Here is a 55753-nt window from a genome sequence, read left to right as displayed (position 1 = left end):
AGTCGCTCGGATGGATCACCACCTGACGCTGGGCGACCCGGTCGTCGGTCTGCGTCCAGTCCATCGGCGCGATGAAGCGGTAGTCGTACTGGGCGAGCACGCGCCCTTCCGGCTCGTCCTCCCCGCTGTTGACGGCGAAGAGGACACCGCCGACGACCGCCGCCACGGCCACTACGGCCGCGGCGATGATCCAGGGCGTCTTCTTGCTCTTTCCGCCGCGCTCGGCCGGTTTGCGCTCGGGGGAAGGCACACCCGGCCGCCACGGCTGCTGCCCGGCTATCCTCTGGTGTCCCATCGGCGGCGACGGCGGCCCCTGCCGCGTCGCGTTTAGCGGGCTAAACGCGCTCTGTGGGGGCGGGGCGGGGTGGTGCGGACCAGGAGGGAACGAGGGGCGCTGGGCGTCGGGGCGGGACGGCGCGAGGGCACCGCCCGCACGGGAGACCGCGGAGCCGGCCAGCGATCCGGTCCGGTCCGGGTCGATCAGCACCGCGCGCAGGGCGCCGCGGGCGACCACGGTCTCCGGCTGGTCGAGGGTCGTGGGCACGACACCGGTCCGCTCGTGCACGAGCCGCGACACCATCGGGATCCGGCTCGACCCGCCCACGAGGAAGATCGCGGTCAGCTGCTTCGGCCGCAGCCCGGAATCACTGATCGCGGCGACCGTCAGCTCGACCGCGCGCCCGAGCGGGCCCGCGATGAGCCGCTCGAGGTCCTCGCGGGTCACGTGGGCGTCGGCGAACGGCGGTGGCATCGGGACGTCGGTGTACGCGTGCCGCGACAACGTCTCTTTCGCACCGCGCACGTCCTGCCGCAGGACGCGGCGGCGCCGTCGGTCGGTGAGTTCGCGGCCCTCGACCAGCTTCCGCCATTCCGGCGGATCGACGGACGACACCAGCGAACCCACATGCTCCAGGAGCGCCTGATCGACGTCCGCCCCGCCGAAACTCGGGTCCCCCCGGGTGGCCAGCACCTGGAACCCGGCGCGTTTAGCGGGCGAACTGCGATCCGCCGGGCTGCCGGGCATGCGCTGGACCACGGAGACGTCGACGGTGCCCCCGCCGAGGTCGAGCACCGCCAGGGCGTCGCCGGGACGGCCGCTGAACTCGACGGTGCGCTCGGAGTTGAGGTCGACCGGAGCGAACGTCGCCGCGTGATAGACCGCCGCGGCGACCGGTTCCGGCACGAGGGCGACCTGGCGCGCGAGCCCGCCCGCCGCCTGCCGGAGCAGGCGGGTCCGGGTCGCGCCCCAATCGGCCGGGTGGGTCAGGACGAGCAACTCGACCTCGGAGTCACCGGCGAGCCGGCGCGCCTCGGTCACCGCGCGTTTCAGCACGGCGTGCACGACGTCGGTCACGCGGAGGACGTTGTCGCCCAGCAGCAGGTCGCCTTCGTCGATCCGGCGCTTCGGGTTCGGCTCGTACCGCGACGGGTCCACCGCCGCCTGCCGTTCCGCCTCCTGGCCGACGAACAGCGTCCCGTCCGGCGCGGCGTAGACCGCGGACGACATCAGGGGCTGCCCGTCCACCACGACGACCTGCGGCTCACGGCCGTTGATCGAAGCGACTACGCAGGTGCTCGATGTCCCGAAGTCCACCGCTACCCGCACTGTCACAAGCCACTCCCGCAGATCGTCGTCGTCACCCCACGCCCAGCCCGTACCTCACCTGGTTCCGCGGAAGGTCAGTCCGGCTGGATCCACGAGACCTGCATGAGCTGCTTGCCGTGCTTCCGGGTCACGAGGTTTCCTCGGCCCGGCGGCATCTGGCTCGGCTTCACGTTGGCGATGAGGTTGCCCTCGTCCCGCGAGCCGTTCATGACCATACCGGGCGCCGCGATCTCCCTGAGCTTGCCGAGGATCGGGTCGAACATCGCCCGGGCCGCGCCACCGCTGCGGCGCACCACGACGACGTGCAGACCGACGTCCTTCGCCTGGGCGAGGAACTCGGCGAGCGGCTTCAGCGGGTTGCTCGTCTGCGTGGCGACCAGGTCGTAGTCGTCGACGATGATGAACAGCTCCGGACCGGTCCACCAGGACCGCGTCTTCAGCTGTTCCTGCGTCACGTCCGGACCGGGGAGCCGCCGGGTCATCGACCCGTGGACGTCCTTGACCATGCTTTCCAGCTGCGCGGCGGAAACCGCGTAACCGAGCAGCTGGTCTCCGCCGATGAAGCCGAGCATCGTGCGCCGGTAGTCGACGAGGATGATGACCGCTTCCTGCGTCGTGTACCGCTCGGTGATGCCCCGGGTGATCTGCCGCAGCAGGTTCGTCTTGCCCGACTCGCCGTCCGCGAACGCGTAGAAGTGCGAATCGGCCATGAAGTCGAGGTAGATCGGCTGGAGGTCTTCCTCGTTGACGCCGATCGGCACCAGCTTCGTGTTGCGCTTGGTGTCGATGCTGAGGACCTCGTCGTAGGTGACCATCTCGGGCAGCAGGCGGACCTGCGGCGCCGGGCGGCCGCGCCACGCACCCTTGATCTTCGCCACCGCGTCGGCGACACCGGCGGCGACGTCGTCGGGGTTGCTCGAGCCGTCGATCCGCGGAAGACCGGTCAGCAGGTGCAGCTTGTCCCTGGTCAGACCGCGGCCGGGGCGACCGGCCGGCACGTTCACCGCGACGCGGCGGTCGATGTCGGACTCGCTCGGGTCACCCAGGCGGAGTTCGAACCGGGTACCGATCATGTCCTTGATGGCGGGACGGATGTCCGCCCACCGGTTCGCCGCGATGACGACGTGCACGCCGTAGGAAAGACCCTGGGTGGCGAGCTTGGTGATCGAGGTTTCCAGCTCGTCGAAGTCGTCCCGCAGCGCCTTCCAGTTGTCGACGATCAGGAAGGCGTCACCGAAGGCGTCGTCTTCGGGCTTGATCTCGCCGCGCCGTTTCCGGTTGCGGAACTCGTTCATCGAGTCGATGCCCAGCGCGCCGAACTTGCCTTCCCGCTCGGTGAGCAGGGTGGTCAGCTCGGCGACGATCCGGCGGGCCTTGTCCGGCTCGCGCCGGGCGACGGCGACGCCACCGACGTGCGGCAGGCCCTGGAGACCGGCCAAGGTACCGCCACCGAGGTCGAGCGCGTAGAACTGCGCCTCTTCGGGGGTGTGGGTCAGCGCCATCGACATGATCAGCGTCCGGAGCATGGTCGACTTGCCCGACTGCGGACCGCCGACGATCACACCGTGCCCGGCGCCACCGGAGAAGTCGGCCCAGAGCAGGTCACGACGCTGTTCGTACGGCCGGTCGACGATGCCGAGCGGCACCTGCAGCCGTCCGTTGCCGAAGAATCCGACCGGGGAAAGACCGCGGTCGTCGGTGGGGTTCAGGTTCGGCAGCAGGGTGTCGAGCGAGTTCGGTTCCTTGAGCGGCGGCAGCCAGACCTCGTGGGCCGGCGGGCCCTGGCCGACCAGCCGGGACACGATCACGTCGAGCTCGCTGGGCTCGACGGCTTCCTCAGACTTGGCCTGCTCCACCGGCGCGGCCTCGATCTGCTGCGGCTCCGGCTCCTTCGGCAGTTCGACGAAGTCGGGGACGAACAGCTGCGGGCGCTTGTCCGCGCGGACCACGGTCGCGACCGGGCCGGCCGCCTTGATGCCCGCGGGCCGGTACGGGCCCGAGACGTACGAAGCCTTGAAGCGGACCAGCGTCGAGGTGTCGTACTTCAGGTAACCACCACCCGGGACCGACGGCAGCTCGAACGCGTCAGGCACGCCGATCGCGGCACGGGATTCCGCGGCGGAGAAGGTCTTGAGACCGATGCGGTAGGAAAGGTGCGAGTCGAGGCCGCGCAGCTTGCCCTCTTCCAGCCGCTGCGACGCGAGGAGCATGTGCATCTGCAGCGACCGGCCCAGCCGTCCGATGGCGACGAACAGGTCGATGAAGTCCGGCTTCGCGGCCAGCAGCTCGGAGAACTCGTCACAGACGATGAAGAGGGCGGGCAGCGGGTCGAGGTCGGCGCCGTTCTCGCGGGCCTTCTCGTACTCCCAGACGTTTTTGAAGTTACCGCCGTTCTTCAGCGCCTCCTGGCGCCGGTTCATCTCACCGGCCAGGGCGTCCTTCATCCGGTCGACCAGCGTGACCTCGTCCGCGAGGTTGGTGATGACCGCGGACACGTGCGGCGCGGCGTCCAGACCGAGGAACGTCGCACCACCCTTGAAGTCGACGAGGACGAAGTTCAGCGTGCTCGACGAATGTGTCGCGAGCATGCCGAGCACCAGGGTGCGGAGGAACTCGGACTTACCGGAACCGGTCGCCCCGATGCACAGGCCGTGCGGGCCCATGCCCTCCATCGCGGCTTCCTTGATGTCCAGCTCGACCGGCTGGCCGTACTCGCCGACGCCGAACGGGACGCGGTAGCGGTCGCGCACCGGACGCGGCCGCCAGGCCTGCTGGACGTCGAAGGTCATCGGGTCGCCGGGGATCCCCAGCAGTTCGAGCAGACCGGGGTTCGACAGCAGCGGCTCTTCCTCGGCCGCGTCCTGCGCGGCGGTGCCGACGCGGTACGGCGCGAGCAGTCGTGCCAGCGCTTCGGCCTCGACCACGCTCAGCGTGTCCGGACGGCCGAACCACTCGACGCCGCCGGCGCTGCGCGCGCCGAGGCGGTCTTCCTCGACCACCAGCCGCAGACCACGACGGGCCGCAAGGTTGCCGATGGAGTCGGAAAGGTCGATGAGGGTGACGCCGACGAGGCCCTCTTCGAGGATGATCTGCTCCTCGCGGGTGACCTCGGCGTCGTCGACGACGATCACCACGTGCGGCTGATCCGGGGCGGGCGTCGCGTTACGGGAGAACCGCTGGCGGTCACGGAGTTCTTCGTCGAGCCACTGCTCGATCTGCGCGAGGGAGCCCGCCATCATGCGCAGCTGGCCGATGCCGTCGGCGAGCGCCGGGTGCTGGGCGTGCGGCAGCCACTTCGCCCATTCCCATTCTTCTTTGGCGCGGCCCGCCGTCGCGATCGCGATGAGGACGTCGTCGGGGCTGTGGAAGGTGACCAGCTGGGCCAGCATCGCCCGGGTGAGGCCGCGGGTCAGGCCCCGGTCGCCCTGCATGCTGACCGCGGCGAACCCGCGGAGGGTGATCTGGGTCGGCAGATCCGGCACGATCGAGTGCGCGCGGACGAACCGGCGCAGGGCCAGCGTCGCGATCGGCTCCAGTTCGTCGACCGGGCCGGTCTGCGGCGGCACGAGCCGCGTCGCGAGCCGGTGCGAACTGCGGCCGACGCGGAGGTGGAGGAAGTCCTGGTCGTTCTGGCGGCGTTCCCACATGCGGCGGCTCGCGGCCAGCGACCACAGCGTCTGCGGGTCGGGGTGGACCCACTCGAGCGCGGCGCGCTGGTCGACCATGGCCTCGCGGGCCCTGTCACGCATCTGGCCGAGGTAGCGCAGGTAGTCCTTGCGGTCCTCGTCCATCTCGGCCTTTTTGGCGCCGCCGCCCTTGCCCGCACCACCGGCCATCATGCCGACGGTGCTCAGCACCATCATGCCGCCCATCATCATCATCATGGGGTTGCGTCCACCCGTGGTGAACATGAAGACCATCATCCCGAGGGAGGCGACGATCATCACCGCGGGAAGCAGCTTCATGACGATGTTGCCCGGGATGGTGCGGGGCACCTCAGGCGGCGGTTCGAGATGCACCTCGCCACCCGGCGGCCGCGGCGCCGCCAGGCGCGGTGACTTCTTGAACTGCAGCGTGCTCATCGAAGGACCCCTCTTCAAACTCGACGATGGCGGCCACCGTTGGTGCGCGTACTGGTGCGCGAGACAACCTATCGAACGTGACCGGGGAAAATCCGGACAACGCCGAGAACGGCCCCGACCGGGGCCATACGCATGCCGGGGAGTGTAGGGCGCGGGACCGACAACCCCCAACGAACCGGCAGGCCTCCGGCCGGCCCACGTCGACTTTCGCCGCCTAACCGCGATCCGGCGGCACGGGAGCCCCGAAGTACTTAGGCCCGCTAAGCGTCACGGTTAGCCCGCGAAAGTCGACGTGCCCGGCGCGCGGTGAGAGGACCGCGTGGGTCGTTTCCCTTACTTTTGCCGGTCTTTTTCCGACAGTCGATGATGGGCGCACCCGGGTTCGGTATAAGTTCCCCCGGGAGCAGACTCTCAGGGCAGGGGGAAGGCAGTGGCAACGGGCACGACGGTATTCAGCAGGGTGACGGTGGTCGCACCACGCACCCGGATCGACGTGGCTTTGCCGGCTGACGTCGCGGTGGCGGACCTGCTGCCCATGCTGTTGGAGATGGCGAAGGAGGCGACGCCGGACGGCGGCGCCCGCCACGGCGGCTGGGCGCTGGCGAAGCTCGGCGACGCGCCGCTCGACCCGAGCCGGACCCTCGCGTCCCTCGGCGTCGTCGACGGCGAACTGCTGCAGCTGCGCAAGCGCAACGAGAACCCGCCTCCGCCGCTGTACGACGACGTCGTCGACGCGATCGCGGAGTCCTCCCCGGACAGCTTCCGGCCGTGGACCAAGGAAACGGCGCGCCGCTTCGGACACATCGCGGGCGGCCTGGCTCTGTTCTTCGCGGCCCTCGCGCTCTTCACCAGCGGCTCCTTGTACGGCGGCAATGCCCTCGCCGCCGCCATCGCCGGTGGCGTCGGCGCGATCGCGTGCGTCGCGATCGGCGCGACACTGGCCAAGGCCTACAAGGCCGAGGCGACCGGCGTCTTGATCGCCGCGACGGGCGGCCTGCCGCTGGCCTTCGTCAGTGGCTTCTACATCGTGCCGGGACTCTCCCTGTGGGCGAACCTTCTGCTCGCGAGCACCCTCGTGATCATCGTGGCGGCGGTCTGCATCCTCGTCATCGGCCACGGAATCACCACCTTCATCGCCGCCGCGACAACAGCCACGATCTCGGCGTTGACGTTCCTGGCCGCGACGCTCATCGACACCCCGATCCCCGGTATCGCCGCCGGCGCGACCGCCTTCGCGCTGGCCTGCATCTCGATCCTGCCGCGCGCGACGATCAAGCTCGCCGCCCTCCCGACGCCCCACGTTCCCGGGAGCGCCGAAGAACTCAAGGAAGACTCGGGCTTCCCGGACTACCGCGCCATCGAGCGCCGCACCGCGGTCGCCCACCAGTACATGACCGGCCTGCTGACCGGCTGCGGCGCCGCCACCGCGCTGTTCGCGATCATCGCCTCGACGTCGCCGTCGATCTTCGGCCCGATCCTCGGCGTGGTCGCCACGCTGGTCCTGCTCCTGCGTGCGCGGGCGTACGCGAACGGCGCGCAGGCCATCGCGCTGCTGACCACCGGCATGGTGTCCGGCGCGGGCATCCTGCTCGGCTGGATGTGGTCGGCGAGCCCGCTGAACCGCGTCCTGTTCGTGTTCGGCGCGCTGCTGCTGATCGGCGCGGGCGCGCTCGTGGTCGGCGTGATCTTCCCGAACCAGCGCTTCTCGCCGCCGCTGCGGCGAACCGTGGAGATCTTCGAGGCCGTCTTCATCGCGACGGTGCTCCCGCTGGCCCTCGGCGTCATGGATCTCTACACGACGCTGCGCCACCTCAACTTCAAGTGACGACCCGATCGGATGATGCTCTGATGGCCGCAGCGCGGAAGTCCAGGGGGACGCGCGTCCGCCACCTCGGCCTCGCCGGACGTACCGGAACGGTGCTGCTGGCGGCCGGTATCGGTGTGCTCTCGCCGGCGTCGGTGGCGCTTCCCGCGTGGGCACAGCAAAGCAGCGTCCCGTCGGACGCCGGTGGCTATTACGCGACTCCGCCCCCGGTGGACAAGTCCAAGAAGCCGACGGACGATGGCAGGCCGGACAAGAACTACGAAAAGAAGACGGAGTGCGTACAGCGCAGCAAGCTCGGCGGTGACCAGGTCGACATCAAGAACCGCCCGTGGGGCCAGGAGTACCTGCAGATCGAAAAGGTGCACCAGCTGATGCGCGGTGCCACCAAGTCGATCGGCGGAGGTGTCAAGGTCGCCGTGATCGACACCGGGGTGAGCGCGCACCCGTACTTCGGCGGTCGTGTCGAATCGGGAGGTGACTATGTCGCGCCTCCCGGCGGCGGCAAGGCACCGGGACTCGAGGACTGCGACGGCCACGGCACCGAGGTGGCGGGGATCATCGCCGCGAACCCACCGGACGCGAGTATCGGGTTCCGCGGGGTCGCGCCGGACGCCACGATCCTGTCGATCCGGCAGTCGAGCCAGAACTACGAAGAGACGGAGAAGAAGCCGGAACCGCCGGCCGCGCCGCCCTCCAGTTCCGCACCGCCCGCCTCTTCGAGCAATCCGGGATCGCAGCTTCCGCCGTCCTCGCAGGGCAACGGCGCTGTCGGCGGAGCGGCGGACGGAACGGCGCCGGGCCAGAACAAGGGCGGGCGGCAGCAGGAACAAGGCAAAACCGCCGGGACGCTGAAGACGCTCGCGCAGGCCGTGGTCCGCGCCGTCGACAAGGGCGCCCAAGTGATCAACATGTCGGTCGACAACTGTCGTCCGGCCACCGGCGGCATCACCGATGGCGAGAAGCAGCTGCAGGCTGCGGTGAACTACGCCGTCGAGCGCGACGTGGTCGTCGTCGCGGCGGCGGGCAACGTCGGCGACAAATGCCCGCAGAACGACCAGCCGGACCCCAAGTCCCCCAAGATGATCGTCACGCCGCCGTGGTTCTCCGACGATGTCCTGTCCGTCGCGGCGATCGACGAAACCGGCGGTGTCGCGCAATTCAGCGTCAACGGCCCCTGGGTCAGTGTCGCCGCTCCCGGAACCAAGATCATTTCGCTGGATCCGGCGGAAGGGTCGAGCAGCCTGGCGAACCTGACCATCGAGGGCGGCGGAGACCCTGGTCCCATCCAGGGGACCAGCTTCGCCGCACCGTACGTCGCGGGGGTGGCCGCTCTCGTGCGCGCGAAGTTCCAGGGCCTGAGCGCGCGTGAGGTGATGAACCGGATCAAGGCGACGGCGCAGCACCCCGCGGCGCCGGGCGGACGGGACAACTTCGTCGGCTTCGGGGTCATCGACCCGATCGCGGCGCTGACGGCGATCGTGCCGTCGGAGGCGGACAAGGCCAAGCCGGTTCAGCTGCCCGCCAACCTGCCGCCGGCGAACGACCGGGACTCGGCCCCGATGATCGTCGCGCTCGCCGGCACCGGCGGGGGTCTGGTGGCACTGCTCATCACGCTGTTCGTGGTGCACTCGGTCCGCCGCAACCGGCCGACCGCCTCACCTGGCCGTAAAACCCCGTAGCACTTGCGTTTCGCGGGCTGATCGCGATCTGTGCGGCGCTGAGGCGAGCCCCGCCCGGATCACGGTTAGCCCGCGAAAGTCGCTCCGCCCGTGGGGCACCTACTTGGCGGGCTTGGGCTTCGGGCCGGGTTTCGCGGGGGTGTCGTCCTCGCCGATCACGGGCGGGACGACCTGACCGGGCTCGCCGACCACGTCGGACGGCTTCGAGGCCGGCCGTGTCTTCGACTGGTGAGCCGTCCGGCCTCCCCCGCCCATGCCCATCCCCATCGGCGCCATCCCCATCGGCATCATCGCGGTCCCCGCCCCGGCAGCGGCCTGGCCAGGAGCCGGGGATGCCTGCACGGGCGCGACCTCCGGGATCGGTGCTTGCCCCTGCTCGATCAGAGGATCCTGCGACCCGGTCTTCCGGCCCTCGCCAGGGTCGGCCGCGGACGGCGACGTCGACTGCTCCTCGGAATCAGGCGCACCGGCTGCCGCCCCGTCGCTGGCGTTCTTCTCCGGCACCGGCGCACCCGCCGGGGCCTCGTCATGGAGCTTGAACTCCTCTTGCGGGAACCGGTGTGCGATCTCGATGCTCCGCGACGCGGCATCAGGATCGTCGACGCCGTCGCAAAACCTCACAAAGCCCTCGAGTACGTCGCGTGCGGCTTCGGAAAGCGCCTTGGCCGACTCCTGCGCCTCCTCGAGCTGAGTTCGCGCCCGCCGGACGCCGCCGACCGGCAGCATCGCGGTCTCGGAAGTCAGTTCGGCCGTATCGACCAGGACCTCGACGAGGTCGGTCAGGATGCGGCGGATCGACAGCACCAGTTCGTCCAGCGAACCAGCCAACGTGGTGAGGGCGTCTTCGACATCAGTGCCCGCGACGTGGATGTCCCGGATGTACGCGACGAACGCGTCGGCGTCCTTACCCGACCATCCGGCGTCGAGGCGGCCGAGATCCTCCGACAGTTCTTTTGAGACGGTGCCCGCGGTCTTCGCTGCCTTCCGGAGCCGGTCGGCCTCGTCCTTCAAGTCCTCCCAGCGTGCCGCCAGCGGGGTCAGGTAGGCCTCGACCGGATCGATCAGCCCCAGATGGCCGGACAGCTCCGCGAGAAAAGCGAGATGCGGTGCGGCGGCCTCGACCAGGCCATCCTCTCCCGACCCCGTCTCTCCCGACCCCGTCGCGTTTAGCGGGCTAAACGCGCTCTGGGGCGCCACCGGAGCGGCAGGGCGCGCGGCCGCCATCGGGTGCGGGATGGAATCGGTCGGGTTCTCCGACTCGGCGATCATGCGGCTCAGAGCTCCACGGCGTGCTTGATGATCTGGGCGGCTTCGTCGTCGTGTCCGGCGTGCCGCGCGGTCACCGTGTGCAGGGCCTCCGACGCCGACCGCAGCGCGGCCGCGCCTTCCACCAGCTGACGTCGGATGGCCTCGGCCGCCCGCCCGTAAGACGCGCCGAGTCCCAGCTCCTCCCCCAGCGTGCCGTGGGATTCGACCGTGACGCCGTCCCCGGTCACTTCGGCGGCCGCCAGCTCGAGTTCTCCGGCGGCCGCGTCCACCCGCTTCGCGTAGTCATCGACGACGGTGCCGTCGATCTTCAGGCCGGCCACTGCACCCTCCACTCACCCGATTGTGCTTGGGCGTTGAGACGCGCGCGCCTGCCCAGGGGTTCCCGGGATCAGTTCCCCGCCGGAGTCTGCTGCGACTGAGTCGCGACCGAACCCGCCCTGTCGTCGATCGGCACCGTGTCGAACGTACGAAGCACGTCCTGCGTGTTCAGCGACGCGCCGACCGGCAGGATCCTGACGATGGCTTCCGGTGCGGGCACGCGCTTGTTGAGCCCGATCGAGTCCGCCGTGACCGCGTCCGGGACGCCGTACCGGATCCCGCGATCGGAGATCAGCTGGATCGGCCCCTTGTCGAAGGTCTCCCTGCCGGTCGCCGACTGGACGACCGCCGCGAAACCCGGCTCCATGTAGAAGCTGTTGATCGGCGCGCCGACCGGACCCGGGGTACCGATCTTGACCCCGGGAGCGGAACCGTCGGCGTTCCTGCCCTTCGGCAGCTTGTCGTCGACGAACACCGCGGTGTGCCCGTCCCGGTTCGCGCCCTCGCCGACGATCGACCAGCTCAGGCAGGAGACGCGGGAGCCCTGAGTCGCGTTGAGCACGGTCGGAACGGTCTGGGGGTACGCGTCGAGGTCGACGAAGCCCTGCTGTCCCGCGGTCACCCGCGCGACGTTGCGGATCTTGCCCAGCGCCACGGACATCACCGAAGTGCTGCCGTCGTTCTTCCCGGTCTGGACGATGTCCGCGACGGCCGGGGAGATGGCCTGGATCCCCTCCCGCGTGATGAGGTAGAAGTCCAGTTTCCCGCCGGCCTGCTCGGTGGAGAAGACGTCTCCGATCTTGAGGCCGTCGATGTCGAAGTTGGGGGTCCCGCCCTTGCCCTCGACGTCCGGCAGTTTCAGCTCCGGCACCTCGGGAATCGCGTCCAGCAGGCCCTGGGAGATACCGCGAGGCTGATCGGGCAGCTTCAACGCGGACAGCACAGCGCTGGCGTCGGGCTTGATCTCGGCCTTGACGGCGTTCGCGTTCGGGAGGTTGGGGTTCGCCGCCAGCCGGTAGATCAGATAGGTCCGGCCGTTGGCACCCTTGGCCAGCAGTGCCTCGTTCTGGCCGAGCTCACGGTTCCCCAGCTGTTTCACACCCGCGTAGACGGTCGTCTCCGTCTTCGTGAGATCCGGCCGCGGCACCGTCGGGTCGTACATGACCTCGTCGCAGACGCCCCACTCCGGGGCGACCCGCTGGCCTTCGGTCGGCATCAGCTGCGGGCCGTTGGGAATACCCATGAGCTGGCCGCGGGGAATGTTCTTCAGCTGTTCGTCCGAAACGACTGTGGGGTTCTTCACCTCGGAGGCCTGGACAGGTCCGGAAGGCTTGTTTCCCGCCTGCTGCGCCCCCTGTTTCGACTGAGCGATGATCAGCAGCCTGGCGGAGGCGAGGTTGAAGGTGGGAATCAGTTTCTTGGGGTTTCCCGCGACGACGTAAACCGTTCCGGACTGTTCGCCGATGACGATGTTTCCCGCGTCCGGCACGGAAGGCTTCGGGCTCAGGAGTCCCCAGATCACGAAGACCAGGACGCCCAGCGCGGCAAGCACGACACCCACGATGGTGGCGCGCGTGTGCGTGCGCATCGGGTCGTGGAGCATGACGGCGTCGCGACGGACCAGCGCGGATTGCATCCGGCGCAGAACGAACTGATAAGCCTGAACTTGAGACTTAGTAGTCGGTGTTGATGGCATTCTCGACCTACAGTCCTCCCCGTCGCGGTACGGTTCCGCAGGATAGCCGTACGGGGACCGTCTGGTGTGGGGTTTCTACCAACTCCAGCTAGGGTCGAGTTCCTCGGGACCGGCTTTCCGGGTACGCAGCACGCACGAGGGGAAGAGAAAGCGCGGATGTCCGTCACCACTCCTCCACGTCCGCCTGGCCCTCCGGGGTCTCAACCTCCAGGCCGCCCGCCGGGGCCGCCGCCAAGGCCCGGCAGGCCGGGCGGTCCGGGTGGCCCCGCCGGCGGCCCTGGAGGCCCCGGTGTTCCTCGCGGACCCGGAGGCCCAGGAGGTCCTGGCGGACCGCAGGGTCCCGGCGGCCCCGGTCCAGGAGGGCCTGGTGGGCCCGGCGGTCCTGGTGGCCCGGGCGGACCTGGTGGGCCCGGTGGCCCGGGCGGTCCTCCGTCCGGCGGCCCCGGCCCGCAGTCCGGTCCTCCGCCCACCCCGGCGGTGCGGATAGCCGCGCCCGCACGGCGCCGGACCGGCGGGATCAACCTCGGCCCGCTGCCCGTGGCGAACCTGGTCGTGCTCGAACTCGGGCTCGCGATCGGTCTCGTGCTCCTCGCGATCGACATGAAGCTGAAGTACGTCGCGATCGGCGTCCTCGCGGTCGCGATCATCATCGCGTTCCTGCGCTGGGGCGGCCGCTGGTTCACCCAGTGGGCTGGCCTCACCCTGCGGTACATGTTCCGCTCGCATGATCGCGTGGCGACTCCGCTTCCGCCGAGCAGCATCGAGGCGCTCGCCGCCGAAGAGGACGCCGTCACCGGCCCCGACGACGCCCGGGTGAACCTGCTTCGCCTCGCTGTTCCCGATCTCGTCGTCGCGCACGGCGTAGACCACGAACGCCAGCAGGTCGGCATCGCGTGGAACGACGGGACGTGGACCGCCGTCCTGCTCGTCGAACCCGCGCCCGCGCTGATCACCCAGGCCGGTGGCGCGCCGAGCCTGCCGCTGTCCGCGCTCGCGCCGTGTCTCGAAGACCGCGGCGTGGTCCTCGACTCGATCCAGATGATCTGGCACTGCTATCCGGGTAGCGCGGCGCTTCCGTCGGACTCGCCCGCGCTCAGTTCCTATATGGAGGTGCTCGGCCCGCTTCCCGCGGCCGCGCGGCGGACGACGTGGGTCGCCATCCGGCTCGACCCGCGCCGGTGCCCGGCCGCCATCCGCGAACGCGGCGGCGGCGTCGTCGGTGCCCACCGCGCGCTGATCGGCGCGTTGTCGCGGGTACGCAACGCCCTGGAGTCCCAGGGCGTGCCGACCCGGCCGCTCGATCCGGACGAGCTGCTGCGGTCCAGCATTTCGGCCGCCGAGCTGACCGCGGTCGCCGGTTCGCCCGCGAAAGTCGGTCTGCAGGAGCGCTGGACCGGCGTCACCGCGGCGGGCATCGGACACGCGAGCTACGCGATCACCAGCTGGCCCAAGGGCAAGATCAGCGGCAGCTTGAACGCGCTGACCAGTGTCCGCGCGTTGTCGGCGACGGTGGCGATGTCGATCTCGCCGTCGGCTGACGAAGGCAAGATCGGCTTGCGGGGCATCGTGCGCCTGAGCGCCCGGAACCCGCGTGAACTTGATGCGGCGGACCAGCGGTTGCAGGGCATCTCGGACCGGCTGGGCGTGACGCTGACGCCGTTGCGCGGCCTGCAGATCTCCGGGTTCTCCGCGACGTTGCCGATCGGAGGCACGGCATGAGCACCCGAATGCGTGACGCTGGCCAGAACGCCGGGGTCGCCCCGGAATTCACCGTCGACCCGGCCATGCTCGACGCGATCAGCCCGTCCGGCGACCGAGGCGGAATCGTCCTCGGCTCCGGCCTCAAGGGCGAGCCGCTGACGATCTCCGCGCTGCGCTCGACACCGACCCGGATCGTGCTGGTCGGCGGCCTGTACCTGGCTCGCCAGGTGGCGCTGCGGGCGATGGCCGTCGGGGCGTGGGTCGTCGTGGCGACCGGACGTCCGGCCGCGTGGCAGGTTCTCCCCCAAGCGGCGGGGAATCAGCCCAACGGCAGGCCGTCGCCGCTGGTGCAGATCCGGCGGCTGTCGCCGGTGGACCTCCCACGTCCGTCGGAGGACGCGCCGCTGCTCGTGGTGACCGACGGCGGTCCGACGCCACAGGACCTGTTCCCGCCGCGCTCGCCGTGGCAGACGACGGTCTACGTGCTGCCGTACCTGCACCCGCAGGCCGGGGCGACCGCGAACGCGGCCGACCTGGTGCTGATGCAGCGGCTCCCGCCCGGACAGGCCGAGCTGGCCGCGCGCATCTGGCGGCTCCCGCCGCAGATGATGAAGCAGCTCACGACGTTGAAGGACGACCAGGTCGTCGCGCTGGGACGCAACCTGTGGCGGCCCCTTCGCCTGGTCACGACGGCCAAGGAACAGCAGATCCTGGGCCCCGTGCGCCGCGGCGACTAACCCGCCCGCGTCGACTTTAGCGGCCTAAAGGTGCTCCGCAGGGGCACTGTCCATATCGGACAGTGCCCCCGTTTTGCGTCCCGCCCCAGAGCGCGATTAGGGGGCGAAAGTCGACCTGGGCCGGGAAGCGGGTCGCGCGCTGGTCGGTCAAGAGGCAATCGCGACGGCTGTGGATAAGCCGGGGGTTGTGGATAAGTCGGCACTGTGGGAGCGGTGATGACCATGGGTTGTCGGTCTTGTCGATCACCGTGTCGGCGTGACCAAACCATTCGATGCATCCCATCTCCCTGACGTCTTCCGCGGCTCTGAGGCGCGTAAAGCGGGTCTCATCACGGCGAGCCGGCTACGCGGTCCCAGCGTGCGGAGACTGTTCCAGGACGTCTACACGCGCGCTGACGTAGAAGTCACGCACGAGCTGCGCTGCCGCGGCGCCGCGTTGCTGGCACCTCCGGAAGCCGTGCTGACCGGCCGATCGGCCGCGACCGTCCACGGCACCGAGCTGGCCAGGCCCAACGACCCGGTCGAGATGATCGTGCCGGAGAAACACCGCTTCGGTCCGATAGTGGGTATCAAGGTCCGGCGGACCGAGGTCAAACCCGAAGAATCGAAGCCGTGGAACGGGATTCGTATCGCGAGGAAAAGCCGGATCGCGTTGGACCTGCTCCTCCGGCTTTCTCCCCGGAAAGCCGGCTGGGTGCGACGACTCCGCACCGGCGTCCCGGATCTGGACCAGTTCATGAGAGCCGAGAAGCTGACCGATCTGCATCTCAACCGGGAGTTCTATGGCCGCCGCAATCGAGGGATCCGGTTGGCCAGACATGCTTTGCGACTGTCCGATCCGCGCGCGGAGTCACCCCGGGAATCGGAGCTGCGAATCGTACTGGCCGCCGGCGGCATCAAGACGACACCTCAGGTCGAGGTCTTCTCCCGAACGGGTCATTTCATCGCTCGCCTGGACCTGGCGGATGACGAGGCCAAAGTCGCCATCGAATACGACGGCCGATGGCACAACACGCCGGAACAACGGGCTCACGATCGCAAACGCCGAAGACGGGCGGAGGCCGAAGGCTGGCGGTTCGTCATCGTCACCGCGGACGATCTGGCGACCGATTTCGAAGGCGTCGTCGAGGCCGTCCTGCGAGCCCGCCGGGGCGCGGTCAGCCCGCTAACTGTGCCGCGGCCGGGTCAGGAGGGAGTGCGCATGGCGCGCGTTTGATCGGCGCGGGCGGCGAGTTCGGTGTCCGGCGGGTAGTCGACGGCCACCAGCGTGAGGCCGTGAGCGGGAGCGACAGCGCTGTCACGCGTGCGGCTTTCCAGGACATCGCCGGGCCAATCGAGCGGACGGCGGCCATCGCCGACCAGAAGTAGTGCCCCGACCAGGCTCCGCACCATCGAGTGGCAGAACGCGTCGGCGGAGACGTCGACCTCGACCGCGTGCGGCCCGGTACGCCGCCAGACGAGCCTTTGCAGCTCTCGGATTGTCGTCCCGCCTTCGCGCTGTTTGCAGAAGGCAGCGAAGTCCTGGAGCCCCATGAGGGACGCTGACGCCTCGTTCATCGCGTCGATCGAGAGCGGTCGTCCCCAGGCCAGGGTGTCGTGGCGCCTCAAGGGATCCACGCCCCACGGTGCGTCGGAGACGCGGTAGCGATAGTGCCTCCGCACGGCGGAAAACCGCGCATCGAAACCCGCGGGCGCCACGCGAGCGCCCAGTACCCGGACGTCCCCCGGGAGATACCGATTCCAGCGGTGACACATCCGCCCCAGGTCAGGAATGCCTTGCTCGTCCAGTTCCAGGCGACCGGATCGCGTTTTGCCCGCTAAAGGCGACACGTCGACGTGGACCACCTGGCCGGCCGCGTGTACACCGGCGTCGGTGCGGCCGGCGACGACGACGGACTTCGGAACCGAGGCTCCTGGAGGCTGCTTCGCGAGCGCCTCTTCGAGGACGCCCTGGACCGTGCGCCGCCCAGGTTGCCGCGCCCAGCCGGAGAAATCGGTGCCGTCGTAGGAAACATCCAGACGCAGACGAACGAGCCCGCCCTCCGCAGTGGGAGTGGCGGGCTCGTCCGGGGTGTTCGGTGCCGTCAGGACGTCAGTCCTTCTTGCTGTCCGCGTCCGCGGCGGGGGCCTCAGCAGCCTCGTCGGCGGCAGGAGCCTCGGTGGCCTCCGGAGCCTCAGTGGCGGCCGTGTCGGCAGCCTCAGTGGCCTCGGTGGTCTCCTCGGCGGCCGGGGCGGCAGCCTTCGGCTCGTCCTTGGCGAACTTCGTCTTGCGCGCGGCCTCGGCCTCGGCGGTGACGGTCTTCTCGGCCACCAGCTCGATGACCGCCATGGGGGCGTTGTCGCCCTTGCGCGCCATCGTCTTGGTGATCCGGGTGTAGCCACCCGGACGCTCCGCGAAGAACGGACCGATCTCGGCGATCAGCTTGTGCACGACGTCCTTGTCGCGCACCACACGCTGGATCTGACGACGGTTGTGCAGGTCGCCCCGCTTCGCCTTCGTGATCAGCTTCTCGGCCAGCGGGCGCACCCGCCGGGCCTTCGCCTCGGTCGTCGTGATCTTGCCGTGCTCGAACAGCTGGGTGGCCAGATTGGCCAGAATCAGCCGCTCGTGCGCGGGCGACCCGCCGAGACGGGGTCCCTTTGTGGGGGTGGGCATCGGTTCTCCTCGTTCAGCTCACAGCTGGAGGCCGTCGCTCCCCCACCCCTACTGGTGTGAGGGAGCCGTAGCTGGCCTTACAGCTGCTCCGTCTCTGCGTAGTCCTGGCCATCGTCGTGGCCATTGTCCGAAATTCCGTCCGTGATGCTGTCGACGCCCTCAGACCAGCCTTCACCGTCGTAGCTGGCCGCGGCCGCGGTCGGGTCGAACCCGGGCGGGCTGTCCTTCAGCGCGAGGCCGAGACCGACGAGCTTGAGCTTGACCTCGTCGATCGACTTCGCACCGAAGTTGCGGATGTCCAGCAGGTCGGCCTCGCTGCGCGAGACCAGTTCGCCGACGGTGTGGATGCCCTCGCGCTTGAGGCAGTTGTACGACCGGACGGTGAGGTCCAGGTCCTCGATCGGCATCGCGTAGGCGGCGATGGTGTCCGCCTCCTGCGGCGACGGGCCGATCTCGATGCCCTCGGCGTCGACGTTCAGCTCGCGCGCGAGACCGAACAGCTCCACCAGCGTCTTACCGGCCGACGCGACGGCGTCCCGCGGCGTGATCGACGGCTTCGTCTCCACGTCCAGGATCAGCTTGTCGAAGTCGGTGCGCTGCTCGACACGAGTCGCCTCGACCTTGTAGGTCACCTTCAGCACCGGGGAGTAGATGGAGTCGACCGGGATCCGGCCGATCTCCGCGCCCGCCTGCTTGTTCTGCAGGGCCGGAACGTAACCGCGGCCGCGCTCGACGACGAGCTCGATCTCGAGCTTGCCCTTGCCGTTCAGCGACGCGATGTGCAGATCCGGGTTGTGCACGGTGACACCGGCCGGGGGCACGATGTCGGCAGCCGTGACCTCACCGGGACCCTGCTTGCGCAGGTACATGGTGACCGGCTCGTCCTCTTCCGAGGAGACCACGAGCTCCTTGAGGTTCAGGATGATGTCGGTGACGTCTTCCTTCACCCCGGGAACGGTGGTGAACTCGTGCAGCACGCCGTCGATGCGGATGCTCGTCACGGCCGCGCCCGGAATGGACGACAGCAGCGTGCGCCGCAGCGAGTTGCCGAGCGTGTAGCCGAAGCCGGGCTCCAGCGGTTCGATGGTGAACCGGGAGCGGGTCTCGTTGACCGTCTCTTCGCCGAGAGCCGGCCGCTGGGAAATCAGCATCTTTCCTAATTCCTTTCCAAACGGCGCCCGCCATATGACACCGAAAGGGATGGCGAAACGGCGGCGCGCTCCGGGCGCCGCCGCCCGTGCCCACACCGGGCCGGGGAAACCCCGGCCCGGTGATGGATCACTTCGAGTAGAGCTCGACGATCAGCTGTTCCTGGACCGGAACATCGATCTGAGCGCGCTCCGGGAGCTGGTGGACCAGCACACGGAGGTTGGACGGAACAACCTGGAGCCACGCGGGAACGGGACGCTCGCCGAACGACTCCTTGGCAGCGACGAAGGGCAGCATCGAGAACGACTTCGGCCGTACGTCGATGATGTCCCACTTGCTGACCTGATACGAGGGAACGTTGACCTTGACGCCGTTGACCACGAAGTGACCGTGGCTCACCAGCTGACGCGCCTGACGGCGGGTGCGGGCGATGCCGGCGCGGTAGATCACGTTGTCGAGACGGGACTCGAGGATCTGCAGCAGGTTCTCACCGGTCTTACCGGGACGCCGAACGGCTTCCTTGTAGTACCGGACGAACTGACGCTCGAGAACGCCGTACGTGTAACGAGCCTTCTGCTTCTCCTGCGACTGCAGGAGGTACTCGGACTCCTTGATCCGACCGCGGCCGTGCTGGCCGGGCGGATAGGGGCGACGCTCGAAAGCCTGGTCGCCGCCGATGAGGTCAACCTTGAGGCGACGCGAAATACGCGTCGCGGGGCCGGTGTAACGAGCCATTTCTTCTTACTCCTCCCCGTTCCTCAGACCCGGCGCCGCTTGGGCGGGCGGCAGCCGTTGTGAGGCTGCGGGGTCACGTCCTGGATGGTGCCGACCTCGAGGCCGGCCGCCTGCAGCGAGCGGATCGCCGTCTCGCGGCCCGAACCCGGGCCCTTCACGAAAACGTCGACCTTCTTCATGCCGTGCTCGGCAGCCTTGCGGGCGGCGTTCTCGGCGGCCATCTGCGCGGCGAACGGGGTGGACTTACGCGAGCCCTTGAAGCCCACGTGACCACTCGACGCCCACGCGATCACGGCACCGGTCGGGTCCGTGATCGAGACGATGGTGTTGTTGAAGGTGCTCTTGATGTGCGCGTGACCGTGCGCGACATTCTTCTTTTCCTTACGGCGGACCTTCTTGGCCCCCGCCGCAGTACGAGACTTCGGTGGCATGTTTTGAGGGTTCTCCTGTTAGCGCGCGTTCTCTTGGTGAGCGGCGACCGCTTCGGCCTGGCCGCGCCGGATGATCGAACCGGCGTCGGTGTACAGGTTCCGCAGCGCCATCGGGCGGGCGTAGAGCGCCTTGGGCGAGACACAAGCCGAGCCGCGACGGTGAACGCCGCCCATCTGCACGACCTTCTTGCCCTGGACGCTCACTTCTTGCCAGCCTTCTTCTTGCCGGCGACCGTCTTCTTCGGACCCTTGCGGGTGCGGGCGTTGGTCTTGGTGCGCTGACCACGGACGGGAAGTCCGCGACGCCAGCGAAGGCCCTCGTAGCACCCGATCTCGATCTTCCGACGGATGTCGGCGTTCACCTCGCGGCGAAGGTCACCCTCGACCTTGAAGTTCTCTTCGATGTAGACCCGCAGCTTGGCGAGGTCGTCATCGCTCAGATCCTTGACGCGAGTGTCCGCGTTGAGCTCGGCAGCCGCGATGAGCTGCTTCGAGCGGGTACGGCCGATGCCGTAGATGTAGGTCAGCGCGATCTCCAACCGCTTTTCGCGGGGGAGGTCTACGCCAGCGAGTCGTGCCATTGGCGTTGATGCTCCTTCATAGATTTCATCTTCAGGTCTGCTCCCCGTCCGGTCCCGGGACCGACTCGCCTGTCGTGCCCTCTGCTTGCGCTTCGGGTGTCCCGGCCTCGGCCTGAAGTCCGAGGGTGAACCGGGCCGTTCGCACGGCCCGGCAGGTGCGGGGAGATTGTGTAGCCGTCAATCCACTCTGTACGAGTGCGAGTGATCAGCCCTGCCGCTGCTTGTGCCGCAGGTTCTCGCAGATCACCATGATCCGGCCGTGACGGCGGATCACCTTGCACTTGTCGCAGATCTTCTTGACGCTCGGCTGGACCTTCACGTCTCCTGCTCTCCTGCTTGTGCTAACTCGTCGTGATCACTTGTAGCGATAGACGATGCGACCACGAGACAAGTCGTAGGGCGAGAGCTCCACGACAACCCTGTCCTCGGGCAGGATGCGGATGTAGTGCTGCCGCATCTTGCCGCTGATGTGTGCAAGGACCTTGTGGCCGTTCTCCAACTCGACGCGGAACATCGCGTTGGGGAGCGGCTCGACTACGCGGCCTTCGACCTCGATGGCCCCGTCTTTCTTGCCCATGTCCTCCGCATTTCCTGTCGCTACGCTGTGTTATCAGTCAGAGCTTGAGTGCTTGGCTGGGTGGTGCTTCGGCACACTCCTGCCCGGCTCCAATGTCCGTTCGCGAGAAGTCACGAGCGCGCAGGATCCGGGCGCGATGAGTACACCGACTTGACAGTGTACGCAACCCGTGTCGTGAGCCCCAAACGGGGGGTGACTGTGTTAGGTGACCCCTGTGCCCGCCAGTGGCGACTGCCTCCATCGTACGCCTGCGCCGACGTGCGTTTCGCCCCCTAATCGCGCTCCGGGAGGCCAGTGACCTGGCGGCGTCCGGCCGGGCGAAGTGCACCCGATGGGGGCAGGAGCGGGCGGCTCCCGGCGGACTCGGCGCTGTGCCTGACGGCGGCCTGACTCGCGTTTAGCCCGCTAACCGCGCTCCGGCGCCCACGCGACTTTAGCCCCCTGATCGCGCTCCCGGTGATCGCGATCAGGGGGCTAAACGCAGGTCGGGGCGCACGTCGCGGTTAGCGGGCTAAACGCGATCCGGGCGGGGCGGGGCTGGGTCAGGCGTCTTCGGGGGCGGTCAGCACCCACGGGCCGTCATCGGTGATGGCGACGGTGTGCTCCCAGTGCGCGGCACGTGAGCCGTCCGCGGTCACGACGGTCCACCCGTCGTCGAGCTCGACGGTCTCGCCGCCGCCACCGGTCAGCATGGGCTCGATCGCGAGCGCCATCCCGGTCTTGAGCCGCGGGCCCTTGCCCGGCTTGCCCAGGTTCGGCAGGAACGGGTCCATGTGCATCTGGCGCCCGATGCCGTGACCGCCGTACTCGACGATCATCCCGTACTCGATGCCGTCTTCCCGGCTCGCCTTCTCGGCCGCGGTCTGCACGGCGTGCGAGATGTCGGTGAGCCGGCCACCGGACGACACCGCGGCGATCCCCGCCCACATCGCGGCCTCGGTGGCCGCCGAAAGCGCGAGATCCGCCTTTGACACCTCACCGATCGCGAGGGTGACAGCGGAGTCGCCGTGCCAGCCGTCGAGGATCGCACCGCAGTCCACCGAGATGATGTCGCCCTCGTTGAGGACCTGCGTCTTCGACGGGATGCCGTGGACGATCTGCTCATTCACCGAGGCGCAGATCGACGCCGGGAAGCCGTGGTAGCCCTTGAACGAGGGCACCGCACCGGCGTCGCGGATCGTCTGCTCGGCGAGTTCGTCGAGATCGGCCGTCGTGGCCCCCGGCTTGGCGATCTCGCGCACCGCGGTGAGGGTGCGCCAGACGACCAGTCCGGCGGCGCGCATCGCCTGTAGCTCGCCGGGGCTTTTGAGTTCGATCATGCGTCCACGACGAAGTCGTTGCAGTACACGCAGTCCTCCGAGATTCACGTGCGGTCGCGCAGCGCTTCCAGCACGCGGGCGGAGATCTCGTCCACCGAGCCGACACCGTCGACCGTGACGAGGATGTCCGCGTAGTACTCGAGCAGCGGAGCCGTCTCGGACACGTAGATCTGCTGACGACGACGGATGACGTCTTCGGTGTCGTCCGAGCGGCCGCGCGAAAGCAGCCGCTCGACGACGACGTCCTCCGAAACCTGGAGCTGGATGACCGCGTTGAGCTCGGTGTCGGCCTCGCCGAGGATCTCACCGAGGACATCGGCCTGCTTCGTGTTGCGCGGGAAGCCATCCAGCAGGAACCCGGCCTTGGCGTCCGGCTCGGCCAGGCGCTCGCGCACCATCTCGTTCGTGACCGAGTCAGGGACCAGTTCACCGGAGTCCAGGTAGCGCTTGGCCTCCTGACCCAGCGGCGTCTGCTCCCCCACGTGGGCGCGGAACAGATCGCCGGTCGAGATGTGCGGGATCCGGAGCTTCTCCGACAGTGCTACCGCCTGAGTACCTTTGCCCGCGCCAGGAGGGCCAACGAGAACCAGGCGCGTCACTTCAAGAACCCTTCGTAGTTACGTTGCATCAGCTGGCTTTCGATCTGCTTCACGGTGTCGAGACCGACACCGACCATGATCAGCACAGCCGTGCCACCGAACGGGAAGTTCTGGTTGTTCCCGCTGCCGGTGACGGACAGGAAGAAGTTCGGAAGGATCGCGATGATGCCCAGGTACAAAGAGCCCGGCAGAGTGATCCGGCCGAGGACGTAGCTGAGGTACTCCGCGGTGGGACGGCCCGGACGGATACCCGGGATGAAGCCACCGAACTTCTTCATTTCCTCCGCACGCTCGTCCACGTTGAACGTGATCGTGATGTAGAAGTACGTGAAGAAGATGATCAACGCGAAGTACAGCAGGACGTGCGCCCAGCTGGACTGGTTGACGATGTAGTTCTGGATGAAGACCTGCCAGCCGGCGTTGCTGTTGGCGTCCCCGACGAGGCGGCTGATCAGGTCCGGCAGGTAGAGCAGCGACGAGGCGAAGATGACCGGGATGACACCGGCCTGGTTCACCTTGATCGGCAGGTAGGTCGAGGTTCCGCCGTACATGCGGCGGCCGATCATGCGCTTGGCGTACTGCACCGGGATCCGGCGCTGGCCCTGCTCGACGAAGATGACGCTGGCGATGATCACCAAGCCGAACACGCAGATCAGGCTGAAGACCACCGGGCCGGCGCTGCTGAGGATGTTGCCACCCTCGATCGGGATACGGGCCGCGATGTTCAGGAAGATCAGCACGGACATGCCGTTGCCGACGCCGCGCTCGGTGATCAGCTCACCCAGCCACATCATGACGGCCGTACCGGCGGTCATCGTGACGACGATGATGGCCAGCGTGTAAACGCTGTTGTCCGGGATGATCGAGGTTTCGCACTGCGGGAAGAGCTGCTTGCGGTCGGCGAGCGCCACCACACCGGTCGCCTGCAGGACCGCGAGCGCGATCGTCAGGTACCGGGTGTACTGGGTCAGCTTGCCCTGGCCGGCCTGGCCTTCCTTCTTCAGCTCCTCGAACCGCGGGATGACCACGGTGAGAAGCTGGACGATGATGCTCGCCGTGATGTACGGCATGATGCCGGTCGAGAACAGCGACAGCTGCAGTAGCGCACCACCGCTGAACAGGTTCAGCAGCTGATAGACGCCCTCCTGCGACCCAGTCTCCGTGCATTGCTGCACGGCGGAATAAGAGATGCCCGGGGCCGGGATGGTGGCACCGATTCGGTAGACCGCGACGATGGCTAGCGTGAACAGGATCTTCTTACGTAGATCCGGCGTCGCGAGAGCCGAGCGGAAGGCGCTGAGCACGCGGGGGACCTCCTCGGCGTCGTCGGCTGTCTTACCGACGATCGGCTTGGCCGGCCTGGGGCCGGCAGGAACACACAGCTTTCTGGCACAAGCCAGGAACGCTTCGGGGCACACTCGTCCCGAAGCGTGTCGCCGACTCTAACAGCTTCACAGGGCGTGTCCGCAGTGCGTGTGGGTTTTCCGAACGAAGGTTGGTCCACCAGGTTGATCGACTTCCGCTTCTCGGTCCGGAACCTTGACAGATCGCCCTGTCGTTCCCCACTTTCCGGCCTCACCGGATCGCACTTAGCCCGCTAAACGCGCTGTGATCAGGCGCGGGGCTCAGGAGCTCGACGCGGCGAGGGCGCCCGCCATGCCGATCAGCACGACACCGGTGCCGCGATCGACGTTGCGAGTGGCGCGGCGCGACAGGCGGAGCGACTTCACGAGCGTGCCGACTCCGATATAAGTGGCGCCCGCGACGAATTCGGCGAGCAGATATACGGCGCCGAGGATCGCGATCTGCGCGGGAAAGGAGCCGTGAGCTGCGTCGATGAACTGCGGCACGAACGCGGTGAAGATGAGGATCGCCTTCGGGTTCGTGATCGCGACGACGAATTCCTTCCTCGCGATCCGCAGCGCCGGCACGGGTTCAGCGCCTTGTGGCGCGGGGACCGCCGTCGTCCGTTCACCGCGGAAGGTCGACCACAGCAGCCGTCCGCCGATCCAGACCAGATAGGCGACACCCGCCCACTTGATCACCGTGAGTGCAAGCTCGGAGGCGGCCAGGAGCTGTCCGAGCCCTGCGGCGACCGCCGTGATCAAGACCGTGAACGCGGCCAAACGGCCTAACAGGCCGACGAGCCCTTTCCACGCACCCTGTGTCATACCGTGGTGCAGGCCAAGCAGGTTGTTCGCCCCTGGCGTAAAAGCCACGAGCACCGCCGCACCGAAAAAGACCACCGCCCAAGTCATCGGCCACCTCCTCCTCCACCGTATCGGCCGGCGCGAGCGCGTTTAGCGGGCTAATCGCGCTCCCTCGGGCCGGGATCCGGCGGAGGCGCGAAGGCCGAATAGTCCGGCGGAGTCTCGGGTTGCGGCTCCGGCGGGAGCACTGTGATGGAGATGCCGTCCTTGGGAGTGGGCATATCCGCCAGGCTCGGGTCGCCGCTCACCGGGATTTCGTCCTCCTCGACGCGATGACTCATCACCGCCGCGCCCGCCGCGGCGACGACTGCGGCGAAAAGCGCCCACATGCCCGCTTCGGGTGTCGTCGTCGATTCGATGGTCGGGCCGATTCCGATGCCGATTCCCAGCATTCCGATGGTGGTCACGACAGCGGCGAGAAACACCGCGGCGCTGGTGGTCAGCCAGCGGTCCAGCGCATTCAGTGGTCGCCGGTAGGCCGCCTTCGCGCTGACGAGCAGGGCGCCCAGGAGCAGGGCGGCGGCGATCACCAAAGGGACACCGACGGGGGTCGACGATTGTTTGAACGACTCTCCCAGCTGAACGAACTCCGACCCCCACGCGCTCTGCACGGTGACAAGCTCAAAGCTCTGGCCCTGATCGAAGTCAGTCCGGTGCTGTGAGCGGAAGAGCGGGAAGAAGGAGCCGACGAGCGTCAAGACCATCGCCAAAGCGGACAAGCCTGCCGCGACCAGCCGGCGCGGCTCGGGCCGGTCATACCGCTCCGGAGCGCCCACGGGATCCGCGGGGTCCGGCACCGACACGACCGTCGGCGGAGCGTCCGGCTGTTGCTGAAAGGGCTGCGGATCCTGCCCGGAAGGTGTGTCCACCTCGTGATCCTTCCAGTTCAGCCGCACCGCCGCCACGCCCTTCGCTTGGGTGGGCACGTCGACTTTCGCGGGCTAACCGCGATCTGGGGCATGGGCGCCTGGGCGGCCACCGGATCGCGGTTAGCCCGCGAAAGTCGACACGGGCGCGGAGGGCGGCGCGGCTGGCAGATCGCGGTTAGGTGGCGAAAGTCGCCTGGGTGGCCCGAAACGGTATCGGCGCGCAGGTCGCGATTAGCCCGCGAAACGCAAGTCCGTGGGAGCGCCAGGGAGAAGGGACCGGATGACGGTTAGGCGGCGAAAGTCGCCATGGACGCCGAGCACCTGGGCGACCACAGGATCGCGGTTAGCCCGCGAAAGTCGACACGGTGGAGCCGAGCGAAGCGAAGGCGGGAGAGCGAAGCGAGCGCAAGCGAAAGGCCCGCCGTGGCGGAGCCAGGCGGGCCTTTCGGTGGAGCGAGCGGAGAGAGCTCAGAGCGTGGTGGCGGAGCCACCGGCGGCGGAGAGCTTCTCCTTGGCGGAGCCGGAGAAAGCATCGGCGGTGACGTCCAGCTTGACGCCGTTCAGGTCACCGTTGCCGAGCACCTTCACGAGCTTGTTCTTGCGAACAAGGCCCTTCGCGACGAGCTCCTCGTTGCCGACCTTGCCACCCTCCGGGAAGACGCGGGCGATGTCGCCCAGGTTCACCGGCTGGTACTCGGTACGGAAGCGGTTCTTGAAGCCGCGAAGCTTCGGGAGCCGCATGTGGATGGGCATCTGCCCACCCTCGAAACCGGCGGGCACGTTCTTCCGGGCCTTGGTGCCCTTGGTACCGCGACCGGCGGTCTTGCCCTTCGAGCCCTCACCACGGCCGACGCGGATCTTGTCGCGCTTCGCGCCCGGAGCCGGACGAAGGTGGTGGATCTTGATGGCAGTCATGCCTTGACCTCCTCGACCTCCACCAGGTGGCGGACCGTGTGGATGAGGCCGCGAACCTGGGGAGTGTCTTCACGCACGACGCTCTGGCGGATCTTGCGCAGCCCGAGGGTGCGCAGCGACTCGCGGTGAGCGTGCTTCGTGCCGATCTTGCTCTTGACCTGGGTCACCTTGAGCTGAGTCATGTCAGACCCCCTGACCCGCACGCTGGCGCAGCATCCGAGCCGGGGCGACGTCCTCGAGCGGGAGACCGCGGCGGGCCGCGACCTCTTCGGGACGCTGGAGACCCTTCAGGGCCGCCACGGTCGCGTGCACGATGTTGATCGCGTTGTCGGAGCCGAGCGACTTCGACAGCACGTCGTGGACACCCGCGCACTCCAAGACCGCGCGGACCGGACCACCGGCGATGACACCGGTACCGGCGGAAGCCGGACGCAGCAGCACGACACCGGCGGCTTCCTCACCCTGGATCGGGTGGGGAATGGTGCCGCCGACGCGGGGAACGCGGAAGAAGTTCTTCTTCGCTTCCTCGACGCCCTTGGCGATGGCCGCGGGAACTTCCTTGGCCTTGCCGTAGCCGACGCCGACCTGACCGTCGCCGTCACCGACGACCACCAGGGCGGTGAAGCTGAAGCGACGACCACCCTTGACGACCTTGGCGACGCGGTTGATCGTCACGACCTTTTCGAGGTGCGGGGTCTTTTCCTGGCCGGCCCCGCCACGGCCGCTGTCGCGCCGGTCACGGCGGTCGCGACGGTCATTGCGGTCGTTGCCGCCCTGTCCGCCGGGTCCACCCTGGCCGCCGCCGAATTGCCGTGTACGTCCCGGCATCAGGCTGTCCTTCCATTCACGAGCATCTGCATCAGAACTCCAACCCCGCCTCACGGGCAGCGTCGGCGAGCGCCGCGATGCGGCCGTGGTAGGCGTTGCCACCACGGTCGAACACCACGGTCGAGACACCGGCGTTCTTGGCGCGGTTGGCGACAAGTTCCCCGACCTTCGCGGCCTTGGCCTTCTTGTCGCCGTCGAGCGCGCGGACGTCCGCCTCGAGGGTGGACGCCGACGCCAGGGTCTTGCCGGCGAGGTCGTCGATCAGCTGCACGGCGATGTGCCGCGACGAACGCTTGACGACCAGGCGCGGACGCTGGTCCGTGCCGTTGATCTTCTTGCGGAGCCGGAAGTGCCGACGGGCCTTCGCGACGCGGCGGCGGGTCGAGATGTCCTTGCCGACCGGCTTGCGCTTCGTAGTCGTGTCGCTCATGATCACTTACCCGTCTTTCCGACCTTGCGGCGGATCTTCTCACCCTCGTAGCGCAGGCCCTTGCCCTTGTACGGGTCCGGGCGGCGCAGCTTGCGGATGACCGCGGCGATCTGGCCGACCTTCTGCTTGTCGATGCCCGAGACCGAGAACCGGGTGGGGGTCTCGACCTTGAAGGTGATGCCTTCCGGGGCCTCGATCTTCACCGGGTGGCTGTAGCCGAGGGCGAACTCGAGGTCCGAACCCTTGGCCTGCACGCGGTAACCGACACCGTGGATCTCAAGCTTCTTCTCGTAACCCTCGGTCACACCGACGACGAGGTTGTTGACCAGCGTCCGGGTGAGACCGTGCAGGGCACGGCTGGTGCGCTCCTCGTCGGGCCGCTTCACCTGCAGCGTGCCGTCTTCGGCGCGCTCCACGGTGATCGGCTCGGCGATGGTGTGCTCAAGGGTGCCCTTGGGCCCCTTGACCTGAATGTGCTGACCATCGATGGTCACCTCGACCCCGGAGGGGACGGCGACCGGCAGCTTTCCAATGCGTGACATGTCTGTGCCCCCTTCCTTACCAGACGTAGGCGAGGACTTCGCCGCCCACGCTGTTGCGCTTGGCCTGACGGTCGGTCTGGAGGCCGGACGACGTCGAGATGATCGCGACGCCGAGGCCACCGAGAACCGACGGCAGTTCGGTCGATTTTGCGTAGACCCGCAGGCCGGGCTTCGACACGCGGCGAAGGCCGGCGATGCTGCGCTCACGGTTGGGGCCGTACTTCAGCTCCACGATGAGGTTCTTGTGCTTCTCGCCCGGCTCGTCGCGGTAGCCCGAAATGTAGCCCTCGCGCTTGAGGATCTCGGCGATGTTCGCCTTGATCTTCGAGTGGGGAAGCACGACCTCGTCGTGGTAAGCCGAGTTCGCGTTACGCAGACGGGTCAAGAAGTCTGCGATGGGGTCGGTCATCGTCATGGTGACCTGTCAACCTTTCTCGCCCTGGTTCCCTGTGCTAAGGCAGGGCCTGTGGCGAAGTGGGAGTTAAAAAAGACTCTTACCAGCTGGACTTGCGGACGCCGGGCAGCTCGCCCGCGTGTGCCATCTCGCGAAGGCAGATCCGGCAGAGTCCGAACTTGCGGAACACCGAGTGCGGGCGACCGCATCGCTGGCAGCGCGTGTAACCGCGAACCTTGAACTTCGGCGTCTTCGCGGCCTTGTGGACCAGTGCTTTCTTGGCCATCGACTCAGTTCTCCTTGAACGGGAAGCCGAGCTTGCGAAGCAGCGCGCGGCCCTCGTCGTCGGTGTTGGCGGTGGTGACGACAGTGACGTCCATACCGCGCGGGCGGTCGATGGCGTCCGGGTCGATCTCGTGGAACATCGACTGCTCGTTGAGACCGAACGTGTAGTTGCCGTTGCCGTCGAACTGCTTCGGCGAAAGCCCGCGGAAGTCGCGGATACGCGGAAGCGCGATGGTCAGCAGCCGGTCGAGGAACTCCCACATCCGGTCGCCGCGCAGCGTGACGCGCGCGCCGATCGGCTGGCCCTCACGCAGCTTGAACTGCGCGATGGACTTGCGGGCCTTGCGAACCTCGGGCTTCTGCCCGGTGATCGCGGCCAGGTCGCGGATGGCGCCTTCGATCAGCTTGCTGTCACGGGCGGCGTCACCGACACCCATGTTCACGACGACCTTGACGACGCCCGGGATCTGGTGGACGTTCTCGAAGGAGAACTCCTCCTGGAGCTGTCCCTTGATCTCCTCGCGGTACCGCACCTTGAGGCGCGGGGCGATCTTCTCTGCGGTGGTCATGATCAGATGTCCTTACCGTTCCGGCGCGAGACCCGGACCTTCTTGCCGTCCTCGCCGATGCGGTAGCCGATGCGAGTCGGCTTGCCGTCGGAGTCGACGACCATCACGTTCGAGACGTGGATGGGCGCCTCCTGGGTGACGATGCCGCCGGACTGCGCGCCGCGCTGGGTCTGCGAGATCCGGGTGTGCTTCTTGATCCGGTTCACGCCTTCGACCAGCACGCGCTCGCGCTCGGGGTAGGCCTGGATGACCTTGCCTTTGGCACCCTTGTCCTTGCCGGCGATGACGACGACCGTGTCGCCCTTCTTCACCTTCATGCTCTACAACACCTCCGGCGCGAGCGAAATGATCTTCATGAACTTTCGGTCGCGCAGCTCGCGGCCCACCGGGCCGAAGATGCGGGTGCCGCGGGGCTCATTGTCGTTCTTGATGAGCACAGCAGCGTTCTCGTCGAAGCGGATGTAAGAACCGTCCGGACGACGGCGCTCCTTGCGCGTGCGAACGATGACGGCCTTGACGACGTCACCCTTCTTCACGCCGGCGGCCGGCATGGCGTCCTTCACGGTGGCGACGATGATGTCGCCGATACCCGCGTAGCGCCGCCCGGAACCACCGAGAACGCGGATGCAAAGGATTTCCTTCGCGCCCGTGTTGTCGGCAACCCGAAGCCGCGACTCCTGCTGGATCACGTCTACTCCTGTATGTCGCGCTGGTTCTCGCGTTGAACCGCGAGCCTTGCGGAACTAAGGGACTCAAAAAGAGCCCTACTTACTTGGCCTTCTCCACGATCTGCACCAGACGCCAGCGCTTGGTCGCCGACAGCGGGCGGGTCTCCATCAGGGTGACCCGGTCGCCCACGCCCGCCTCGTTGTTCTCGTCGTGCACCTTGACCTTGCTGGTGCTGCGGAGAACCTTGGCGTAACGACGGTGCTTCTTGCGGTCTTCGAGCTCGACCACGATCGTCTTGTTCATCTTGTCCGAGACGACGTAACCCTCACGGACCTTGCGGTCGTTGCGGGGGGCCGCCTCAGCGTTGGGCTGCTCGCTCATGCGGCACCTTCACTCTCGGCGTCAGGGGAAACGGACAGGCCGAGTTCACGCTCGCGCATGACCGTGTAGATCCGCGCGATGTCCGTACGGACGATGCGCAGACGGCGGTTGTTGTCGAGCTGTCCGGTCGCCATCTGGAAACGGAGGTTGAAGAGCTCCTCCTTGTATTCCTTCAGACGCAGAACGAGCTCTTCCGCGGTGAGCTCACGCAGCTCCGATGCCTGGGCAGCACCTGCCTTCGCCATCAGAACTCACCACCTTCACGGGTCACGATGCGGCACTTCATGGGCAGCTTGTGGATCGCGCGACGGAGCGCCTCACGGGCGGTCTCCTCGTTCGGGAACGAGATCTCGAACATCACGCGGCCCGGCTTCACGTTGGCGATCCACCACTCGGGCGAACCCTTACCGGAACCCATGCGGGTTTCCGCCGGCTTCTTGGTCAGCGGGCGGTCCGGGTAGATGGTCGTCCACACCTTGCCACCACGCTTGATGTGACGCGTCATGGCGATACGAGCGGACTCGATCTGCCGGTTGGTCACGTAGCTGTGCTCAAGCGCCTGGATGCCGTACTCGCCGAAGCTCACATTCGTACCGCCCTTGGCGGCACCGTGGCGCTTCGGGGAGTGCTGCTTCCGGTGCTTGACCCTGCGCGGGATGAGCACGTGTCAGCCCTCCGTCTTTTCTGCAGTCTCAGCAGCCGGGGCCTCGGTGGCCGCGGGGGCGGTGTCGTCGCTCTTGGCGGCGGCAGCAGCCCGGCCGGCTTCGGTCGAGGTCGGCGTCGTGCCCGACGCACCGGAACGGCGCGGGCGGGACGGACGGTCACCACGGTCACGGCGCGGGGCACGCTCGGCGGCCGCGGCGGCGTCACGCGCCTCCCTGGCCTTGAGACCACCCACGAGTTCGCCCTTGTAGATCCACACCTTCACGCCGATGCGACCGAACGTCGTCTTGGCCTCGAAGAAGCCGTAGTCGATGTCGGCACGCAGCGTGTGCAGCGGGACGCGGCCATCGCGGTAGTGCTCGGAGCGGGACATCTCGGCACCGCCGAGACGACCGCCGCACTGCACGCGGATGCCCTTGACCTGCGGCGAACGCATGGAGGTCTGGATCGCCTTGCGCATCGCGCGGCGGAACGCCACCCGGTTGCTCAGCTGCTCCGCGACACCCTGAGCGACGAGCTGGGCGTCGGCCTCGGGGTTCTTGACCTCGAGGATGTTCAGCTGGACCTGCTTGGCGGTCAGCTTCTCCAGCGCGCCGCGGATGCGGTCGGCCTCCGCGCCGCGACGGCCGATGACGATGCCCGGCCGGGCGGTGTGGATGTCGACGCGGACCCGGTCACGGGTGCGCTCGATCTCGACCTTGGAGATCCCGGCGCGCTCCATGCCCGTGGACAGCAGCTTCCGGATCTTGACGTCCTCGGCCACGTACTCCGCGTACTGCTTGTCGGCGTACCAACGCGACTTCCAGTCCGTGGTGATACCCAGGCGGAAGCCGTGCGGGTTGATCTTCTGGCCCACTACCGGCCACCTGCCTTCTTCTTGCCCTGTGCCTTCTTGGCCTCGGCCTTCGGACGCGACTCCACCTCGACGGTGATGTGGCTGGTCCGCTTGCGGATCCGGTACGCGCGGCCCTGGGCCCGCGGACGGATGCGCTTGAGGGTCGGGCCCTCGTCGGCGTAGGCGTTCTTGACCCAGAGGGTGTCCGGGTCGAGATCGAGGTTGTTCTCGGCGTTGGCCACGGCGCTGGCGAGCACCTTCGCGACCGGCTCGCTTGCCGCCTGCGGGGCGAACTGGAGCACGGCCAAGGCGTCGGCGGCGCTACGTCCCTTGATCAGCTCGATCACCCGGCGCACCTTGGTAGGCGAGTCCCGGACGAAGCGAGCCCGCGCGTAAGCCGTCGGCAAAGCCTCGGCCACGTCGTTCTGGGCGTTCATCGCTAGCTTCCTTGTTCTCTCGTGCCCGCTCAGCGGCGGCGCGACTTGCGGTCGTCCTTGATGTGGCCCTTGAAGGTCCGAGTCGGTGCGAATTCGCCCAACTTGTGACCCACCATCGCCTCGGTGACGAACACCGGGACGTGCTTGCGGCCGTCGTGCACCGCGATCGTGTGTCCCAGGAAGTCCGGGATGATCGTGGAGCGACGCGACCAGGTCTTGATCACGGTCTTCTTGCCCGACTCGTTGAGCACGTCCACCTTCTTGAGCAGGTGGTCGTCCACGAAGGGGCCCTTCTTAAGGCTGCGTGGCATGTTCTTCTACCTCCCTGCTCAGCGCTTCTTGCCGGTACGCCGGCGGCGGACGATCATGGAGTCGGAAGCCTTGCGGCGGCGGGTGCGGCCTTCGGGCTTTCCGTTCGGGTTCACCGGGTGGCGACCACCGGAGGTCTTACCCTCACCACCACCGTGCGGGTGGTCGACCGGGTTCATGACGACACCACGGACGGTGGGGCGCTTGCCGCGCCAGCGGTTACGACCCGCCTTGCCCCAGTTGATGTTGGAGTGCTCGGAGTTCCCGACCTCGCCCACGGTGGCGCGGTTGCGCACGTCGACGTTGCGGATCTCGCCCGAGGGGAGACGAAGCTGGGCGTAAGGCCCGTCCTTCGCCACCAGCTGCACCTTGGCACCGGCGGACCGCGCCATCTTCGCGCCGCCACCGGGGCGAAGCTCGATCGCGTGGATCACGGTGCCGACCGGGATGTTGCGCAGCGGCAGGTTGTTACCCGGCTTGATGTCGGCGCGGGGGCCGTTCTCAACCGTGTCACCCTGCTTGAGCTTCTCCGGGGCGATGATGTAGCGCTTCTCGCCGTCGGCGTAGTGCAGGAGCGCGATCCGAGCCGACCGGTTGGGGTCGTACTCGATGTGCGCGACCTTGGCGGGGATACCGTCCTTGTCGTTCCGGCGGAAGTCGATCAGCCGGTACGCACGCTTGTGGCCACCGCCCTTGTGGCGGGTGGTGATCTTGCCGCTGGAGTTACGGCCGCCGGACTTGCTCAGCGGACGAAGCAGCGACTTCTCCGGGGTCGACCGAGTGATCTCGGCGAAGTCGGAGACGCTCGAACCGCGACGACCCGGGGTCGTCGGCTTGTACTTGCGGATGCCCATGTGTCAGCTCAGTCCTTTACGCGGTGGGTCCGCCGAAGATCTCGATCGGCTTGCTTTCAGCCGAAAGAGTCACGATGGCGCGCTTGGTGTCCTTGCGCTTGCCGAAGCCGGCGCGAGTCCGCTTACGCTTGCCCTGGCGGTTGGCCGTGTTGACGCTGACCACCTTGACGCCGAACACCTTCTCGACCGCGATCTTGATCTGGGTCTTGTTGGCGTCCGGGCGGACGATGAACGTGTACTTGTGGTCCTCGAGCAGCCCGTAGGACTTCTCGGAGATCACCGGCGCGAGCAAGATGTCGCGGGGATCGGGGATGGCGATCGCACTCACTGCTCGTCACTCCCTTCAACCTCGCTCGACCGGGCCGAAGCCTTCGCGCCCTTGCCCCGGACGGGGCCGGCGACGAACACGTCGTAAGCGGCCTTGGTGAACACCACGTCGTCGTTGACCAACACGTCGTAGGTGTTGAGCTGGTCGGGCGTGATGATGTGGACCTCGGCCAGGTTGCGCACGGAGTTCCAGCTCAGCTCGTCGTCGCGGTGCAGCACCACGAGAACGCGCTTGGCCTGGGTCACCGCGGCGATGGCGGCCTTGGCGGCTTTGGTGGACGGCTTCTCGCCGGTCACCAGTTCGGTGACGACGTGCAGCTGTCCGGCGCGGGCCCGGTCGGAGAGGGCGCCACGGAGGGCGGCGGCCTTCATCTTCTTCGGGGTCCGCTGGGTGTAGTCACGCGGCGTGGGGCCGTGGACGACGCCACCACCGGTGAACTGCGGCGCACGGGTCGAACCCTGGCGGGCGCGGCCGGTGCCCTTCTGGCGGTACGGCTTCTTGCCACCACCGCGGACTTCACCGCGGGTCTTGGTGTCATGCGTGCCCTGGCGAGCGGCGGCCAGCTGGGCCACCACGACCTGGTGCATGAGGGGCACGTTGGCCTGCACGTCGAAGATCTCCGAGGGGAGCTCGACCGTGCCGTCGGCTTTACCGGCCGGGGTCTTCAGCTCGACGCTGGTCATGTTCAGTTACCACCCTTCGCGGCGCTGCGAACGAACAGCAGGCCGCCCTTGGGACCGGGCACGGCGCCCTTGATCAGCAGCAGGCCGTCCTCGGCACGCACCGCGTGCACGGTCAGGTTCTGCGTGGTGACCCGGTCGTTGCCCATCCGGCCCGCCATGCGCAGGCCCTTGAAGACGCGGCCCGGGGTGGCACAGCCACCGATCGAGCCGGGCTTGCGGTGCACGGCCTGGGCACCGTGGCTCGCGCCCTGGCCCTTGAAGCCGTGACGCTTCATGACACCGGCGTAGCCCTTGCCCTTGCTGGTACCGGTCACGTCGACCTCGATACCGGCCTCGAACACCTCAGCGGTGATCTCCTGGCCGACCTCGTAGGTCTCGGCGTCGGTGGTACGCAGCTCCGCAAGGAAACGACGCGGGGTCACGCTCGCCTTGTCGAAGTGGCCCGTGCGCGGCTTGTTGACCCGGCGCGGGTCGACCGCGCCGAAAGCCAGCTGCACGGCCTTGTAGCCGTCGGTTTCCTGGGTCCGAACCTGGGTGACCACGTTCGGACCGGCCTGGACGACGGTCACCGGGACGACCCGGTTGTTCTCGTCGAAGACCTGGGTCATGCCGAGCTTGGTGCCCAGGATGCCCTTCACTTGCCTGTCAGACATGAGTCTCTTACTCTCCGCCGCTCGCCAGCCGCTACTGGATGTTGACGTCGACGCTCGCCGGCAGGTCGATGCGCATGAGCGCGTCGACCGTCTTCGGCGTCGGGTCGAGGATGTCGATCAGACGCTTGTGCGTGCGCATCTCGAAGTGCTCGCGCGAGTCCTTGTACTTGTGCGGCGAGCGGATGACGCAGTAAACGTTCTTCTCGGTGGGCAGCGGCACCGGCCCGACAACACGGGCGCCGGTGCGCGTGACCGTCTCGACGATCTTGCGCGCCGAGGTGTCGATCGCCTCGTGGTCGTAGGCCTTGAGCCGGATGCGGATCTTCTGTCCCGCCATGGTGGCTGCGTTCCTTGTCGTCTCGTGCCGCTTTGTCTCTTCAAACCTCGGCGGGGCCGGGGTTCTCGCAGTTCAACGGCCCTGTCCCCGGTCCACGCGGTCGGGCGTGTCGCGCCCGACGCACAGACGGATCCCGCGGGATCGTCGTCTTGCTGGTCTTCCTCATGTGAGGAGGCAGCGATCCGGCCATGCCGTCTCAACCGCCGCGCCCGCTGGCCTCACCCGAAGGAAGAGCTCCACGGACCGTGGCCGCTCATACCAGGGCGGCCGGAACCCCGAAGGATTCGGCCGCCCCAGGACGAGCAACCTGAATAGTGTCGCACACGTGATTTGACGCCTTGAACCCGGGGGTGTATCAGACCCCCGGGTGGCGTTGAATCACTTGATGATCTTGGTGACCTGGCCGGCGCCGACGGTCCGTCCACCCTCACGGATGGCGAAACGCAGGCCCTCGTCCATGGCGACCGGCTGGATCAGCACAACGCTGATGTCCGTGTTGTCGCCCGGCATGACCATCTCGGTGCCCTCCTTGAGGGTCACCACGCCGGTCACGTCCGTCGTGCGGAAGTAGAACTGGGGGCGGTAGTTGTTGAAGAACGGGGTGTGACGGCCACCCTCGTCCTTCGACAGGATGTAGACCGAGCCCTCGAACTCCGTGTGCGGGGTGGTGGTACCCGGCTTCACGACGACCTGGCCGCGCTCGACGTCCTCGCGCTTGATACCGCGGACCAGCAGACCGACGTTGTCGCCGGCCTCACCCTGGTCGAGCAGCTTGCGGAACATCTCGACACCGGTGACGGTGGTCTTGGTCGACTTCTCCTTGATGCCGACGATCTCGACCTCTTCGTTCACGTTGACGCGGCCACGCTCGATACGGCCGGTCACGACCGTGCCACGGCCGGTGATCGTGAAGACGTCTTCGATCGGCATCAGGAACGGCTTGTCGAGCTCACGGACCGGGTCCGGCACGTTCTCGTCGACGGCTTCCATCAGCTCGAGAACGCTCTCGCCCCACTTGGCGTCGCCCTCGAGGGCCTTCAGGCCGGAGACCTTGATGACCGGAGCGTCGTCGCCAGGGAAGTCCTGGGAGGACAGCAGCTCGCGGACCTCGAGCTCGACGAGCTCCAGGATCTCCTCGTCGTCGACCATGTCGGCCTTGTTCAGCGCGACCACGATGTAAGGCACGCCGACCTGCTTCGCGAGCAGCACGTGCTCACGGGTCTGCGGCATCGGGCCGTCGGTCGCCGCGACCACGAGGATCGCGCCGTCCATCTGCGCCGCACCGGTGATCATGTTCTTGATGTAGTCCGCGTGACCGGGGGCGTCCACGTGGGCGTAGTGACGCTTCTCGGTCTGGTACTCGACGTGCGAGATGTTGATCGTGATACCGCGCTGCTTCTCTTCCGGCGCGTTGTCGATCTGGTCGAACGCCGACGCCGTGTTCAGCTCGGGGTACTTGTCGTGCAGAACCTTGGTGATCGCCGCGGTCAGAGTGGTCTTACCGTGGTCGACGTGACCGATGGTCCCGATGTTGACGTGCGGCTTGGTCCGCTCGAATTTCGCCTTCGCCACTGGAATGTCCTCCTGGACTTTTTTGCTTACTCACCGGCCAACGTGGCTGTCGTCGGACGGAGATTCGTTTCTCGGTGGGTGCTGCGGACGGTCAGGAGTGTCCCTTATGCCCGCGGACGGACGGGAACTACTCCCCCGTCGCCTTCGCGATGATTTCCTTGGCGACGTTCGCGGGAACCTCGGCGTAGGAATCGAACACCATGGAGTAGTTGGCACGTCCCTGGGTACGCGACCGCAGGTCACCGACGTAACCGAACATCTCCGACAGCGGGACCAGTGCCTTGACGACACGGGTACCGGCGCGCTCCTCCATGGCCTGGATCTGGCCACGGCGGGAGTTGAGGTCGCCGATCACATCGCCCATGTAGTCCTCGGGCGTGGTGACCTCGACGGCCATCAGCGGCTCGAGAATGACCGGACCGGCCTTCTTCGCGGCTTCCTTCATCGCCATGGAACCGGCGATCTTGAAGGCCATTTCCGAAGAGTCGACCTCGTGGTACGCGCCGTCCAACAAGGTGAACTTCAACCCGACGAGCGGGTAGCCGGCCAGCACGCCGTACTGCATGGCGTCCTGCGCGCCCGCGTCGACCGACGGGATGTACTCCCGCGGCACGCGGCCACCGGTGACCTTGTTGTCGAACTCGTAGAGGGCACCGTCGGTGGACTCGAGCGGCTCGAGCTTGACGATGACCTTCGCGAACTGACCGGAACCACCGGTCTGCTTCTTGTGCACGTAGTCGAGCTTCTCGACCGTCTTGCGCACCGTCTCGCGGTAGGCGACCTGCGGCTTACCGATGTTCGCCTCGACCTTGTAGTCGGACTTCATGCGGTTGACCAGCACCTCGAGGTGCAACTCGCCCATACCGGCGATGATCGTCTGGCCGGTGTCCTCGTCCAGGTTGACCTGGAACGTCGGGTCCTCTTCGGCCAGCTTCTGGATCGCCAGGGAGAGCTTCTCCTGGTCGGCCTTGGTCTTCGGCTCGATCGCGACGCGGATGACCGGCGCCGGGAACGTCATCGACTCGAGGACGACCGGGTTCTGCGGGTCGGCGAGGGTGTCACCGGTGGTGGTGTCCTTCAGGCCGATGACCGCGTAGATGTGGCCGGCCTGGGCCTCGTCGACCGGGTTCTCCTTGTTGGAGTGCATCTGGAAGAGCTTCCCGATGCGCTCCTTGCGCTCCTTGGTCGCGTTGATCAGCTGCGCGCCGGCGGAGACCTTGCCCGAGTACACCCGGATGTAGGTCAGCTTGCCGAAGAACGGGTGCGCGGCGATCTTGAACGCCAGAGCGGAGAACGGCTCCTCGGTCGACGGCTTGCGCGACACGACGGTCTCACCGTCGGGCAGCGTGCCTTCGACGGCGGGGACGTCCAGCGGCGACGGAAGGTAGTCGATGACCGCGTCGAGCATGGGCTGAACGCCCTTGTTCTTGAAGGCGGAACCGGTGAGCACCGGGTACGCCTCGCGGTCGACGGTGAGCTTCCGGATACCGGCCTTGATCTCGGCCTCGGTCAGCTCCTCGCCCTCGAGGAACTTCTCCATGAGGGCGTCGTCCGCCTCGGCGACGGTCTCGACGAGCTTCTCCCGGTACTCGGCCGCCTTGTCGGCGAGCTCGGCCGGGATCTCCTCGACGGCGTAGTCCTCACCCTTCTGGACCTCGCCGCGCCAGGTCAGCGCCTTCATGCGGACCAGGTCGACGACGCCTTCGAACTCGCTCTCGGAGCCGATCGGCAGCTGGATGACCAGCGGACGGGCACCGAGACGCTCCTCGATGGTGCGGACGGTGAAGTAGAAGTCCGCGCCGAGCTTGTCCATCTTGTTGACGAAGCAGATACGAGGAACCTCGTACTTGTCCGCCTGACGCCAGACCTGCTCGGACTGCGGCTCGACACCTTCCTTGCCGTCGAAGACGGCGACGGCACCATCGAGCACGCGGAGCGAGCGCTCCACCTCGACGGTGAAGTCGACGTGCCCCGGGGTGTCGATGATGTTGATCTGGTGATCGGCCCAGAAGGTGGTGGTGGCAGCCGAGGTGATGGTGATACCCCGCTTCTGCTCCTCCTCCATCCAGTCCATGGTGGCGGCGCCATCGTGGACTTCACCGATCTTGTAGTTGACCCCGGTGTAGAACAGGATCCGCTCGGTGGTGGTGGTCTTACCGGCGTCGATGTGGGCCATGATGCCGATGTTGCGGACCTTGTTCAGGTCGGTCAGCACGTCACGTGCCACGAGAGTGTTCCCCTGTCTCAAAATTGGGGCCCGGCAAGGCTTGGATCGGCAGCCGGGCGGTCATCACCAGCGGTAGTGCGCGAAGGCCTTGTTGGACTCGGCCATCTTGTGCGTGTCCTCGCGCCGCTTCACGCTGGCGCCGAGGCCGTTGCTCGCGTCGAGCAGCTCGTTCTGCAGGCGCTCGATCATGGTCTTCTCACGGCGAGCCGCGGAGAAGGAGACCAGCCAGCGAAGCGCAAGGGTGGTGGAGCGGCCCGGCTTGACCTCGATCGGCACCTGGTAGGTGGCGCCACCGACACGACGGCTCTTCACCTCGATGGTGGGCTTCACGTTGTCGAGGGCGCGCTTCAGCGTGACGACCGGGTCGGTGCCGGTCTTCTCGCGAGCACCTTCGAGGGCGCCGTAGACGATGCGCTCGGCCAGGGACCGCTTGCCGTCCTTCAGCACCTTGTTCACCAGCTGGGTGACCAGCGGGGATGCGTAGACGGGGTCAGAGATCAGCGGCCGCTTCGGCGCCGGACCCTTGCGAGGCATTAGCTCTTCTCCTTCTTCGCGCCGTACCGGCTGCGCGCCTGCTTACGGTTCTTGACACCCTGGGTGTCGAGCGAACCGCGGATGATCTTGTAACGGACACCCGGCAGGTCCTTCACACGACCACCACGCACGAGCACCATCGAGTGCTCCTGCAGGTTGTGGCCTTCACCGGGAATGTAGGCGGTGACCTCGATGCCGCTGGTCAACTTCACACGAGCGACCTTGCGAAGCGCCGAGTTCGGCTTCTTGGGGGTTGTGGTGTACACGCGAGTGCACACGCCACGCCGCTGCGGGCTCCCCTTGAGGGCCGCGGTCTTCTGCTTGGCAGCCTTGTCCTGGCGGCCCTTACGGACCAGCTGCTGGATCGTGGGCAATGGACCAGCTTTCTGTTCGCGATCTTGCTACTACGTGTCTGTCTCCGGCCCCCGCGGTCGGGCGTGTCGGCCCGCGTCACGGTCTTTCGACCGGTAACTTCCCGTAGGGATTTTCCGTCGGATCCCGTGTGGGCGAAGCCTTCGAACCGGATGCCTGAGCACCCCGTTCACACCGCACGGCACACGGGACGGCCCGACGCCTGCCGGGCACGGTCTCCAAAGATACCCGCCCACTTCAGGGGCGACCAAATCGGGGGGTCGATAACTATATCGTGCCGGGCGTCGCGCCGCGGCCACCCTGATGGAACGGCGTTTCGGCCGTCTTATTCCTCGTCGGGCTTGGCGTGGTCCGGCCTGCCCGGGTTCGGGTCCCGGCCGAGGTCGATCAGCGGGTGCACGGGTGCCCCCTCCGGCGCCGCGTGACTCCCCCGCCTCGGCTCTTCCACGCTTTCCTGCTGCTCGGCGTCCACGACGCCTCCCCTCGCTGTGCTGCTTGTCGCCGTACTCGGCGAACCACGCTACCTATTCCCCTAACGGGTGAGCCGGATGGATCCGGGAACCACACCATCGCGTCAAACCGGTGAATAGGTCACGATGACACCGGTCACAGCGTCGACGGGCGTGGTTCCAGGTGGCGCATCGCACTCGCACGGGGAGGCTCCATGTCAGCCGAGTTCGACCAGCTGGTCGCGGAATTCGAGAAGTTCCAGTCCAAGCTCCAGAACGTCGACGATCGCTTCGCGAACATCGGCGGGATGCAGGACGAACTGAGCAGGCTCGAGGCGACGGCGACATCACCGGATCGTTCGGTGACGGTGGTGGCGGGTCCTGGCGGCGCCATCATGGACGTCCGGTTCACCGAGGAGGCCCTCCGCCAGCGTCCCGAAGGCCTGTCGGCCGCGCTGATGTCGACCATCCAGCAGGCCGTGGCCGAATCGGCCCGCAAGCAGGCCACCATCGTCGAAGAGCACATGGGCGACGATCTCCACCTCGTCGACCAGGTGCTGGAGACCCAGGCCGAGCTGTTCGGGACCACGGTCGAGGACCTGAAGGCGCAGATGGCGGAGGACGCGCCCGCGCGGGGACGGGCCGAGCAGCCCGACGACTACTCCGAGCGCTCGGTCCTGCGGTCCGAAGCCGAACCGCAGCAGCAGCCCACCCCGCCCCCGGCCGGCGGCTCCGACGGCGACCGTTTCCTGAAGAACCTGTTCGACGAAGACGACCGCTGACCCCGGCGCCGATCGCCTTCAGCGGGCTAATCGCGATTTGAAGGGTTTCGGGAACCGGGGGCGGCGCTTCCGGGTCCTAGGGGCCGATCACGACGATCCGCACCGGAAGGTGCTTGAGGAGGGGTCTCCGATGGGCGAGGGACACGCGGTGGTCGTCAGCGCTCTGCGTACTTACTCGGGCAAGCTCGCGCAGGATGTCCGGGTCCCGGCCGAGGTGGGGCGGCTGGTGCGGCAATCCGACGTGGGCGACGAATCCTGGGGCGTGGTCGGCCTGTTCGTGAAGAACGAATACACGGAGATGCTCACCGACCTGCAGGATCTGCTGATCGAGATGTCGGCGGGGTTGACCGCCGCGTCGGAGAAGCTCGGCAACGCGGCCACCATCTACGAGCGCAACGAAGAGGACAACGTCAAGTCGCTCAACGAGATCCTCAAGATGCTCGAGCAGCCCGCGCAGTCGCGGACACCGCAAATCGGACCGGCCGAGTAACGAGGGGGCACGATCGTGGCCGACCAGAAGATCACCGGCGAGCACACCAAGATCCAGATCAACGACTACAACCCGGACGTCGTCCGCACGGACAAGGTGCTGACGTCGCTGCCCGGCCCGATCGGCAGCGGGGTCAGCACCTTCAACACGGTCAAGGCCGCGACCGCGGACGGCTTCCAGGCGAGCGACATCGGCACCATCGCCGCCAGCGGGGCCGGTTTCGTCAGCTCCTGCGTGGGCGTCGCGGACATCGCGAGCGACCCGATCGGCTGGCTGGTCGGCCAGGGGCTCAGCTTCCTGATGAACGTGTGCCAGCCGATCCAGGACGCCATCCACCTGGTCAGCGGCGACGGTCCGGCGTTGTCGAACGCGGCGAGCAACTTCAACAACATCGGTGTCTGGCTGCAGAAGTACAGCAAGGAGTTCGGCGACAACGCGGTGCAGTCACTGTCCCAATGGGACGGTGACGCGGCGGACGCGGCCGGCGAGAAGCTGGCGAAGTTCGGGCAGGGCATCGACGGGATCGCGGCGCAGGCCGGGGACATCGCGCAGCTGCTGCAGATCTCCAGCATGGTGATGACGGTGATCGAGGAGTTCATCAAGGCGATCCTCACCGAGTTCATCACCTGGCTGATCATGATCTGGATTCCCGCGCTGGCCGCGGCCGTCCCGACCTGTGGCGGCTCGACGGCGACGGCGGGCGGGCTGACGGCCACCCGCGCGGTCTCCACGACGTCGAAGGTGCAGAAGTTCCTGAACAAGCTCCGCCAGCTGCTCGACAAGATCAAGCAGTTCCTGGGCAAGCTCAAGGAGTTCTTCGGCAAGTGGAAGGGCAACTACAAGGAGCTGATGGCCCACAACAAGACCACCGCGCAGCTGGCGGCCGGGCCGGGCGCGTCCGCGTGGGGCAAGTTCGCCTCGAAGGACGGCGCCATGGGCGGCAGGCTCGCGGACGGCTTCGGCGAGCGGATGACGTCGGCCACGAAGAAGGCCGCGTTGAACACCGTCGGACTCGGCAAGGCCACGAACGCGGACGGCAGCTGGAAGACACCGGAGACCGGCAAGGAAAAGGGCGAGGTCGCGGCGGGTGTCACCGGGAAGGTCGGCACGTACACCTCGGGCGGGATCAAAGCAGGTGAGTACGGTTCCGTGGGTGACGACGAGCAGACAACCGAAGAGACCAGCGACAATCTGGACTTCTGAGCCGTGACCGGGTGGATCGTCGCCATCGCCGCCGTGGTGCTGCCCCTCGGGCTGGCCGCCTGGTGGATCGCCGCCGGGGCGGCGAAGAAACGTGGACTGGCCAAGCTGGCCAGGGAACGGGGCTGGGACTTCTTCAGCGGTGCCCGGCTCGGGCCCGGCGCCTCGGGCGGGCGGCACGAGCAGGCGGTCCGGGGCCGTGCGCCGGCTCCCTTGCGGCGGACCGGGGAGTCGATCGACCAAGCGGTGGTGGGCACCCATCGCGGGCTGCCCTTCGGCGTCTACCGGTACCACCTGCCGGGTGCCGGGTTCCGTCAGGACGGCACCCGGGAGTCCGGTTCGCTGCGGACCGTCGTGCACGTCGAGGTGGGTGCGAGCATGCCCGACTGCACGCTCTCGATCAGCGGGTCCGAAGTGGACTGTTCGAATCCCGGATTCGTGCCGCGTCCCGAGGTCCGCGAATGGCTGCTGGCGAACGTGAGCCGGTGCCGCGAATTCCACACCTCCGGCCGGACGGTGGCGGTGGTGCCGAAGTCGTTGCCGAGCGGGCCCCAGCTTCTGCGCACCTTGGACTACCTGACCGACGTCGCCGGCCAGGTACCCCTCAATCGCGTTTAGCGGGCTAAACGCGATCCGGCACGGCCGGGGCCAGGGACTTCGCGAAGTAGTGATGGGCATAGGGGTCGTCGTTGAAGGGCTCGACCGTCTCGTAGCCGAGGCGCGCGTACAGGGCCCTCGCCTCGACGAGGTCGTCGCGGGTGTCGAGGCGGATCAGCGTGGCCCCGAGGCCGCGGGCGACGTCTTCGGCGGCGGCCACGAGCAGCGCCGCGCCGCCCTTGCCGCGCTCGGACTTCCGCAGGAAGACGCGCTTGAGTTCGGTGATCCCGGGCGTCATGACCCGGAGCCCGGCGCAGCCGGCGAGCACCCCGTCGCGCCGCGCGAGGAGGAAGGCACCGGTCGGCGGGACCATGTCCCGGCTGTGCTGCTGCTCGAGCAGGACGTCGAGCTCCTCTTCGGTGACCTGGCGCTCGTAGTAGCGGGACGCGATCTCGTCCAGGTACTCGCGCAGCAACTGGGCCGCGTCCGGGTGGTCGACGGGGGTCACTTCGAAGGTCCAGCTCATGTCTCCATGATCCCCACCCCGGCCAGCGAATTTCTCCGGCCCCGGATCGCGATCAGGGGGCGAAAGTCGACCTGGAGGCGGGTCAGGAGGGGGCCAGGCGGCCGGCGCAGGTGGCGACCTCGCCGGGGGTGGACTTCTCCGACGTGACGACGGCGCCGCCCACGGCCACCCGGCATTCGACGGTGCCCTCGCCCTGCCCCATCAGCTGGACGGTCGGCGGCGCGCCGGTGTTCTTCCACGTGAGTTCCTTGCGCCACGGCAGCGTCACCTGCAGCTCCTGGTGCACGAGCCCCAGCCCGTTCGAGTCGTAGACCACCGTCGCGGTCCCCGTCCCGACGAGCTCGTACGCGATCCGCCAGTCGTTCGACACGGGCCGCGGCTGCGCCTGGCTGAGCGTCCGCGTGATCGTGCGGTCCGGTTCCCGCGACGGCGCGGCGTCGGTGGGTTCGCCGACGACGGCCACGGTTTCGGCCTGCGGCTCCTCACCGCCGTTGAGCAGCACCACGCAGGTCGTGAGCGCGGCCACCGCGATCCCCGCGATGACGATCCGCCCGATCAGTTGTCTGTCGGCCATCGGTTCTCCTCACCGAAAGTGGCGGCGCGGCCCGGGAGCCGCGCCGCCACGGAAGTCAGGACGGCAGCAGCCGGCCGGGGACGCCGTTGAGCGACTGGATGAGGCCCAGCACCGGGACACCGAGCGGCGCGAACGTCCAGATGTTGTTCAGGTCGCTCGTGTCGGGCTCGTCGACCACCACGACATCGTTCGGGGCTTCCTGCGCGGCGAGCGCGGGAGCGGCCGAACCGAGGGCCACGAGCCCGGCGAGCGCCGCGCCGGCGACCGCGCGGACGAGGGTGTTCTTCATGGGTTTCTCCTTTGCTGGTAACGGTTTCTTACGAAATCGGCGTGATGATCCCGTAGATCGGGGCGAGGACGTCGGTGGGCACGGGGACGGCTGGACCGAGCAGTCCGCCGAGGTCGAGGCCGGGAATCAGCCAGACCGCGGGGTTACCGCCACCGGCGGGCAGGCCCGGCAACGGGTCGGCCGAGGCGATCCCACCGGCGAGGCCGGACAGCGCGCCCGCCACGGCGAGCGGCAGCAGCACACGGGCCGCGATTCGCTTCATCTCTTCTCCCTTTTCCTTACCGCTGCTGGAATCGAGCGGAATCCTTCACCGCAGCACCGAGCTGACCGGCACGATCGTGCCGTCGGGGATCCATTGCCCCGCGTAGTTCCGGTCGGCGATCATCCCGGCGGCGTGCGGTTCGCCCGGGTACATCGGCATGGCGTTGACCTGCGCCGCGGCGAAGATCTGGACGTCGCCGTTCACGGACGTCCATTGGCCGCCCAGCCAGTTCCGGAAGCCGCCGAGCGTGGGGCTTTCGCCGCCGAAAGCGTTGTTCGTGGCGACCGCGTAGCTGACGGCGACCTGCTCTCGCGGGTCGAACCTCAGCGGCAGCGAGGAACTCGCGACGGCGTTGACGATGGGACCGTTGAGGAGCCACGGCGCCAGGTACAGGCCGTACTGATGGGTCGGCTTGAGCCGCTGGGACTCGGCCGCGCGGGTCATCGCCGTGTAGCCGCCCGCCCAGCCGGACACCACCACCAGCGCGGTGTTCGGGCCCGCTTCCGCCTGCACCGGGAGCCCGGCACGCGCGGCGGTCTCGCGGACCAGCTTCGCGGCGGCCGCACTCCGCGGCGACGTGTCCTCGACGAGAGTGAGCGCGGAAGGCTTGCGCCCGGCGAGGAACTCGACGAGCTTGACCAGGGAACCGCTGTCTTCCCCCGAAAGCGTGGCCGCGGGGCACGCAGTGAGGACGTCGCGGCGGTCGGCGATCAGGCCACCCAACGCGGCCGACGCGCATTCGGGCGCGTCCGTGTCCTCGATGGCCGGCCCTTGCTCCTCCCCCGCGTCGACCTCGATCGTGGTCTTCTCTTCGCCACGGCTGACGATCAGGTCGCTGCGCCCCTTCGGCAGGTCGACCTCGGCCCAGGTGCCCTCGGCGCCGGGACGCACGATGGCCTTGCCGATCAGGCCGCCTTCGATTCCGGCCGACAGGCCGTCTCCGGCGCTCGCCGGGAAATGGACGAGGTTCTTGCCGGGCCGCTGCGGGCTCACCAGCACCGGGATCCGCTGCCCACCGACGGACGCGTCGGCGAGCAGAGGGACTCCGGGAATCGGTAGTTCGGGCGGTTTGGGGATGGCCGCGAGAGCGCTCCAGGCGACGAAACCGACAGCCACGGCGGCCGCACCGAGTCGATAGGCACGCGTGGAATCCTTGCCTGAAAAGAAAAATCCGGCGATAACGGTGGCGACGGCCGGGAGTACGGCGATCACCAGCAACGTGATCCCGAAGAAGGTTCCGTAGATCCGTCGGTCGAGCCCGAGTCCGGAGGAGAACAGCTGGACGGCCCCGGCGACCACAAGAAGTCCGCCCAGCGTCAGGGAAAGCGGGCCGAGCCGGAAGTTAGTCTGGCGCCACCCCGCGGCGGGCACCCAAACGGAAAGAACGGTGACGCCGAACCACAAGGCCGCCGCCGCGACGTAGCCGGTGTCGATGGCGAACTCCACCCCGGACCGCCCGAGCGAGGTTTCGAGCACCACCAACGCGGCCAAGGCGAGGGAAGCCCATCGGCCGGCTGAGGGCCAGCGCACCAGAACGGGAAGGGCCAGTGCGAGGGCGATGTGCACGATGAGCGCGATGACATTGACGTCGGTCGCGAAGGCGGAAACAGCCGCGAGCGCGGCGGAAACCCCGCCGAGCGCGGCGATGGTGAGGTAGAGACGCCGAGGCAGTTCGCCCACCAGCGGGCGCAGAATCCCGGTTCCGGCAAGGAAAGCGGTCGCCAGCAACAGCCCGAGCCGAAGCAGGACCAGGGCGATGCCGACGCCGGGCGAACCCGAACTCGCCGGTATGACGTGGTGATCCATGGGGACCTTCCGGAGCGAATCGGCGGGGCCGTGGGTGGCGGACGCGCCCGCCACCCACGACCTTCCGCGCCGAACAGGGTTATTTGAGATCCGCGTCCGCTACGACGAACAGTTCGGAGTGCGGTTTGGCGTTTCCGAAGGACCCGTGCGGCCAGGTCTTCCGGTTGAAGTTGATCCCGACCTGTCCGGTGAATTCGTCGCGGAAGTTCTGGTCGACCGCGAGCTTCCCGTCCTCGCCGAGGTTCAGCAGGTTGACCTTGTGGTCACCGTCCAAACCGGACCGGGCGACGAAGTAGTTCGACACCGCGAGGTGCTGCGGCTTGTCGGTCTCGTGGTAGTACCCGTCGTCGCCGAGCACGAAGTTGTCGTAGGCGCCCCAGTGCGGGCCGCCGCCGGGCGTACCCGGGTTGATCGGCGCCGCGCCGACGACGGTCGGCAGGTCGCCGCCACCACCCTGCTGGGACTTCTCCTTCGTGTCGATCCGGCCCTTGATGTTCTCGACCTTGTCGCCCGCGGCGAGCAGCTTCTGGATGTCGAGGATGTACACGCCGCCGGTGGTGCCGGGGTCGTCCGGGCCGAGCGCGCCCTTGGAGCGACCGGTGATCGCGCGGTAGAGGTACTTGTCGTCGGGGCTGGTCTGGATCCAGCCACCGTTCGAACCACCACCGTTGGAGTCGTTGTTCGGGTGGATCGCCTTGTTGGCGGCACCGTCGTCGAACACCTGGATCCAGTGCGGTTCCTTGGCGGTGATGTCCGGCGTGTAGAACACCGCGCCGCCCTGCATGGTCTGGGCGAACGCGCCCTTGTGGCCGGGCAGGTTGGTCACCGTGGTCTCCATGACCGCGCGGCTCTCGGCGTGCAGCGGATCCGCCGGGTCGGCGCGGGGGCCGTCCGGCAGGTACGAGACCGCCTTGAGCTTCGGCTTGTTGCGGTCGGAGATGTCCCACGTGCGGACGGTGGGGCGCCGCAGATACGGCGACGGCTGCTTCACCGGGTCGAGGATGATGTTGCGCGGCTCGGCGTAGTCACTGGTGACGAGGGTGTCGAGGTCCTCGCGAGCCTGGATCCCGTGCGGGTTGGCGCAGGTCGGCTTGTCCAGTTGCGGGAGGTTGTCGCACAGCTTCTTGTTGTCCCCCTGCGGTGTGGCCGCCGGGGATTCGGAAAGCACCCGCGCGTTCTGGTCGAAGCGGACGACCTCGCCCGGGCTGCCGGCGAAACCGTTGCCCACCACGGTGGCACCGTTGGCGTAGGTATGCGGGCCGGGTACGACCGGGCCGCCCATGTAGGTGCCGTACGCGGTGCCGTCCTTGAGCACCCAGTACGCGTCCGGCACGGAACCGCCGAGGGTCTGGGTCGGGAGGCTGACGCCCTTGAGCTTCAGTTGCGGCAACGCGGAGACATCGAAGGCGTACGTCGCGGCGGCGAACAGCGCACCGGCGTAGATCGTGTCGCCCTTGTGCCACACGTACTGCATGTGGTGCGGCTCGTTCTCGACCAGCGGTCCGACGGTGGCGGTGTTGACGACCTTGCCGTAGGTGGGCGAGCCCTGCGTCGCGTCGATCACGGCGAGGAAGTCCGGACCGGGCAACGCGTTCTTGATCTTGTTCAGGCCGCCGCCGAGCGAACCCGGCAGGTTCTTGACGTCCTTGACCAGGGTGTCGGCGATGTTCTCGTCACCGGCCCAGACCAGCAACCACTTCTTGCGCTTGCCGTCGGCGCTTCGGGCCGCCGCGACGTCCTTGGCCACCAGGTGGTTCTGAACCCAGTACTCCTTGCCGTCAGCCGCCTTCTTCGCGTCCTTGACGACCTGGACGTCGGCATAGGCTGTCGTCGCCGAGCCGGTATAGGTCACCGTGCCCACGGCGAGCGCCGCCGCCATGGCGCCTATCGCCACTTTTCGCCACTTGGGCGAGTTGGATAGCATTCTTTCTCCCTGTTTTCGCTACCGAAGCGCCAGACAATTGGCACACCTCTTCCCCATTTCGCGCAGACGTCACCGACACGGATCAAGGGAAAGCAATAAACCGCGGGTTCGAGCAGGGAACCGTTGCGGCACAGCGGAAATCGTCAGCACACGCCGAACGGATACAGCCGTTTCGACTGTACGAATTCAGCGGGACACGACGAACCGGAAAGGTCAGGAATCCATACACAGCGCGCTTGCTTGCTGCCGCAAGTCAACGTGCCGGCGCCACACCAAGGCGACTGGGGATTGCATGGGCGAAATACTTGTGCGAAGCCGCCCTAGTGTCAATCTCGTGATCAAAGAATGGGACATGCCACGGCAGAGTGAATTTCCCACGATGCGGATGGACCATTGGTCCGAACGAGTGGCGATTTTCCGAGTAGTGGGAACTAGGCCACCTGGCCGCACTACCGCAGGTCACAACAGACCAGTAACCGGCGTCCACCGGACGCGCGGCCGTTATGTATTCGTTATGAATTGCCGGGAACTTCCCTGCGGTACCGCACGATCGGTGGGTCCGCGAAGCTCCTCAACGCGGTAGACAAGGCCATGCCAAAGACGTTCAGAAGGGCACTGGCCGTTGCCGCTCTCGCCGTGCTCACCGCGTTTCCCGTGCCCGCGCAGGCTTCGGAGAAGAAGGCACCACCGGAGTTCGTCGCGCTTTCGGATGTGGCGCCGACGATCCCGCACGAGATCCGGTACCGCGGGGCGCACAACTTCGTCGGCCGGAAGATCGACGGGTATGTCCAGCCGCTGTGCCTCCTGACCCGGCGGGCCGCGGAGGGACTGCGCGCGGCGCAGCGTCGGCTGTTGCGGCAGGGCTACACGCTCAAGGTGTACGACTGCTACCGGCCGCAGCGTGCCGTCGACCACTTCGTCCGGTGGGCCAAGGACCTCTCCGACGAGAAGATGAAGGCGGAGTTCTATCCGAACGTGGCGAAGGACCGGCTGTTCGCCGACGGGTACATCGCGGAGAAGTCCGGGCATAGCCGCGGGAGCACGGTGGACCTGACGATCGTGAAACTGCCGCCCCGGCCGCAGCGGCCCTATCGCCCTGGTGAGGCGCTGGTGCCCTGCTCCGCACCGGATCGCTTCCCGGACAACATGGTCGACATGGGGACCGGGTACGACTGCTTCGACACGCTTTCCCACACCGACGACCCTCGGATCACCGGCGAGGCGCGGGCGAACCGGCAGCTCCTCAAGGGCACGCTCGCGGCGGCCGGGTTCCGGAACCTGCCCGAGGAGTGGTGGCACTACACCTTCATCGACGAGCCGTTCCCGGACACCTACTTCGACTTCCCCGTCGCGCGCCACTCCCTGACCTGCGCTCCCCTCTCCCCGGATCGCGATTAGGGGGCGAAACGCAAGTCGCGTCCCCGGCGCCCCGGATCGCGTTTAGCCCGCTAAACGCAAGTGGGGTGGTCGCGGCGGAGCAAGGGAAAGCCCCCGGTCCGTGGTTGCTGGACCGGGGGCTTTCGTGGGGCTGTTCGCGGTCAGTCAGCCAGGCGACGGCGACGAGCGCCGAACATCAGGGCACCTCCGAGTCCCAGCGCGGCCAGGGCGAGCCCGCCGAGCCAGAGCACGTCGGCACCGGTGCTCGCCAGACCCGAGCCGCTCTCTCCACCGCCGGAACCCTGCTGTCCACCAGGTACGCCGGGCGCCGGAGTGATGGTTCCCGAGGTGCCGCAGCCCGACGGCTGGGCGGGGACGGCGGGCAGCGGAGCGTCGCCGGACTCGGCCTGGATGAACACCGTGGCGGGGTTCTCCGCCGGACCCCTCACGTCGATCGAGGTCGGGTTGTCGTACTTGATCCGCCAGCCCTGCGGAGGCAGGAAGTACAGACGGTAGTCCGGTCCGGGCACCACCTTGTGGAATTCGAAGTGTCCCTTCGCGTCGGTCGTGGTCTCGCCCGCGACCGGGCAGTCGCCGTCGGAGACGAGCACGACCTTGACGCCGGCGAGCCCTTCCCGAGGCTTGTCCGGCTCAGCGTCGCGGACCACGTCACCGACGACGGCGGCGATACCGCCTGGCACCACCGCCCGGTCACGGGCGGTGGCGTGGCTTTCGATGTCGACCTCGGCATAGCCGAAGTCGCATTCCACTCCGACGTAACCACGATTGAGAGCCGCGTCCGGCACCTTCGCCGACACCTCGAACGTACGCGTCTGCCCCGGAGCGATCGTCGCCCCGGCCGTGGCGTAGTGGAGTTCTCCCCAACCGGGCCCAACGTTCAGCGCGTGCTCGGCACCCGCACGGTTACAAGCGGCCACGATGCCGGTGAGCGGGTGCGATCCGGAGTTGGACAGCGTCACGGTGATCTGCGCCAGGTCGCCGGGCTTGTAGCTTTCCTTGGTGAAGGCCAACGATGCCTTCAGCGCGCCGTTCAGCGGCGGCGCACCACGGAAGAGCAAGTCCTTCGTGTCCGTCCCGATCCGGACGGTCTTGAACGGAACAACCAGCCCTTGACCACCTCGCCACCGAAGCGGTACTCGGCGGCGGGTACGTCACCGAACTCGATACGTCCATTGGCGTCGCTCGTGGCCGTGTACTTGGTGGGGCCGTTGACGTACTGCAACGTGAGGGTCACGCCGTCCAGCTTTTCACCGTCGTCGAGAGCACCGTTGCCGTTCTTGTCACCGAAAACGATTCCCGCCACCCGGCTGGTCTCCTTGATGACGTTCGCGCCACCGGAGAACTCACCGACCTTGAATCGGGTCTTGTCGAACAGGTTTCCCTTCACGACGGTGAAAGCCTTCTCGATGTCCCGGACCTTGCCCGTGACCTGCAGCTCGAAACTTTCTCCCTGTTTGAGGTTCTTCCCCTCCTTGCCGGAGGTGAGCTCCCGCCAGCCTGGTTCGTAGGGAATCTCCAAGTCGGTCGGCTCGGCGAAGGACGGCGAGACCCAGACGCCGAACGCATCGACGTTACCGACATTCTTGATCTTGAAGGTGAACCGGACGTCTTCGTCGGTCCGGTATTCCGGCTTTTCGAAAACGACCGACGCATCGATTTTCGCTCGTTCGGCCTGCTGTTTCGGCGCCTCGGACTCCGAAGTCCCCGCAGGCGGCGCATTGGGCGCAGGTGCTTCGGAACTCGCCGGCGCTTCGGACGTCGCCGGTGCGCTGGAGACAGGTACCGAAGGCTCCGGATCCGCTCCGGCGGGCGCGGCGAAGATGCCGGTCAAGGCCGCCGCGGCGGCCAATGTGGCGAGATAAACAGCCCCAGTACGCGAGACGGATCTACCGCCCTGTGATTTACTCACGCAGAGTCACCCCTGATTACAAGGGAAATGCGCATAGCCCCCGAACCGCGTAGAACCGCCTTACTTTAGCGAGATTCCCGGCGCGTCAGTACCTATTCGGGTGACTGGATTCGTCTGCACAAACGGGAAGGGCCCCCGCCGGATCGGCGAGGGCCCTTCTCGTGGTTCTGGCTTCGATCAGCGGAAGTCGCGGCCGAAGTCGTAGTCGTCCAGCGGCACCGCGGCACCCGGGGTGGAGGAGCCGAAGACATCCGGGGTGTAGTAGCCGTCGTCGTAGGACGGGATCGCGTAAGCGGCGACCCGCGCCTCCTCGGTCGGCTGGACCTGGATGTTGCGGTACTTGTTGATCCCGGTACCGGCCGGGATCAGCTTACCGATGATCACGTTCTCCTTGAGGCCCACGAGCTTGTCCGAGCGGCCGTTGATGGCCGCGTCGGTCAGGACACGCGTGGTCTCCTGGAACGAAGCCGCCGACAGCCACGAGTCCGTGGTCAGCGAGGCCTTCGTGATCCCCATCAGCACCGGACGACCCGAAGCCGGCTCGCCACCCTCGGCGACCGACGCCCGGTTCTTCGCCTCGAACTTGGTCCGCTCGGGCAGCTCGCCCGGGAGGAAGTCCGTGGCGCCGGAATCGATGATCGTCACCCGGCGGAGCATCTGCCGGACGATGACCTCGATGTGCTTGTCGTGGATCGACACACCCTGCGCCCGGTACACCTTCTGGACCTCGTCCACCAGGTGCATCTGCGCCTCGCGCGGCCCCATGACCCGCAGGACCTCGTGCGGGTCCGGCGTGCCTTCGAGCAGCTGCTGGCCGACCGCCACGCGGTCACCGTCGCCCAGCGGGCCGCTCGGGGTGTTCGCGAGCCGCTGACGCTTGGACAGCTTGTCGAAGACGATCTCTTCGCTGCCGTCGTCCGGGATCAGCGTGATCTTCCAGAACCGCTCGCTCTCTTCGATGCGCACACGGCCATCGACGTCGGCGATCGGCGCCTTGCCCTTCGGGACCCGGGCCTCGAACAGCTCCTGGACACGGGGCAGACCGGTCGTGATGTCGTCACCGGCGACACCACCCTGGTGGAAGGTACGCATCGTCAGCTGCGTACCCGGCTCACCGATCGACTGGGCCGCGACGATACCCACGGCCTCGCCGACGTCGACGAGCTGACCGGTCGCCATGGACCGGCCGTAGCAGGTGGCGCAGATACCGACGGCCGACTCGCAGGTCAGCACCGAGCGCACCTTGACCTTGGAGATCCCGCTCGAGATGAGCTTGTCGATCGCCGGGTCACCGATGTCGTCACCGGCGTTGAGCACGACGTTGCCCTTGGCGTCGACCGCGTCGGTCGCCAGGTTCCGTGCGTACACGCTGGTCTCGACGTGCTGGTCGCGCAGGACCTTGCCGTCGCCGATGTCCTCACCGATCGGCATGTTGATACCGCGGGTGGTGCCACAGTCGATCTCGCGGACGATGACGTCCTGCGACACGTCCACCAGACGACGGGTCAGGTAACCCGAGTCGGCGGTACGGAGCGCCGTGTCCGCCAGACCCTTACGGGCACCGTGGGTCGCGATGAAGTACTCCGCCACCGACAGGCCTTCACGGAAGTTGGCCTTGATCGGACGCGGGATGTACTCACCCTTCGGGTTCGACACCAGACCACGCATACCGGCCAGCGACCGGACCTGCGTCATGTTGCCCGCCGCGCCCGACTTCACGATCATCGCGATCGGGTTGTCGTCCGGCAGCGCCGTCTCCATGATCTTGTGGACCTCTTCGGTGGCCTGCGTCCACACCTTGACGAGCTCGTTGTTGCGCTCGGCGTGCGACAGCTGACCACGCTGGTACCGCTTCTCGACCTGGTCGGCCTTGCCTTCGTACTCGTCCAGAATGGCGGCCTTGCCCTTCGGGACGAGCACGTCGGAGATCGCGACCGTGACACCCGAACGGGTCGCCCAGTAGAAACCGGCGTCCTTCAGGCGGTCCAGGGTCTGCGCGACCTGCGTCATCGAGTAACGCTCGGCGAGATCGTTCACGATCATGGCCTGACGCTTCTTCGGCATCGGCTCGTTGATGAACGGGTAGTCCGCCGGCAGCAGCTCGTTGAACAGCACGCGGCCCAGGGTGGTCTCGGCCAGCCAAGGCTTGCCGGGCTCCCAGCCCTTCTCCGCGAGCGCCGCTTCGTCGGCCTTGGCGGGCTGACGGTCGACGATGCGGATCTTGATCTTGGCGTGCAGGCTCAGCGCCTTGCGGTCGAACGCCATGATCGCCTCGGCAGGCGAGGAGTAGGCGTTGCCCGTGCCCTCGGCGTCCTCGTTCAGGCGGGTCAGGTGGAACAGACCGGTCACCATGTCCAGCCGCGGCATGGCGAGCGGGCGGCCCGACGCCGGCGAAAGGATGTTGTTCGCCGACAGCATCAGGATGCGGGCCTCGGCCTGCGCCTCCGCGGAGAGCGGGAGGTGCACGGCCATCTGGTCACCGTCGAAGTCCGCGTTGAACGCTTCACAGACCAGCGGGTGCAGCTGGATGGCCTTGCCTTCGACCAGCTGCGGCTCGAAGGCCTGGATACCGAGGCGGTGCAGGGTCGGCGCCCGGTTCAGCATCACCGGGTGGCCGGTGATGACCTCTTCGAGCACGTCCCACACCTGCGGCCGCGAGCGCTCCACCATCCGCTTGGCGGACTTGATGTT

The 55753-nt window shown here is 67.5% G+C and carries 64 protein-coding genes (2 of these 64 cut by a window edge); 10 read left to right on the top strand and 54 right to left on the bottom strand.

Features of this window, described 5'->3' with window-relative positions:
• A protein-coding gene (locus AVL48_RS28260; protein ID WP_061979937.1) for a type VII secretion-associated protein crosses the window boundary here: on the bottom strand, nt 1-1612 show its 5' portion. Its footprint begins 332 nt before the window's first position; the window shows 1612 of its 1944 coding nt (coding positions 1-1612); it begins with the start codon at nt 1610-1612; the stop codon falls past the left edge of the window.
• A 68-nt stretch (nt 1613-1680) separates the two neighbouring features.
• Nucleotides 1681-5688 (bottom strand): type VII secretion protein EccCa, encoded by a 4008-nt coding sequence (gene eccCa, locus AVL48_RS28255; protein WP_061979938.1) that lies wholly within the window; start codon nt 5686-5688, stop codon nt 1681-1683.
• Between the two features lie 460 nt (nt 5689-6148).
• On the opposite strand from eccCa, the gene eccD reads away from it, so the two are divergent.
• Both eccD and mycP read left to right on the top strand, forming a co-directional pair.
• On the top strand, nt 6149-7513 hold the full coding sequence (eccD, locus tag AVL48_RS28250; RefSeq protein WP_082857780.1) for a type VII secretion integral membrane protein EccD: 1365 nt from the start codon (nt 6149-6151) through the stop codon (nt 7511-7513).
• 23 nt (nt 7514-7536) lie between these two features.
• Nucleotides 7537-9192, top strand: a complete 1656-nt coding sequence (gene mycP / locus AVL48_RS28245) for a type VII secretion-associated serine protease mycosin (protein WP_061979940.1) — start codon at nt 7537-7539, stop codon at nt 9190-9192.
• Nucleotides 9193-9291: 99 nt separating this feature from the next.
• Here mycP and AVL48_RS28240 read toward each other — a convergent pair whose 3' ends face one another.
• The 3 genes from AVL48_RS28240 to eccB are packed head-to-tail and all read right to left on the bottom strand — an operon-like array spanning nt 9292 to nt 12475.
• Nucleotides 9292-10461, bottom strand: coding sequence for a WXG100 family type VII secretion target (locus AVL48_RS28240; RefSeq protein ID WP_061979941.1), 1170 nt, complete (start codon nt 10459-10461; stop codon nt 9292-9294).
• A gap of 5 nt (nt 10462-10466) precedes the next feature.
• Complete coding sequence (locus AVL48_RS28235) at nt 10467-10793, bottom strand: hypothetical protein (RefSeq protein ID WP_244162503.1); 327 nt, start codon at nt 10791-10793, stop codon at nt 10467-10469.
• Nucleotides 10794-10849: 56 nt separating this feature from the next.
• The gene (gene eccB / locus AVL48_RS28230) at nt 10850-12475 is read right to left on the bottom strand and encodes a type VII secretion protein EccB (protein ID WP_074038208.1); all 1626 of its coding nucleotides are present in this window, start codon (nt 12473-12475) and stop codon (nt 10850-10852) included.
• Nucleotides 12476-13012: 537 nt separating this feature from the next.
• On the opposite strand from eccB, the gene eccE reads away from it, so the two are divergent.
• The 3 genes from eccE to AVL48_RS28210 all read left to right on the top strand — a co-directional run bounded on the left by eccE (nt 13013) and on the right by AVL48_RS28210 (nt 16129).
• Nucleotides 13013-14194: a type VII secretion protein EccE gene (gene eccE, locus AVL48_RS28220; RefSeq protein ID WP_061979945.1), complete on the top strand. Its 1182-nt coding sequence runs from the start codon at nt 13013-13015 to the stop codon at nt 14192-14194.
• On the top strand, nt 14191-14913 hold the full coding sequence (locus AVL48_RS28215) for a hypothetical protein (RefSeq protein WP_037314709.1): 723 nt from the start codon (nt 14191-14193) through the stop codon (nt 14911-14913). The genes eccE and AVL48_RS28215 overlap by 4 nt, the downstream gene beginning before the upstream one ends.
• Before the next feature lie 256 nt (nt 14914-15169).
• Nucleotides 15170-16129: an endonuclease domain-containing protein gene (locus AVL48_RS28210; protein ID WP_061979946.1), complete on the top strand. Its 960-nt coding sequence runs from the start codon at nt 15170-15172 to the stop codon at nt 16127-16129.
• On the opposite strand, the gene truA is transcribed toward AVL48_RS28210, so the two are convergent.
• The 40 genes from truA to AVL48_RS39685 all read right to left on the bottom strand — a co-directional run bounded on the left by truA (nt 16099) and on the right by AVL48_RS39685 (nt 41328).
• Entirely contained in the window at nt 16099-16932 is an 834-nt protein-coding gene (truA, locus tag AVL48_RS28205) for a tRNA pseudouridine(38-40) synthase TruA (RefSeq protein ID WP_177242263.1), read from the bottom strand. The genes AVL48_RS28210 and truA overlap by 31 nt on opposite strands.
• A 73-nt stretch (nt 16933-17005) precedes the next feature.
• Complete coding sequence (gene rplQ / locus AVL48_RS28200) at nt 17006-17569, bottom strand: 50S ribosomal protein L17 (protein ID WP_061979948.1); 564 nt, start codon at nt 17567-17569, stop codon at nt 17006-17008.
• Between the two features lie 77 nt (nt 17570-17646).
• Nucleotides 17647-18720 (bottom strand): DNA-directed RNA polymerase subunit alpha, encoded by a 1074-nt coding sequence (locus tag AVL48_RS28195; protein ID WP_005166811.1) that lies wholly within the window; start codon nt 18718-18720, stop codon nt 17647-17649.
• 127 nt (nt 18721-18847) lie between these two features.
• A complete protein-coding gene (rpsD, locus tag AVL48_RS28190; protein ID WP_061979949.1) occupies nt 18848-19453 on the bottom strand; it encodes a 30S ribosomal protein S4 in 606 nt (201 codons plus the stop codon).
• Between the two features lie 23 nt (nt 19454-19476).
• A complete protein-coding gene (gene rpsK, locus AVL48_RS28185) occupies nt 19477-19884 on the bottom strand; it encodes a 30S ribosomal protein S11 (RefSeq protein WP_004558885.1) in 408 nt (135 codons plus the stop codon).
• Between the two features lie 18 nt (nt 19885-19902).
• Nucleotides 19903-20088 (bottom strand): hypothetical protein, encoded by a 186-nt coding sequence (locus tag AVL48_RS28180; RefSeq protein ID WP_004558884.1) that lies wholly within the window; start codon nt 20086-20088, stop codon nt 19903-19905.
• On the bottom strand, nt 20085-20465 hold the full coding sequence (gene rpsM, locus AVL48_RS28175; RefSeq protein ID WP_005166805.1) for a 30S ribosomal protein S13: 381 nt from the start codon (nt 20463-20465) through the stop codon (nt 20085-20087). The genes AVL48_RS28180 and rpsM overlap by 4 nt, the downstream gene beginning before the upstream one ends.
• 205 nt (nt 20466-20670) lie before the next feature.
• Nucleotides 20671-20784 carry a 50S ribosomal protein L36 gene (rpmJ, locus tag AVL48_RS28170; protein WP_004558882.1) on the bottom strand — a complete coding sequence of 38 codons (114 nt, stop codon included), beginning with the start codon at nt 20782-20784 and terminating at the stop codon, nt 20671-20673.
• A gap of 36 nt (nt 20785-20820) precedes the next feature.
• Nucleotides 20821-21042, bottom strand: a complete 222-nt coding sequence (gene infA, locus AVL48_RS28165; RefSeq protein ID WP_005166804.1) for a translation initiation factor IF-1 — start codon at nt 21040-21042, stop codon at nt 20821-20823.
• A 542-nt stretch (nt 21043-21584) separates the two neighbouring features.
• Nucleotides 21585-22361 (bottom strand): type I methionyl aminopeptidase, encoded by a 777-nt coding sequence (map, locus tag AVL48_RS28160; RefSeq protein WP_061979950.1) that lies wholly within the window; start codon nt 22359-22361, stop codon nt 21585-21587.
• A 44-nt stretch (nt 22362-22405) separates the two neighbouring features.
• Nucleotides 22406-22960, bottom strand: coding sequence for an adenylate kinase (locus AVL48_RS28155; RefSeq protein WP_061979951.1), 555 nt, complete (start codon nt 22958-22960; stop codon nt 22406-22408).
• Nucleotides 22957-24264 (bottom strand): preprotein translocase subunit SecY, encoded by a 1308-nt coding sequence (gene secY / locus AVL48_RS28150; protein ID WP_061979952.1) that lies wholly within the window; start codon nt 24262-24264, stop codon nt 22957-22959. Before secY ends, AVL48_RS28155 begins: the two co-directional genes overlap by 4 nt.
• A 321-nt stretch (nt 24265-24585) precedes the next feature.
• A complete protein-coding gene (locus AVL48_RS28145) occupies nt 24586-25218 on the bottom strand; it encodes a LysE family translocator (protein WP_061979953.1) in 633 nt (210 codons plus the stop codon).
• 50 nt (nt 25219-25268) lie between these two features.
• On the bottom strand, nt 25269-26075 hold the full coding sequence (locus AVL48_RS28140; RefSeq protein WP_244162504.1) for a hypothetical protein: 807 nt from the start codon (nt 26073-26075) through the stop codon (nt 25269-25271).
• Between the two features lie 432 nt (nt 26076-26507).
• Nucleotides 26508-26954 (bottom strand): 50S ribosomal protein L15, encoded by a 447-nt coding sequence (gene rplO / locus AVL48_RS28135; protein WP_037314680.1) that lies wholly within the window; start codon nt 26952-26954, stop codon nt 26508-26510.
• Nucleotides 26951-27136 carry a 50S ribosomal protein L30 gene (rpmD, locus tag AVL48_RS28130; protein WP_005166796.1) on the bottom strand — a complete coding sequence of 62 codons (186 nt, stop codon included), beginning with the start codon at nt 27134-27136 and terminating at the stop codon, nt 26951-26953. The genes rplO and rpmD overlap by 4 nt, the downstream gene beginning before the upstream one ends.
• Before the next feature lies 1 nt (nt 27137).
• Nucleotides 27138-27782, bottom strand: a complete 645-nt coding sequence (rpsE, locus tag AVL48_RS28125) for a 30S ribosomal protein S5 (protein WP_005166795.1) — start codon at nt 27780-27782, stop codon at nt 27138-27140.
• A gap of 31 nt (nt 27783-27813) precedes the next feature.
• On the bottom strand, nt 27814-28212 hold the full coding sequence (rplR, locus tag AVL48_RS28120; RefSeq protein WP_037314970.1) for a 50S ribosomal protein L18: 399 nt from the start codon (nt 28210-28212) through the stop codon (nt 27814-27816).
• A 2-nt stretch (nt 28213-28214) separates the two neighbouring features.
• Nucleotides 28215-28754 (bottom strand): 50S ribosomal protein L6, encoded by a 540-nt coding sequence (gene rplF, locus AVL48_RS28115; RefSeq protein ID WP_037314677.1) that lies wholly within the window; start codon nt 28752-28754, stop codon nt 28215-28217.
• A gap of 16 nt (nt 28755-28770) precedes the next feature.
• On the bottom strand, nt 28771-29169 hold the full coding sequence (gene rpsH, locus AVL48_RS28110; RefSeq protein WP_005166791.1) for a 30S ribosomal protein S8: 399 nt from the start codon (nt 29167-29169) through the stop codon (nt 28771-28773).
• Between the two features lie 79 nt (nt 29170-29248).
• Nucleotides 29249-29434 (bottom strand): type Z 30S ribosomal protein S14, encoded by a 186-nt coding sequence (locus AVL48_RS28105; protein WP_005166789.1) that lies wholly within the window; start codon nt 29432-29434, stop codon nt 29249-29251.
• Between the two features lie 4 nt (nt 29435-29438).
• Nucleotides 29439-30002 carry a 50S ribosomal protein L5 gene (rplE, locus tag AVL48_RS28100; RefSeq protein ID WP_061979954.1) on the bottom strand — a complete coding sequence of 188 codons (564 nt, stop codon included), beginning with the start codon at nt 30000-30002 and terminating at the stop codon, nt 29439-29441.
• Nucleotides 30003-30004: 2 nt separating this feature from the next.
• Nucleotides 30005-30319 carry a 50S ribosomal protein L24 gene (rplX, locus tag AVL48_RS28095; protein WP_037314671.1) on the bottom strand — a complete coding sequence of 105 codons (315 nt, stop codon included), beginning with the start codon at nt 30317-30319 and terminating at the stop codon, nt 30005-30007.
• Between the two features lie 3 nt (nt 30320-30322).
• Complete coding sequence (rplN, locus tag AVL48_RS28090) at nt 30323-30691, bottom strand: 50S ribosomal protein L14 (protein WP_005166785.1); 369 nt, start codon at nt 30689-30691, stop codon at nt 30323-30325.
• 79 nt (nt 30692-30770) lie between these two features.
• Entirely contained in the window at nt 30771-31052 is a 282-nt protein-coding gene (gene rpsQ / locus AVL48_RS28085; protein WP_007031041.1) for a 30S ribosomal protein S17, read from the bottom strand.
• Nucleotides 31049-31297 (bottom strand): 50S ribosomal protein L29, encoded by a 249-nt coding sequence (rpmC, locus tag AVL48_RS28080; RefSeq protein ID WP_061979955.1) that lies wholly within the window; start codon nt 31295-31297, stop codon nt 31049-31051. The genes rpsQ and rpmC overlap by 4 nt, the downstream gene beginning before the upstream one ends.
• The gene (gene rplP, locus AVL48_RS28075; RefSeq protein ID WP_061979956.1) at nt 31297-31716 is read right to left on the bottom strand and encodes a 50S ribosomal protein L16; all 420 of its coding nucleotides are present in this window, start codon (nt 31714-31716) and stop codon (nt 31297-31299) included. Before rplP ends, rpmC begins: the two co-directional genes overlap by 1 nt.
• Nucleotides 31717-31719: 3 nt before the next feature.
• A complete protein-coding gene (gene rpsC, locus AVL48_RS28070; protein WP_061979957.1) occupies nt 31720-32571 on the bottom strand; it encodes a 30S ribosomal protein S3 in 852 nt (283 codons plus the stop codon).
• Nucleotides 32571-32987 carry a 50S ribosomal protein L22 gene (gene rplV / locus AVL48_RS28065; RefSeq protein ID WP_005166780.1) on the bottom strand — a complete coding sequence of 139 codons (417 nt, stop codon included), beginning with the start codon at nt 32985-32987 and terminating at the stop codon, nt 32571-32573. The genes rpsC and rplV overlap by 1 nt, the downstream gene beginning before the upstream one ends.
• Before the next feature lie 29 nt (nt 32988-33016).
• The gene (gene rpsS / locus AVL48_RS28060; RefSeq protein ID WP_026468892.1) at nt 33017-33298 is read right to left on the bottom strand and encodes a 30S ribosomal protein S19; all 282 of its coding nucleotides are present in this window, start codon (nt 33296-33298) and stop codon (nt 33017-33019) included.
• An 18-nt stretch (nt 33299-33316) separates the two neighbouring features.
• Nucleotides 33317-34150 (bottom strand): 50S ribosomal protein L2, encoded by an 834-nt coding sequence (gene rplB, locus AVL48_RS28055; RefSeq protein WP_061979958.1) that lies wholly within the window; start codon nt 34148-34150, stop codon nt 33317-33319.
• A gap of 16 nt (nt 34151-34166) precedes the next feature.
• Nucleotides 34167-34478: a 50S ribosomal protein L23 gene (gene rplW, locus AVL48_RS28050; protein WP_005166778.1), complete on the bottom strand. Its 312-nt coding sequence runs from the start codon at nt 34476-34478 to the stop codon at nt 34167-34169.
• Nucleotides 34475-35161 carry a 50S ribosomal protein L4 gene (rplD, locus tag AVL48_RS28045; RefSeq protein ID WP_037314655.1) on the bottom strand — a complete coding sequence of 229 codons (687 nt, stop codon included), beginning with the start codon at nt 35159-35161 and terminating at the stop codon, nt 34475-34477. The genes rplW and rplD overlap by 4 nt, the downstream gene beginning before the upstream one ends.
• 2 nt (nt 35162-35163) lie before the next feature.
• A complete protein-coding gene (gene rplC / locus AVL48_RS28040) occupies nt 35164-35814 on the bottom strand; it encodes a 50S ribosomal protein L3 (RefSeq protein WP_061979959.1) in 651 nt (216 codons plus the stop codon).
• Between the two features lie 31 nt (nt 35815-35845).
• Entirely contained in the window at nt 35846-36151 is a 306-nt protein-coding gene (gene rpsJ / locus AVL48_RS28035) for a 30S ribosomal protein S10 (protein WP_003102098.1), read from the bottom strand.
• A gap of 378 nt (nt 36152-36529) precedes the next feature.
• Nucleotides 36530-37723, bottom strand: a complete 1194-nt coding sequence (gene tuf, locus AVL48_RS28030; protein ID WP_061979960.1) for an elongation factor Tu — start codon at nt 37721-37723, stop codon at nt 36530-36532.
• Between the two features lie 127 nt (nt 37724-37850).
• The gene (gene fusA, locus AVL48_RS28025) at nt 37851-39950 is read right to left on the bottom strand and encodes an elongation factor G (protein ID WP_061979961.1); all 2100 of its coding nucleotides are present in this window, start codon (nt 39948-39950) and stop codon (nt 37851-37853) included.
• Nucleotides 39951-40013: 63 nt separating this feature from the next.
• Nucleotides 40014-40484, bottom strand: coding sequence for a 30S ribosomal protein S7 (gene rpsG, locus AVL48_RS28020; RefSeq protein WP_005166770.1), 471 nt, complete (start codon nt 40482-40484; stop codon nt 40014-40016).
• Nucleotides 40484-40858, bottom strand: a complete 375-nt coding sequence (gene rpsL / locus AVL48_RS28015; RefSeq protein WP_003102113.1) for a 30S ribosomal protein S12 — start codon at nt 40856-40858, stop codon at nt 40484-40486. The genes rpsG and rpsL overlap by 1 nt, the downstream gene beginning before the upstream one ends.
• A gap of 323 nt (nt 40859-41181) precedes the next feature.
• Nucleotides 41182-41328 (bottom strand): hypothetical protein, encoded by a 147-nt coding sequence (locus AVL48_RS39685; RefSeq protein ID WP_167386361.1) that lies wholly within the window; start codon nt 41326-41328, stop codon nt 41182-41184.
• Nucleotides 41329-41520: 192 nt separating this feature from the next.
• Between AVL48_RS39685 and AVL48_RS28010 the strand changes: the two genes are divergently transcribed.
• The 4 genes from AVL48_RS28010 (at nt 41521) to AVL48_RS27995 (ending at nt 44395) form a co-directional block, all read left to right on the top strand.
• On the top strand, nt 41521-42087 hold the full coding sequence (locus AVL48_RS28010) for a YbaB/EbfC family nucleoid-associated protein (RefSeq protein ID WP_061979962.1): 567 nt from the start codon (nt 41521-41523) through the stop codon (nt 42085-42087).
• 130 nt (nt 42088-42217) lie between these two features.
• Entirely contained in the window at nt 42218-42577 is a 360-nt protein-coding gene (locus AVL48_RS28005; protein WP_061979963.1) for a hypothetical protein, read from the top strand.
• Nucleotides 42578-42592: 15 nt separating this feature from the next.
• Nucleotides 42593-43780 (top strand): hypothetical protein, encoded by a 1188-nt coding sequence (locus AVL48_RS28000; RefSeq protein WP_061979964.1) that lies wholly within the window; start codon nt 42593-42595, stop codon nt 43778-43780.
• Between the two features lie 3 nt (nt 43781-43783).
• Nucleotides 43784-44395 (top strand): hypothetical protein, encoded by a 612-nt coding sequence (locus tag AVL48_RS27995; protein ID WP_061979965.1) that lies wholly within the window; start codon nt 43784-43786, stop codon nt 44393-44395.
• Between the two features lie 4 nt (nt 44396-44399).
• Here AVL48_RS27995 and AVL48_RS27990 read toward each other — a convergent pair whose 3' ends face one another.
• From AVL48_RS27990 to AVL48_RS27965, 6 genes are all read right to left on the bottom strand, one after another.
• Nucleotides 44400-44900 carry a GNAT family N-acetyltransferase gene (locus AVL48_RS27990; RefSeq protein ID WP_061979966.1) on the bottom strand — a complete coding sequence of 167 codons (501 nt, stop codon included), beginning with the start codon at nt 44898-44900 and terminating at the stop codon, nt 44400-44402.
• A gap of 82 nt (nt 44901-44982) precedes the next feature.
• A complete protein-coding gene (locus AVL48_RS27985; RefSeq protein WP_061979967.1) occupies nt 44983-45474 on the bottom strand; it encodes a hypothetical protein in 492 nt (163 codons plus the stop codon).
• 55 nt (nt 45475-45529) lie between these two features.
• On the bottom strand, nt 45530-45763 hold the full coding sequence (locus AVL48_RS27980; protein ID WP_061979968.1) for a hypothetical protein: 234 nt from the start codon (nt 45761-45763) through the stop codon (nt 45530-45532).
• Between the two features lie 28 nt (nt 45764-45791).
• Nucleotides 45792-46025 (bottom strand): hypothetical protein, encoded by a 234-nt coding sequence (locus AVL48_RS27975; RefSeq protein WP_061979969.1) that lies wholly within the window; start codon nt 46023-46025, stop codon nt 45792-45794.
• Between the two features lie 45 nt (nt 46026-46070).
• On the bottom strand, nt 46071-47831 hold the full coding sequence (locus AVL48_RS27970; RefSeq protein WP_061980569.1) for a hypothetical protein: 1761 nt from the start codon (nt 47829-47831) through the stop codon (nt 46071-46073).
• A 79-nt stretch (nt 47832-47910) separates the two neighbouring features.
• A complete protein-coding gene (locus AVL48_RS27965; RefSeq protein ID WP_061979970.1) occupies nt 47911-49710 on the bottom strand; it encodes a hypothetical protein in 1800 nt (599 codons plus the stop codon).
• 636 nt (nt 49711-50346) lie between these two features.
• Between AVL48_RS27965 and AVL48_RS27960 the strand changes: the two genes are divergently transcribed.
• The gene (locus AVL48_RS27960; protein ID WP_061980570.1) at nt 50347-51153 is read left to right on the top strand and encodes a M15 family metallopeptidase; all 807 of its coding nucleotides are present in this window, start codon (nt 50347-50349) and stop codon (nt 51151-51153) included.
• 140 nt (nt 51154-51293) lie between these two features.
• On the opposite strand, the gene AVL48_RS40305 is transcribed toward AVL48_RS27960, so the two are convergent.
• The 3 genes from AVL48_RS40305 to AVL48_RS27950 form a co-directional block, all read right to left on the bottom strand.
• A complete protein-coding gene (locus tag AVL48_RS40305; protein WP_244162505.1) occupies nt 51294-52211 on the bottom strand; it encodes an SdrD B-like domain-containing protein in 918 nt (305 codons plus the stop codon).
• Nucleotides 52184-53062 (bottom strand): SdrD B-like domain-containing protein, encoded by an 879-nt coding sequence (locus AVL48_RS40300; RefSeq protein ID WP_244162506.1) that lies wholly within the window; start codon nt 53060-53062, stop codon nt 52184-52186. Before AVL48_RS40300 ends, AVL48_RS40305 begins: the two co-directional genes overlap by 28 nt.
• Nucleotides 53063-53239: 177 nt before the next feature.
• Nucleotides 53240-55753: the 3' portion of a DNA-directed RNA polymerase subunit beta' gene (locus AVL48_RS27950; protein ID WP_061979971.1), read on the bottom strand. The gene runs 1401 nt beyond the window's last position; only the last 2514 of its 3915 coding nucleotides appear in the window; its start codon lies off the right edge, out of view; its stop codon occupies nt 53240-53242.

This window comes from Amycolatopsis regifaucium, assembly GCF_001613935.1.
GTDB classification, from domain to species: Bacteria; Actinomycetota; Actinomycetes; order Mycobacteriales; family Pseudonocardiaceae; genus Amycolatopsis; species Amycolatopsis regifaucium.
The sequence above is the reverse complement of the archived record's forward strand: the minus strand, read 5'-3'. Positions and strand labels throughout refer to the sequence as shown.

Coding starts and splice junctions, on each gene's coding strand:
- eccCa (WP_061979938.1), bottom strand. CDS start 5,688: ATGAGCACGCTGCAGTTCAAGAAGTCACCGCGCCTGGCGGCGCCGCGG.
- mycP (WP_061979940.1), top strand. CDS start 7,537: ATGGCCGCAGCGCGGAAGTCCAGGGGGACGCGCGTCCGCCACCTCGGC.
- AVL48_RS28240 (WP_061979941.1), bottom strand. CDS start 10,461: ATGATCGCCGAGTCGGAGAACCCGACCGATTCCATCCCGCACCCGATG.
- eccB (WP_074038208.1), bottom strand. CDS start 12,475: ATGCCATCAACACCGACTACTAAGTCTCAAGTTCAGGCTTATCAGTTC.
- AVL48_RS28215 (WP_037314709.1), top strand. CDS start 14,191: ATGAGCACCCGAATGCGTGACGCTGGCCAGAACGCCGGGGTCGCCCCG.
- rplQ (WP_061979948.1), bottom strand. CDS start 17,569: ATGCCCACCCCCACAAAGGGACCCCGTCTCGGCGGGTCGCCCGCGCAC.
- AVL48_RS28195 (WP_005166811.1), bottom strand. CDS start 18,720: ATGCTGATTTCCCAGCGGCCGGCTCTCGGCGAAGAGACGGTCAACGAG.
- rpsD (WP_061979949.1), bottom strand. CDS start 19,453: ATGGCTCGTTACACCGGCCCCGCGACGCGTATTTCGCGTCGCCTCAAG.
- rpsK (WP_004558885.1), bottom strand. CDS start 19,884: ATGCCACCGAAGTCTCGTACTGCGGCGGGGGCCAAGAAGGTCCGCCGT.
- rpsM (WP_005166805.1), bottom strand. CDS start 20,465: ATGGCACGACTCGCTGGCGTAGACCTCCCCCGCGAAAAGCGGTTGGAG.
- infA (WP_005166804.1), bottom strand. CDS start 21,042: ATGGGCAAGAAAGACGGGGCCATCGAGGTCGAAGGCCGCGTAGTCGAG.
- map (WP_061979950.1), bottom strand. CDS start 22,361: ATGATCGAACTCAAAAGCCCCGGCGAGCTACAGGCGATGCGCGCCGCC.
- AVL48_RS28145 (WP_061979953.1), bottom strand. CDS start 25,218: ATGACTTGGGCGGTGGTCTTTTTCGGTGCGGCGGTGCTCGTGGCTTTT.
- rplO (WP_037314680.1), bottom strand. CDS start 26,954: ATGACTGCCATCAAGATCCACCACCTTCGTCCGGCTCCGGGCGCGAAG.
- rpmD (WP_005166796.1), bottom strand. CDS start 27,136: ATGACTCAGCTCAAGGTGACCCAGGTCAAGAGCAAGATCGGCACGAAG.
- rpsE (WP_005166795.1), bottom strand. CDS start 27,782: ATGCCGGGACGTACACGGCAATTCGGCGGCGGCCAGGGTGGACCCGGC.
- rplR (WP_037314970.1), bottom strand. CDS start 28,212: ATGAGCGACACGACTACGAAGCGCAAGCCGGTCGGCAAGGACATCTCG.
- rplF (WP_037314677.1), bottom strand. CDS start 28,754: ATGTCACGCATTGGAAAGCTGCCGGTCGCCGTCCCCTCCGGGGTCGAG.
- rpsH (WP_005166791.1), bottom strand. CDS start 29,169: ATGACGATGACCGACCCCATCGCAGACTTCTTGACCCGTCTGCGTAAC.
- AVL48_RS28105 (WP_005166789.1), bottom strand. CDS start 29,434: ATGGCCAAGAAAGCACTGGTCCACAAGGCCGCGAAGACGCCGAAGTTC.
- rplE (WP_061979954.1), bottom strand. CDS start 30,002: ATGACCACCGCAGAGAAGATCGCCCCGCGCCTCAAGGTGCGGTACCGC.
- rplX (WP_037314671.1), bottom strand. CDS start 30,319: ATGAAGGTGAAGAAGGGCGACACGGTCGTCGTCATCGCCGGCAAGGAC.
- rpsQ (WP_007031041.1), bottom strand. CDS start 31,052: ATGAGCGAGCAGCCCAACGCTGAGGCGGCCCCCCGCAACGACCGCAAG.
- rpmC (WP_061979955.1), bottom strand. CDS start 31,297: ATGGCGAAGGCAGGTGCTGCCCAGGCATCGGAGCTGCGTGAGCTCACC.
- rplV (WP_005166780.1), bottom strand. CDS start 32,987: ATGAACGCCCAGAACGACGTGGCCGAGGCTTTGCCGACGGCTTACGCG.
- rpsS (WP_026468892.1), bottom strand. CDS start 33,298: ATGCCACGCAGCCTTAAGAAGGGCCCCTTCGTGGACGACCACCTGCTC.
- rplB (WP_061979958.1), bottom strand. CDS start 34,150: ATGGGCATCCGCAAGTACAAGCCGACGACCCCGGGTCGTCGCGGTTCG.
- rplD (WP_037314655.1), bottom strand. CDS start 35,161: ATGACCAGCGTCGAGCTGAAGACCCCGGCCGGTAAAGCCGACGGCACG.
- rplC (WP_061979959.1), bottom strand. CDS start 35,814: ATGTCTGACAGGCAAGTGAAGGGCATCCTGGGCACCAAGCTCGGCATG.
- rpsJ (WP_003102098.1), bottom strand. CDS start 36,151: ATGGCGGGACAGAAGATCCGCATCCGGCTCAAGGCCTACGACCACGAG.
- rpsG (WP_005166770.1), bottom strand. CDS start 40,484: ATGCCTCGCAAGGGTCCGGCGCCGAAGCGGCCGCTGATCTCTGACCCC.
- AVL48_RS28010 (WP_061979962.1), top strand. CDS start 41,521: ATGTCAGCCGAGTTCGACCAGCTGGTCGCGGAATTCGAGAAGTTCCAG.
- AVL48_RS28005 (WP_061979963.1), top strand. CDS start 42,218: ATGGGCGAGGGACACGCGGTGGTCGTCAGCGCTCTGCGTACTTACTCG.
- AVL48_RS27990 (WP_061979966.1), bottom strand. CDS start 44,900: ATGAGCTGGACCTTCGAAGTGACCCCCGTCGACCACCCGGACGCGGCC.
- AVL48_RS27985 (WP_061979967.1), bottom strand. CDS start 45,474: ATGGCCGACAGACAACTGATCGGGCGGATCGTCATCGCGGGGATCGCG.
- AVL48_RS27980 (WP_061979968.1), bottom strand. CDS start 45,763: ATGAAGAACACCCTCGTCCGCGCGGTCGCCGGCGCGGCGCTCGCCGGG.
- AVL48_RS27975 (WP_061979969.1), bottom strand. CDS start 46,025: ATGAAGCGAATCGCGGCCCGTGTGCTGCTGCCGCTCGCCGTGGCGGGC.
- AVL48_RS27970 (WP_061980569.1), bottom strand. CDS start 47,831: ATGGATCACCACGTCATACCGGCGAGTTCGGGTTCGCCCGGCGTCGGC.
- AVL48_RS27965 (WP_061979970.1), bottom strand. CDS start 49,710: ATGGCGGCGGCGCTCGCCGTGGGCACGGTGACCTATACCGGCTCGGCG.
- AVL48_RS27960 (WP_061980570.1), top strand. CDS start 50,347: ATGCCAAAGACGTTCAGAAGGGCACTGGCCGTTGCCGCTCTCGCCGTG.